We start from the raw sequence: 57,671 nt of genomic DNA, 5'->3' as shown, positions 1-57,671 counted from the left end.
ACGATCCGTCAACTTGCGACAAGCTTCGACTGATGGATCGATGTAACCGTCAGCATCAATCGCCCCAACACCAAGCAATTTGATTTGAGGAGCTTGCAGCAGCAAAAGGTAAGAGACTAAATCGTCGATATTACCATCGTGATTAAAATATATTTCTTTCATCGCTAAAACCTTTCAAAGTATTTTTTGTTTATTTTAACAGCATAATGAAAATCTGAAAATAGCATAAAAAAACATCCCCGTAGGGATGTTTTTTTAAAACGATTATTAATCTAAATCTTTACCGTTGGATTCGATGACTTTCTTGTACCAGAAGAAGGAGTCCTTACGTGAACGATCAAGAGTACCTTCACCGGCATCATTTTTATCAACATAAATAAAGCCGTAGCGTTTATCCATTTGACCAGTTCCGGCAGAAACAAGGTCGATGCAGCCCCATGGAAGGTAACCCATTAAGTCAACGCCATCGAGTTCAACAGCCTTTTCCATTTCTGAAATGTGATTTCTTAAGTAGTCAATCCGGTAATCATCATGAACTGAACCATCAGCTTCAACCTTGTCGTAGGCACCCAAACCATTTTCAACAATGAATAAAGGCTTGTGGTAACGATCTTGCAATTGATTCAAGGCAATTCTTAAACCTTCTGGGTCAATTTCCCAGCCCCAGTCGCTACGCTTTAAAGTTGGGTTCTTAGCAATAGCTTGAGTTAAATCGGTTAAGTCGTCTGGCTTTACCTTTTCTGAAGAAACGGTTGTTGTCTGGTAGTAAGAAAAGGCAACATAGTCAACTGTTCCTTCTTTTAAGACAATTCTGTCTTCATCGGTAATATCTGGACGATAGCCATTTCTTTCAATATAAGCTTCAACAGCATTTGGATATTCACCAAAGACATGAACATCTGAGAACCAATCCCGACGTTGTTCAAACTTGTCAGCCAATAAAACATCATCGGATGATGGGGTAAGTGGACGAACAGGTGAATAGTTGATCATACAACCAATCTTGAAGTTAGGATTGATCTTGTGTCCAACTTTGACTGCCAAAGCAGAAGCCACTAATTCATAGTGACCAGCTTGGTACATTGCTGCTTCTTTTTCTTCATCAGTCATGCCATCTTTGAATAAAATACCAGAGTTGGTAGCCATCAAGAAATCATTGTTGAAACTGGTTTGGTTATTAATTTCATTGAAGGTCATCCAATACTTAACTTTGTTCTTATAACGTTTGAAGCAGACAGTGGCAAAACGAATAAAGAAGTCAATCATCTTTCGGTTGGTAAAACCGCCGTATTCCTTAATTAAATGGAATGGAATTTCGAAGTGAGAGAGGGTAATCACTGGTTCGATTCCATATTGATGACAGGTATCAAAAAGATCGTCGTAAAACTTCAAGCCGGCTTCATTTGGCTCTTTTTCATCACCCTTAGGGAAGATTCTGGTCCAAGCAATTGAAGTTCTAAAAGCTTTGAAGCCCATTTCAGCCATCAATTTAATATCTTCTTTATAGTGATGGTAAAAATCAATTGCTGAGTGGTTAGGGTAGTTCTTGCCAGGGATGACGCCATCGGTAATTTCACGTGGTTTGTTTGCTGAACCAACCGTCATGACGTCGGCAACAGACATGCCCTTACCATCTTCGTTCCAAGCACCTTCGAGTTGGTGAGCAGCTACAGCTCCACCCCATAAAAAGTTCTTTGGCATTTTTGCTGAATACATATGAATAAAACCTCACATTCATAAATCAAAATAAAATAATTAACCATATTTTTTCTTATTTTTTTGCTTTATACTAATAAACTCTCTTTTACATTATCAGCCATCTGTTTTAGTTCTTTTTTGGCGCCATGCTTGAGCTGAACATTGTAGAGCCAGTTATTGAACTTGCCATGACTAGCTGGATCATAGCTTTTAATTTCTTCAGAGAAAGTTATCTTGACGCCGTTTTCGGTGTCTTGTGTATGATAGGAGATGAAGACGTCCATGCGTGAATTTTTAAAACTTGCTTCATAAGCCTTGCCACGTTTATAAGTTGTGATAACAGTTTCAATATCATCCTGCTGATAGCGAATGCCAGAAACCAATTTAACTGGCATATCGTTATTGCGGGATTTTTTTATGCTATAGATCAATTGCTTATCTAGGTAGTTAAAAAAATCATTAGCAGTAAAATTAAATTCTTTAGTTATTGTAATCATAAAAACTCCTTTGTCGTCTAAAACCTATTGTTTTCGACGACTGTGTAGTCACGCTGATCATATCGGTTTCGACTAGTTGAATATTCGATCGGATCACCGTTAGTAAGCCAAACGATTTGCTCCAATTCCAACATTGGATCACTCTTTTTAGCGTTTAAGTACTTCTGGTCGTACTGATCCGCTTTGCACGCACGAATTTTACGATAAGCATGACCAAATTTCAGCTTTAATTCTTTATGGATATATTGATAGATTGATTTATGAAGAATGTTTTCGTCAAAATTTGGTACAAGTTTAACAGGCATATAAGTATGTTCGATAATTAAAGGCGCGTCATCGACAATTCTTAAACGAACAATATTGTAAACTGGTTCTGAATGTTTAAGACACAGATATTTTTGAATGTTTTCATCTGGAAATTCAACATTAAACTTGATTATCTGGCTTTTAACATTATCGCGGCCTAGCAAATTGCGTAAGCCCGTGAACATGTTAGCAGGTGAATCATACTTAGTTTGAATTGGAATGGTACCTGAGACGTAAGTGCCCAATCCTGATTGCTTGTAGACCAAGCCTTTTCTTTCCAAGCCATCTAATGCTTTTTTTACCGTCAAACGACTGACGCCTAATTCCTTGGCCAAACTTTCTTGGTCGGGAAGAGGCTGACGAGCCTGATAGGTTCCATCATTGATTCGATCATTAATTTCGCAATTTCCAAGTATTTTGCTTTTGCCATTATTTCACCATCTTTGTTTAGGTTTGAGTTTATAAAAAGAGATGCTACATAATTTACTATTAATTCTAGCATTTATGTAGCATCTCTTCAGAGAAAATAAACCTCATCTTATCTATTTTAGGAAGCGCTATCAAATGCTGAACGAATTATAGGTATTTTTAGAATAAAGGATTAAAATAGAAGTAAAAGATATTGTGCAAAGGAGATTTTTATTATGACTGATGCAATTTTAACCAGACAATCTGTACGTAAATTTAGACCTGATAAACTGACTGAACCAGAAGTCACTCAATTAATTGCGGCTTTTAATGCTGCACCATGTGGGATGCACCAAACCGATGTCATGCAAGCTAGCGTTGTAAAAAATGATGCATATTTAAATAAAATTGAAGATGCTTGCGATCATGCATGCTATGATGCACCACTGCTTTTTGTTATTGCTACCAAGGCTGATAGTCAATTTGGTGAGCGGGACGCATCAGCTGCTGCTGAAAATATTATGGTCGAAGCAAACAGTATCGGATTAGGTTCTGTCTATTTAATGGGCGCAGCTTTTTCTATTGATAAAGATGTTGCTTTAAAGAAAGAACTGGGAATTGACGAAGGCTACAAGATTCAAGTTATCGTCAGTGTTGGATATCCAAAAGAAAAACCGGAAGCTGAGGACCGTTCTAACCGTTATAAAGTAACTATTAAATAATAATGTTTATGCAAAGTAGGTAAAAATGAGAATCGCGGTTTACTTAACAGGTGGGATTGCTTGCTATAAAGCGGTCAATGTCGTGCGCTTTCTCGAAAAAAAGGGTCATGAAGTCAGAGTAGTAATGACCAAGAATGCTGAAAAATTTGTTACTTCTGCAACATTAGCTTTTTTGACTAAATATCCGGTTTTAGATGATCTTTGGTTAAAAGAAAATGAAGCTCAAATTCCACATGTTTCATTGGCCCGCTGGACTGAATTAGCCTTAGTAGTGCCAGCCACAGCCAATTTTATTGCGAAAATGGCGAATGGGATTGCAGATGACGCTGCCAGTACGACTATTTTGGCAACTCAAGCACCTAAATACGTCGTTCCAGCGATGAATGATCAAATGCTAGCTAATCCGGCGACCCAAAGAAATTTAGCTTTCTTGAAGGAAAATGATGTTAAGATCCTTGATCCAGTAATTGGCGTTTTGGCTGAAGGTTATAAGGCCAAAGGAAGGATGCCCGAACCAGAAGCAATTGCCTATTGGATTGAACAAAATTTACGTGAGACTCTGCCTTTAACCGGTAAAAAAATTATTGTAACTGCCGGTGGAACTAGGGAACCAATCGATCCAGTCCGTTTTATTGGCAATCGTTCCAGCGGGAAAATGGGAATTGCAATCGCCCGGGCTGCAAAAAGAGCAGGAGCAGACGTTTGTTTGATTTATGGCTCAATTAGCGTGGCGCTGCCTAAGGGAATAAGGCTGATTCATGCGGAAACAACTGAAAAAATGTTATCCGCTGTTCAAGAAGAATTTCCTAAAGCAGATGCACTAATTATGGCGGCCGCAGTAGCAGATTGGCGTCTTAAGAAAGTTGTTGATCAAAAAATAAAAAAGAGTATGGATCAAGCCAATTTAGATTTAAGCCTGGTTAAGACACCAGATATTCTTAAAACGGTCAGCAAAAATAAACGTAAAGATCAACTGGTAATTGGCTTTGCGGCTGAAACGAATGATTTGCTGAAAAATGCCCAACGCAAATTAAAAGAAAAGGGGGCAGATTACATTATTGCCAATAATGTGTCCACGGACAGTTTTGGCAGTGATGAGGACGAAATTTCTATCTTAGGCCAGGGAAAGCCGGTATTTGAACTACCTAGAATGAAAAAGACAAAAGTTGCTGATAAAATAGTAAATTTGCTGCAAAAATCTTTATTTATTAGGTAAAACACCCCTTGCTATTAATCAAAATTAAGCTATCATTGTAGTTATAGGAATTAAGAGACTGAGGAGAAAGAGTTGACAGATAAAGCGGTCAGCCCTTTCTTTTTACCTATTTTGTTTGCCAAGCAATAAATTTAAGACTAAACTATACAAAGATACTTATATAAAAAGATTCATTCTTGGAATACAAAACAGCATGGAAATTACTAAAGCGAGGTGAAAAAATGTTTGCAGATACAACTTTAACGCTTAACAATGGTATAAAAATTCCACAAGTTCAAATGGGAACGTGACTGCTTAATAATGACGAAGCCAAAAAAGTCGTTCGTCAGGCCATTCTTGTTGGCTATAAAGCGTTTGATACTGCAAGAGATTACGGTAATGAAGTTGGAGTTGGCAAGGGAATCTGGAATTCTGATATTGAACGATCTGATATTTTTCCTGACAAACAAAGTTCCAACTGCAGTCAAGGATTATGAAGGAACCAAAAAGTCAATTGATGAAGCTTTGGAAAAGTTTAGTCTAGATTATATTAATCTTTTATTAATTCACTCTCCGCAACCATGGATTGAAGTTAATCGTACTCCTGACCGACATTTTAAAGGAAATCTAGAGAATTGGCGAGCAATGGAAGAAGCTGTCAAAGCTGGCAAAGTTAGAGCTATTGGAGTTTCTAATTTCTTAAAGGAAGACCTTGATAACATTATTGATAATGGAACGATTAAACCAGCTGTTAACCAAATCGAAGTAAATATTGGCAATACTCCTTTAACGTTGATGAAATATTGTCAAGAACAAGGAATTATCGTTGAAGCATATTCACCTCTTGCCCATGGTCGCGCATTGACTAATTTGAAGATTAAGAAGTATGCTGACAAATATCATGTCAGTCCGGCACAATTAATGCTTAAATATGATTGTCAATTAGGGTGCGTTGTTTTACCAAAAACTGATAAGATTAACGATATGAAGCAAGATCGACAATTGAATTTTGAAATTGACGATAGCAATATGGAAGAACTTAAAAGACTAAGATTTTAGAGCACTATTTGAGAAAATAATGCTTTTTTTGTGTATAAGGAAAATTGTTATGAAAAACATTAAGCTAATTGCAATTGATATTGATGGCACTCTGGTCAATTCTAAAAAAGAGATTACCCCTGCGGTAAAGGAAGCTATTTTAAGTGCAAAAAAGCAGGGAAAGAAAATTGTGATTTGTACTGGACGCCCTTTGTCTGGTGCACAGCGCTATTTAGATGAACTGGGGCTAAACAATCAAGATGATCAATTTGTCGTAAGCTTCAATGGTGCAGTGACTGAATCAACAAATGGCAAAGTTCTGTTTAAACGAGGACTTAATTATTCAGAGTATATTGATCTTGAGGCAATCGCAAGAAAGCTTAAGTTGCATTTTCATGCAGTGGGTTTAAATAGAATATATACAGCTAACCGTGATATAGGACATTATACGATTTATAACTCGAGAATCGTCAGACTGGAAGTTTCCTATCGAACTGCTGAAGAAATGCGGCAAATTCCAATAATCAAATGCATGTATATTGATAATCCAGAATATCTGGATGAAAAGATCAAGGACCCGCTTTTTGACCAGATGAAGAAGAGAGTAACTTTTTCTAAAACAGAACCATTCTATTACGAAGCAACTGCCGCTAATACAGATAAGGCAACTGGGCTAAAAGTTTTGTGCGAGCACTTGGGAATTAAGGCAGAAAATGTTATGGCCTTGGGAGATCAAGCTAATGACATGCCAATGATCAAGTATGCTGGCCTAGGGGTTGCGATGGGCAATGCTGTAGCAATTACCAAGAAAAATGCTGATCAAATTACGACAGATTGTGATCATGATGGAGTAGCAAAGGCAATTAATGCAATTCTTAATAAGTAAATTGCTGAAAGTATGGTAGCAGTAAGACATAGCTGAAAGCGATAGGAGACAAAATGACAAAAAAGAAGGTTTTGGTTTTAGGCGGCTTAAGAGAAGACGCTTTAGATGAATTAAAAGCAAACTGCGATGTTACCATTGGACCTGTAGGTCATCGAATGGATGATGACAGAGAATGGGTGCGCAACCATCTTTCATAATTTGATGGCTTGATTGCAGCAAAAATGCATATTGATTGAGAAATGCTTGAACACGCTGATAATTTAAAAGTAATTTCAACTTACGGTGTGGGCTTTGATCATATTGACGTGGAAGCAGCAAAAGAAAAAGGAATCGTTGTTTCTAATTGTCCTAAGAGTGTCCTGCCGAATTAGTTTTAGCAATGATTTTTGCTTGTGCAAGAAGACTTCATTACTATGATCACAGTATGCGCGAGGGCGTTTTCCTTAACATGAGTGAGTATGATAACCAAGGATATAGTATTGAAGGCAAAACTCTAGGCATTTTAGGCTTAGGCAGAATTGGTTCTCAAGTAGCAAAATTCGGTAAGATGCTTGGAATGAAGATTATTTATTATAATCGCCATCAAACAGAAAATGACATTGATGCTAAATATGTTGATTTAGATACGCTTTTAAAAGAAAGCAACTTTTTATCTTTGAATGCTCCTTTAACTGAAGAAACACGTCATATTATTGATGCTGCGGCTTTATCTAAGATGAAAGATACTGCTTTCTTGATTAACGTAGCTCGGGGCGGATTGGTTGATCAAGCAGCCTTAGTTGATGCCCTTAAATCTGATGAAATTGCCGGTGCTGGTTTGGATGTCTTTGAGAATGAAAATGAAGTCGATGAAGAATTAGCAGGTCTTGATAATGTAATCATGACGCCACATGTTGGTAGTGCAACTCATATGGCAAGATACAATTTGTCTAAAGAAGCAAGTAAAAATATTATTTCTTATTTGATCGATGGTCAAGCCTTGAATCAAGTAAATGCATAATAAAAAAATACTAGTCTAGATCGACTAGTATTTTTTATTAATATATTTTAAATTATGTAAAGCTATTTACTTTCCAGCTGACTATGGTGATAGCCATAAACAAAATAGATAATAATGCCGATGATCATCCAAGTACCAGCCAAGATGAAAACATCGGTGTTTAACTGAAAAATCATAAAGATGCAGCATAAGCCCGAGACAACGGGAACATAAGGATAGCCTGGAACTTTAAAGCCAACATTTTTAATATCTGTGCGCGAACGCAATCTGATAATGCCAAATGAGACAAGAGTAAATGCAAACAAAGTACCGAAGCTGACCAAATTGGTTAGCTGATCGACAGAAAAGAACGCAGCACCTAATGCGATTACAATTGTTACTACCAAAAGTGCTAACTGTGGTGTATGGTGTTTGGCATCGATTTTACTAAAAACGTGTGGTAATAATCCATCTCTTGCCATCGCGTAGATTAAGCGTGAGCTAGAGTAGATCATCGTCAACATCATTGTCGCCATTCCGACCATTGCTCCTAATGACAAAAGTTCAGCCAGCCAGTCCTGATGAACATACTGCAATGCAAAAGCAACTGGATTAGCGATATCAAGTTTGGTGTAATTAACCATCCCTGTTAAAACCAGAGATACTCCCATGTATAAAATTACTGCCACAGCTAGCGTTCCAATGATTCCTAATGGCATGTTTTTTTGTGGCTGTTTGACTTCGGCAGCAGAACTGGATACAACATCAAAGCCTAGAAAGGCAAAGAAAACTGTAGTTGCTCCTTTGAAGACACCCGCCATTTTGTATGGCAAAAAGGGATGATAATTGCTAGGTTTAATAAAATTCAGGCCAACAAAAATGAAAATCAAAATAATCGCAATTTTAATAATGACTGCCGTGTTATTGATTTTAATTGAATTTTTCATTCCTTGCGCCAGCAGCAATGCAATTAAGAAGATAACTACTACCGCGATAAGGTCAAAATACACGCCTTGTTTTGGATTAAAAGGACCAGAAACTGCTTTAGGCAACTTTATTCCGAATGGTTTAATAAAGGCTGTAAAATATGATGACCAACCAGCTGCTACTGTGGCCACGGCGAGCATGTATTCAAGAATCAACGCCTATCCCATTAACCAGCCAATGAATTCACCATAGATGATATTGCCGTAAGAATAAGCTGAACCAGCTACAGGAATTGATGAGGCAAATTCAGCGTAGCACATTCCTGCTAAAACACAGATTACAGCAGCTACCAAAAAGGAAAGGCTGACGCCAGGACCGGCAGTAGTTGCTGCCACAGTACCAGGCAAAATAAAAATACCGGTGCCAATTACAGCTCCGATACCCATGGCCATTAGATCAAAAGCAGTCAACGTTCTTGAAAATTTAATATCTTCTCCTAAATAAGTTGTGATTTTTTGCTTTCGGAAAATATGCAGTTTCATGTTTATCGTACTTTCATTATTTTTTTAAACGTTTTTGGTACCAGCGATAAGCACCAAAGAAAACTAGTATTGCTAAAACGGCGACGACGATTAATGAATAATCTTCAAAAATAGTAACAATTATCTGCCATTTGCTGCCCATATATGCACCTAAGCAAATTAGGACGGTATTCCAAATTAAACTGCCTAGCGTGGTTAAAACGAGAAAATAAGTTTTATTTACTTTAGCAATTCCGGCTGGGATAGAGATTAGGCTGCGAATAACCGGGACAAAACGACCAAAAAAGATCGTTTTGATGCCGTGCTTGTCAAACCACGCGATAGAACGCTTAACATCGTCCTTTTTGAAGCCTAATTTTTTAAAAAGAGGATGCGCAAATAATTTGGTTAATCTTTCTTCAGTTAGCAAACTGCCAATCCAATAAAGAATGATTGCTCCAATTAAAGAGCCAATCGTAGAAGCAATTACTAGACCAACAATATTCATCTGCGTTTTGCCAGTCATAAAGCCGCCAAATGAAAGAATTACTTCTGAAGGAATTGGCGGAAAGACGTTTTCGATGGCAATCAGCAAAGCGATCGCCAAGTATCCAAAATGATCAATTAATGAAAAAATTCCAGGCAGACATATTAGCTCCTTAAAAGTTATTTTAATAAAAAATATATCAAACAATCAGTTTCAAAGCAATCTTTCTTTTGGCAAATGTGTAAAATAATGGAAAAATTTATAAATATGTTAAAATTTGAATGCAAAATATAGGGGGTGATTTTTTGGCAACTGAACTAATTGAAGACAAATTGAAACTCTTACCGGCCAAACCGGGATGCTATTTGATGAAAGATATTAACGGTACGGTGATTTATGTTGGCAAGTCGAAAAATTTAAAAAATCGTGTTCGTTCATATTTTAATAGCAAGCAAGTTGGCAGAAGAGCTGAATTAGTTCGTGAAATTCGTGACTATGATATCATTACTGTTTCTACTGATAAAGAGGCCTTTCTGCTTGAAATTACTCTCATTAAAAAATATCAACCTTATTATAATGTACAATTAAAGCAGGGAACAGGCTATCCTTATATTGAAATTACTAACGAACGTGATCCGCAAACCAAGCTGACCAGTGTGGTTCATAAGGATAAAGGCTATTATTTTGGACCGTATCCTAATGTCTATGCGGCACAGGCAACGCTTAAGTTTATTCAAAAAGTATTTCCATTGCGCCGTTGCAATGGCTATCAAGGCAGACCGTGTCTTTACTACCATATGGGACAATGTCTGGGAGCTTGTTTTAAAAAAGTGCCTGAAAAAGAATATGCAGAGCAGATCAAGAAAATAAAAAGCTTTCTAAATGGTGATATTGGCTGGGTTAAACAAGACTTAACGCAAAAGATGGAAACAGCTTCGCAACAATTAGAATTTGAACGAGCAGCGGAAATTCGTGATCAGTTAAAATATATTGAGGAAACAGTCGAAAAGCAAAAAATTATTTCTAATGACAACACTCAACGCGATATTTTTAATTTCTATGTTGATAAATCTTGGCTGTCAGTTCAAATCTTCTTTTTACGGCAGGCTAAACTATTAAGACGAGAAACAAGAATGTTCCCCTTGACTGATGCTGGTGAACCGGAAGATGAATTTGTTTCGTTTATCGTTCAGTTCTACAATCAAAGAAATCGTGTATTGCCAAAAGAAGTTTTAGTTCCCAAAGGAATTGACAATGAAGATTTATCCGAAGTCTTGCACGTGCCGGTGAGAACTCCGCAACGAGGACAAAAGCGTGCTCTGCTTGAGATGGCTAAAGACAACGCTAAGCTAAAACTCGATGATAAATTCCGTCTGCTAGAATTAGGCAATCGTAAAACCAAAGGCGCGCAAAAAGAAATTTTTGCAGCTTTAGGTTTGCCTTACGGTCACATTATTGAAAGTTTTGACCACTCGCATATTCAGGGAGCGGATCCGGTATCGGCATTAGTAGTGTTCAAAGATGGTGAAACTGACAAGACTTCATATCGTAAATATAAATTAAAAGGTGAAGTTGAACATCAGAACGGTGGCGATGAATTGCGCAATACTCGTGAGGTAGTGCGCAGACGTTATGGCCGCTTACTAAGAGAGCATAAAAAGATGCCTGATTTAATTTTGATGGATGGTGGTCAGATTCAGGTTGAGGCTTGTGAAGGCGTTTTGCGCAATGAGCTTAATCTGAACATTCCAGTTGCCGGTATGGTTAAAGATGATAAGCATAGAACCAATCACTTATTATTCGGCGATCCGATTAATGGGCAGCCGTTTAAACTAATTCCAATGGATCCAAAATCGCAGGGCTTTTATTTAATGACCAGAATTCAGGACGAAGTGCACCGGTTTGCGATCACTTTTCATAGAAGAACTCATGCTAAGAATGCTTTATCTAGTCGACTGGATTCAATTAAGGGTATCGGCCCAAAGAGTCGCAACAAGCTTTTGCGTCAATTTGGCTCAATGAAGAAAATCAAAGAGGCCTCAATTGATGAATTAAGAAATGCTGGTTTGACCCTAACCCAGGCACAATCTGTTAAATTAAGTTTGTAATCTCTGAAAGAATAGCTTATTATAGCCATTTCTGTGTTATTATATTAAAGTTAGAAAGACGGAAGGAGTTTTCACATGCCAACATTTGTAGATCAAACAAAAATTGAAGTTCAAGCCGGAAAAGGCGGAGATGGCATGGTTGCTTTCCGCCATGAAAAATTCGTCCCTAACGGCGGTCCAGCTGGTGGTGATGGCGGTCGTGGCGGCAGCATAATTTTTGTGGCTGATAGCGGCTTAAGAACATTGATGGACTTTAGATATCGGCGAAAGTTCAAGGCTGATAATGGTGAAAACGGTAGAATCAAGGCACAATATGGTCGTGCTGCCAAGGATCTTTATTTGAAAGTTCCTGTTGGTACGACAGTATATGATTTTGATACTAACGAAGTTATTGGTGATTTGGTTGAGAATGGTCAAGAGCTTGTGGTTGCTAAAGGTGGCCGCGGCGGAAGAGGAAACATCCATTTTGCTAATAGTGTTAATACTGCACCAGAAATTGCTGAAAATGGTGAGCCTGGTGAAGATCGCGTTCTGCGTTTAGAGCTGAAAATGTTGGCTGATGTCGGTTTGGTCGGCTTTCCTTCAGTGGGCAAATCAACTTTGCTGTCAGTAGTAACCAAAGCCAAACCAAAAATTGCGGCATATCAATTTACTACGTTAACGCCAAACTTGGGCATGGTAATCTTGCCTGATGGTCGCGACTTTTCAATGGCGGATTTGCCAGGATTAATTGAAGGTGCAAGTCAAGGCGTTGGCTTAGGGATGCAGTTTTTACGGCATATTGAACGTACCAAGGTTATTTTGCATTTAGTGTCAATGGATCCAAATAATGGTCGTGAAGCAATCGAAGACTATCATGCTATTAAGAAGGAATTGGCTAATTACACCACTGACTTAACTAAAAAACGCGAATTGATCGTTGCAACGCAAATGGATATTCCTGGTGCTGATCAGAAGTATCAAGAATTTAAAGATGCATTAGCACAAGAGAAGATTGGTGAACCGGTTTATGCGATTTCCAGCGTAACTCATCAAGGCATCAATGAATTAATGCGCGATGCAGCTAACTTAGTAGAAAAAGTTGAAGAAGAACGCAGCCAAACTGAAGAAAAACCAGTGGCTGTTCAGAAGAATAAAGAATATAAATTCAAAGCACCAAAGACTAATAAGTTTACAGTTGAAAAAGTGGATGAACATGCATTTATCGTTAAAGGTGAGGGACTTGAACGATTGGTGCAAAGAATCAATTTGGATCACCAAGATGGAATTATGCTACTTGCACGTAAATTGAACAATCTTGGCGTTGATGAGGCCTTAAGAAAGGCTGGCGCAGAGAATGGCGATGATGTTGCAATTGGTGACTTTAACTTTGAATTTGTACAATAACTTGGAGAGTATTTGAGAATTTAATAATGAAAAAGAATCGGTTTATTACAGGATATTCAGGACTCAGAGCGTTAGCGGTAATTGGCGTTATTCTATATCATCTTGATCCGAATACGTTTGTTGGTGGCTATCTTGGCGTACTGATCTTTTTTGTGCTTTCAGGATATCTGGTTACTGACCATATGCTGCGGTCATACCAGGAAAAAGGTAGTTATGATAATAAACGATTTTACTTGCATCGGATTAAACGCTTATACCCGCAATTAATTGCTGTATTGTGGCTTTCCTCTGCCTGGATAGTACTTTTTCAAAGAAATTTACTGGCAAAATTAAATCAAATTGTGATCAGCAATTTGCTGAATGTTTATAATTTTTGGCAAATTTTAAATGGTCAAAGCTATTTTGAAAGATTTGTCAGTAATGGATCACCATTTACGCATTTATGGACGATGTCCATAGAAGGGCAATTTTATATTCTGTGGCCAATTGTCATCTTTTTATTAGTAAAATTTGCTCGTTCTCGTAAACATATTTTTTGGATCATATTTGCCTTTTCACTGCTTTCTGCGTTAGAAATGGCAATTCTGTACCTTAGAGGGGCCGATATTAACCGAATCTATTATGGTACTGATACTCGCTTTTTCTCACTTGGACTAGGTGCTGCAATGGCAGTGATCTGGCCAGTTGAAAATTTGCGGTCATCGATTGCAAAGCGTAATAGTCGAATATTGGATCTGACAGGGTTGATTGCTTTTGTTGGCATGCTGCTCATGTTCTTCAGCAGTACAATGAACCCACAAACAGCATTTACATATTGTGGTGGAATGCTTATCTTCTCCATTTTGACGACAATTATGATTGCAATTATTGCGCATCCAGGCAGTCATTGGAATCGGATCCTTACTAATCCTGTCTTCAGTTGGATAGGTTCTCGCAGCTATGGAATATATCTGTATCAATTTCCGGTTATGATCTTCTTTGAAGATAAGATGACTGATATTGGCGATCACGCTACTCTTTATCATATTATTGAAATAATCTTGATATTGTTAATCAGCGAAGCAACTTATCGTTTGATTGAACGACCAATGGGACGAATTACGTGGCCAGGCACCAAAAATTATTTCAATCATTTATTTGATATGAGAAATAATAATTGGTCTAAAAAAGTTATGGCCGCTTTTGTCGCTTTTGTTTTAATAATTGGCAGCATTGGAATAGCAATTTCACCAACAGCTAAAAGGGTTGACTTCAATAAAACGCAATTAGCTAAGAGAATTAAAGCCAATCGCGCAAAACAGCAAAAAGATAATCAAGCGCTAATTAAAAAATTTAAAAAGGCACCTAAGAAACAAAAGACAAGCAAGGTTGTTCAAAAGGCCAAAAAAGAAGCCAAAAAGCATCCAGTGAACAAGAGCTACGTTAAATATGGTATTTCTCAAGTTGATTTACAGTTGGCTCAACAAATGCCAGTAACGGCAATCGGCGATTCCGTAATGGCCGGCTCAAGCAATGACTTAAAGCAGTTAATGCCTAAGGCAATCATTGACGCTGCTGTGTCAAGGCAAATGAATGTTGCTTTTGGATTGCTAAGCAGCTATCAAAATCAAGGTGCACTTGTTGATAATGTCTTAATTGGTTTAGGAACCAACGGACCTTTCTCAATGGGTGATTTAGATCGATTGATGAATCAGGTTGGAAAAAAGCGGCATGTGTTCTGGATTAATACTCATGTACCAACTAGACAATGGCAAGATCAAGTTAATAGCTTGCTTGACCAAGCCCAAAAACGTTATGATAATTTTACGGTTATTAATTGGTATGGATATTCAAAGAATCATCCAAATTGGTTCTATCAAGATAAAACTCACCCTACGCCAAAAGGATCGAAATATTATAGTGCATACATTGTAAAAACAATTGTGAAGCATGCAAAATTTTAGAATAGGAAAGTAGTTCATGGAATTACAATTTTTAGGAACTGGGGCTGGTCAGCCTTCAAAGCAGCGCAATGTTGCTGGACTGGCTTTAAAGCTATTAGACGAACTCAATGAAATTTGGTTGTTTGATGTTGGTGAGGCTACACAGCATCAAATTTTAAAGACAAATATTCGTTTAATAAAGGTAACTAAAATATTTATTTCACATAATCATGGAGATCATATCTTTGGGTTGCCCGGCTTGCTAGCCACGCGTTCTTTTCAAGGGGATGTAGGACCGTTAACAATTTATGGACCACCAGGTTTAGAGCAATTCGTTAAAACCTCATTGCGCGTTTCACGTACTAAAGTTTCTTATCCAATAAAATTCGTTGAGTTAACTGAGGGCGGACTGATTTATCAAGGAAAAGATTTTAGAGTTTATACAGAAAAATTAGATCACCGAGTTCCGAGTTTCGGTTATCGTATTGTCGAAAACTCTCGGCCTGGTGAGCTTTTGATGGATAAACTTGCGAAATATCATATTCCAAATGGACCTTTATATGGTAAATTAAAGGCGGGCGAGCAAATCGCTTTGGCAGACGGTACTATTTTGAATGGAAAAGACTTCTTGGGACCAGCAAGACCCGGAAGAATTGTAACAATCATATACGATACTCGTTCAACCCCTAATATTGCCAAATTGGCGCAAAATGCGGATGTATTGGTTCATGAATCAACATTTGCTGGCAATGAAGCCAAGTTGGCTCATTCATATTACCATTCAACTTCTGTTGAAGCAGCGCAAGTTGCCCGTGATAATGGCGTAAAGAAATTGTGTTTAGACCATATTTCAGCCAGATATTTGGGCAATAAGGCTAAGCGTTTAGAAAAACAAGCTAAGAAAGTTTTTCCTAATACAATATTAGTTAATGATTTGGATCAAATTAATATTCCAATGAAAGGAACAAATTAAGATGAGTAATTCTTTAAGAAATAAGGTAGTCGTAGTCACAGGTGCTTCTAGCGGCATTGGACGTTCAATTGTGCTAGAGAGTGCCGGACGTGGTGCAACAGTTATTTTAATTGCACGAAACGAAGGCAAGCTAAATGAAATTGCTTCTGAAGCTAAAGAATTATCAGGAACTGATGCATATGTTTTCCCAACTGATATGGGTAAGGCAGATGAAATCGAAGCAACCTTTAAGAAAATTATTGCCAGCGTCCAACATATTGATTTCTTGGTAAATTGTGCCGGTTTTGGCAAGTTTGAAACCTTTATGGACAGTGATATGCAAGATGCCACCAATATGTTCCAAGTAAATGTTCTCGGACTGATGTACTTTACTCGTTTGGTAGGTCGGGTAATGATGGAAGAAAGGACTGGTCAAATTATTAACTTTGGTTCAATTGCCGGTAAAGTTCCAACAACCAAATCTGCAGCTTATAGTGCATCCAAGGCTGCAGTGATTCAATTTTCAAATGTATTGCGCTTAGAATTGAAGCCATTTGGCGTTAAAGTTATGACGGTCAACCCAGGCCCTGTTTATACCAATTTCTTTAATATTGCTGACAAGACTGGTAATTACGTCAAAAATGTTCAAGCATTCATGCTTGATCCTGATGATGTTGCTTGGCAAGTTGTTCACTACTTCGGTAGCGATAAGCGGGAATTGAATTTGCCGATTAGCTTGGCAATTGCAGCAAAATTCTATAATTTGTTCCCAACGATAGGTGATATTATTTCACTCAAAGTGGCTTCTAGAAAGTAAGAAAATGAAATTGAAGAATAAACGACAGATAAATTTGATTATTAGTTTAATTTTAGCTTTATTAGCAGTAATTTTCGTTGTTTTAAATACAAAGCTAGTAGAAATCAATTTTGGATTGTTTTCATTTAAATTACCGTTAATTATTGTCTTAGTGGTGATGATTATCATCGGTGTTTTGCTAGGTTATTTTTTAGGACATGATCAGCAAATTGTTAAGAAGAAAAATTAATAATCTTGATTTATCAGTGATTCAATAGTATCATTGAAGCATATGAGTGATTAGGCTCACTTTTTAGTGTGGTCGAAGCTTAAGTCTACAATAAAGGAGATCAAAATCAATGGCAGTTCCAGCAAGACATACTTCTAAACAAAAGAAACGTTCTCGTCGTGGTCATATTAAGTTAACTGTCCCAGCAATGCACTATGATGCAACTACTGGTGAATACCGTTTAAGCCACCGCGTTTCACCTAAGGGTTATTACAAGGGTCGTCAAGTTGTTAACAAGAACAGCGAAAGCGACAATAAGTAATTAAAGGACACCGGTTTGTGGTGTCTTTTTTTATGCCTAAATTCGAAGGGAAAATTATGAAATTAGTATTTTTACATTCAAGTGATACCCATGGCTTTTTATTGCCGACAGACTATCAGAATAAAAACAATTATGAAGCGCCTTTTAGTTTGAGTCGAGTAAGTACTGCTATTAAGACTGAAAAAAATAAATTCGGCGCAGATCATGTTGTGGTGACAGATGCCGGAGATTGCTTGCAAGGATCTCCACTTGCTTCGTATGCACATTCTACTGGTGATTACCGGGACTTGGCAATTTTTACCGAAGCCTACAATAAAGTAGGCTACGATGCACGTTGTCTAGGAAACCACGACTTTAATTTTGGACAAGATTATTTAACCTATTATATCGATAACAATAAAGCACCAATCATCAATGACAATATTTTGGATGCAGAAACCAATGTACCAGCTTTTGGCAAGGAATATCAAATTATTGAAAAAAGTGGAATTAAGATCGGGATTTTAGGAATTACAACTCAATATATTCCGCACTGGGAACCTAAAGAAAACATTGCTGGGTTAAAATTTATTTCTGCTTATGAACAGATAAAGCATTATGCAAAAATCTTAAAACCAAAAGTAGATATTTTGGCAGTAATATATCATGGCGGCTTTGAGAGCGATCCTGTAACTGGTGAAGCGACAGAACCACATCATGGAGAGAACGAAGGCTATAAGATTTTAACCGAAATCCCGGAAGTAGATGTCTTTTTGACAGGACACCAACACCGCCGGTTAAATGTAGTATCAAAAAATACCGCAATTGTTCAACCAGGTTATCGTGGAGAAGCTATTGCGAAAGTTATGCTTGATATTGATGAAAAAACAAAAAAGATCAACAGCATGTCTACTAAATTAATTGATACTAAAGATTATGAACCTGATCCAGAAATTGTAGAGCTTGTTCATAATTTAGACGAACGAACTCAAAAATGGTTAGACCAGCCAATTGCTAATTTGAGTGAACCTGCACCGATTGAAGACGCAATGAAAGGGCGTTTGCAAGGAGCCCCATTTATTAATTTGCTGCAGCAAATGCAGCTTTGGTTTACCAAGGCAGATGTGTCTGCTACTGCTGTTATGAGTGAGAAGGCTAAGGGATTCGGCAAAGAAGTTACAATGCGTGATGTTTTGCTCAATTATCCTTATGCCAATCAGCTTTGTCGCGTAAAACTAACCGGTAAACAGCTGCGTCATATTATTGAACATAGTGCAAGTTTTCTAAAAAAGGATACTGATGGCAAAATCAAATTCCTTGATCGCTGGATCAAACCTAAGCCATTGCTGTATCATTTTGATGTCTTTTATCCAATCGAATACGAAGCAGATATTTCTAAACCAGCCGGTGAACGTTTAACTAAGCTTGTTTTAAATGGCAAGCCGATCGAAGATGATAAGATTTATCATTTAGCAGTCAACAATTATCGTGCAATGGGTGGCGGTTTCTATCCAGAATACAGCATGGATAAAATTGAATTTACGCTGGATAAAGATTATGTTCAAATGTTTTCGGAATATTTAACTCATGGGCCGATTAAAGTAGATACAACACATAATTATCGTTTTTACTAAAAAAATAACCGTTAGTCAGATGACTAACGGTTTATTTTTTTATTCTACTTAAGATTTGAAAACTTGCTTTTGTCTTTATGCGAATGAGCAGTGATGGTTGGAATAATTGCTGCAAAGAGGATACCAAAGACAACTCCAATAATAAGAGATTCTTTTGGATTAAAAGCACTTTGGGTTAAAGGAGCAGCAATAAAGCCAATAACCATCATGTAAATAACGCTCCATACAATAGTTACGATATAGCGACCCATAATCATTCCTTCTTTCATCTCACGATTTTATCAAAAATAAAGAATGTTTTCAATCCATTAATTTAAAGGTGATTTGTTATACTGTTTATGAAAGAACAGGAGGCCAAACAATGAAAATTGCAGCATTGCAAAATCTAAGTGCTTTTTCTTTGCTGGAAAGTCCAACTAGAGTTAAAGATTTGCTTACGACTGCCAAAAAAAGAAATTATGGTGCCGTTGCTTTAACAGATATCAACGTGACTTATGGATTGGTCAATTTTTTTGAGTTGGCTAAAGAGGTCGGCATTAAAGCTCTGCTGGGGATGCAAATCAGAATCAATGGTTTGATTGATCCTACTTCAAAATATGATTTGATTGCAATCGCCAAAAGCAATGCTGGCTACCATAATTTGTTACGCCTTTCTAGTGCAATCAATTTGCTGACAGATAATGGTGACAATAATAAAATTCTTACTCTAAAAGAATTGACTAAGTATTTAGATGAAATGGTTATAATTGTCCCGGCTAATCAGCATAGTGAGCTGGTAATGCTTTCGCAGCGCAATGATCAGTTGGGAGCCGATTTTGTTCGTGAATTAAAAGAGATTGTTCCTGCCACAAGTCAGCTATATTTAGGCGTTTACGCAAGCAAGAATCAAAATAATTACATTGATTATATTCAGTCTTTAGCAAAGCAATTTGCTTTACCTCTTGTTGCGACTGAAGATTGTCAGTATTTAAATCCGCAAGATCACTTTTTGCGTAAAACTTTGCAGGCAATAAAACAAGGGGATAAGCTGCAAGATATCGTTCCCCTTTCTAAACAAACAGGATCGCATTATTTGGCAGAGGGAGAAGAGCTTCTTTCTCGCTATCACGATTTCTACCTAGATCAAGCCTTGAATAATACTTGGAAAATCGCAGAAGAATGTAATGCTGAAGTGATTTTTCAAAAGCCAGTTCTGCCAAAATATCATCAAGATAAATTCGCTAGTTCGAAAGAGTATTTGCTTTATTTGGCTCAGAACGGCTTAAAGGCACGTTTTAAGGGTAAAAACGTCCCAGAAGCTTATCAAAAACGGTTGCGTTATGAGCTAGATGTAATAAATCGCATGGGTTTTGATGATTATTTTTTAATCGTTTGGGATGTAATCAATTATTGCCATAGAGTTGGCATTACTACTGGTCCCGGACGTGGGTCAGCATGTGGGTCTTTAGTTTCCTATGCCTTAAGAATTACCGAAGTCGATCCGCTAGAATATCATCTTCTTTTTGAAAGATTTTTAAATCCAGCTCGACATGAAATGCCTGATATTGACTTGGATATCCCCGATATTAGGAGAGACGATGTCATAAAATATATGTATCGTAAATATGGGATGGATCATGCAGCTCAAATTTTAACTTTTGGTACCTTGGCGGCAAAACAAGCGCTGCGGGATACTGGTCGCGTTTTTGGATTAAGTGTGGTTGAACTTAATAAATGGGCTGACGCTGTTCCATATTCAAAAGGAAAAATCACATTGAATGAAGCCTATCAGGAGTCTCGCCAGACGCGCTTGATTGTTGATTCAACATCTGAGAATAAGCTTCTTTTTCAAACGGCACGCGCTTTGGAAGGGTTGCCGCGTCATTATTCAATTCATGCGGCCGGATTAGTAATCAGTGATAATTCGATTGCCAGCATTTCAGGCTTGCAAGCCGGTAAATTGGGGATTCCTGTAACACAGCAAACCAAAAAATATGTTGAATCATTAGGTTTGTTAAAAATTGACTTTTTGGGTTTACGCAATCTAACCATTTTAGGCAATACCTTAGCTTTAATTAAAAGTCAGGGAATAAATATCGATCCCAACAAAATTCCATTAAACGATGCAAAGACTTTAGAATTGTTTCGTGCAGGTAAAACTGATGCTGTCTTTCAATTTGAATCTGAAGGCATTAGAAAAGTTCTTCGAAAGCTGGCACCTGATAATTTTGAGGATTTAGTTGCGGTTAATGCCCTTTACCGTCCAGGTCCAATGCAGAACATAGATACTTTTATTGCACGTAAAAAAGGGGAGCAAGCTATTGTTTATCCGGATCCAAGCTTGAAGCAAATTCTAGCTCCTACTTATGGCATCTTGGTTTATCAGGAACAGGTCATGCAGACTGCTCAAATTTTAGCAGGCTTTAGTTTAGGCGAGGCTGATCTTCTTCGCAGAGCCATGTCTAAGAAAAATCAAGCATTGATTGAACAAGAAAAAGCGAAGTTCATTGAAGGGACAATTCAAAAAGGTCACTCTAAGCAAGTAGGTGAACGCGTTTATCAATATATTGAGCAATTTGCCAACTATGGCTTTAACAGGTCGCACGCTGTCGCTTATACCAAAATTGCTTATTGGCTAGCCTATTTAAAGGTTCATTATCCAGCTGCTTTTTATACTGCATTGCTGAATTCTTCAGGGGCAAGCAAATTAAAGGTCCAAAATTATATCATGCAGGCGCAAGAAGCAGGAATTAGAGTTTTGCCACCAGACATCAATCAAAGCGGTTTAGATTTTAAACTACTAAAAGGACAAATTTTAGTGGGTTTAAAGGCAATCAAGGGACTGCGAAATGATTTTACGAAAAGCATTGTTCAGCTAAAAAAGCCGATAAAATCACTTGATGATTTTTTACGTAAAATTGAGCTGAAATATTTGCAGTTAGATCCAATTAAAGCGCTGATCATGGCAGGCTGTTTTGATCATTTAAATGATAATCGCAATGAATTGCTGGTAAATTGCAAAGAAATGATTGAAAATGTGCAATTAACGGGGCAAAATCTTTCATTGTCCGAGATTCTTGGGGATGCACCGATCAAGAAAGCAGCGGCTCCAACAAGCGGTCAACGCGCTGATATGGAAGAAAAAGCGTTGGGATTTTCTACCACAACTACACCATTGATCGCCGTTCAAAAGTATGCGCAAAAATTTAACGCTAAGGCCTTGAATCAAGTTGATATCAATGAAAACAGTGTCTGTGTTGGGAAGTTAATGAAATTAAAATTAATTAGAACCAAGAAAGGACAAACGATGGCTTTTGCCAGCTTTGCAGATTCAAGCAGTCAGCAGGAAGTTACGATTTTTCCACGAATTTATGATCAAATACATTCAGTACTTAAAGAGGGCGACATTTATTTGCTGGGTGTAAAGTGTCAGGGCGATCGTTACAATTCTAGCAAAAAGCAATATTTGTTAACTAACTTGAAACGCGTGAACTTTAAAGAATAAATAAAATTTTTACCCTATTGTCAGTGATGTAAGCGCTATTATTTAAATTTACCATTAATTCAACAAATAAAAGGATTTTTTATGAGATTTTTAGCTCGAAAAATGGTAAGATTTAGTTGATGTGAGAAATTACACAAATAATCATGATGAGGTGAATTCATGAAACGGATTGGTATTTTAACTAGTGGTGGCGACGCCCCTGGTATGAACGCAACAATCAGAGCGGTTACTAAGACTGCAATCCATCACGGACTTGAAGTAATGGGTATTCGTTATGGTTTTGCTGGCTTGGTTGCAGGTGACTTCGTTCCGCTTACTGCGGAAGACGTTGACCATAAGATCAACCAAGGTGGTACTTTCTTGTATTCTGCACGTTATCCTGAATTTGCACAAGAAGATGTGCAAAAGAAGGGTGCAGAGCAATTAAGAAAGCACGGTATTGATGCTGTTATCGTTATTGGCGGTGACGGATCTTACCACGGTGCTTTAGCTTTAACACGTCTTGGTATTAATTCAGTTGGTTTGCCAGGAACTATTGATAATGACATTCCTTATACTGAATATACTATCGGTTATGATTCTGCTTGTCGTACTGCTATGGACGCAATCGATAAGATTCGTGACACAGCAAGCAGTCACCACCGCGTGTTCATTGTTAATGTAATGGGCCGTGAATGCGGCGACATTGCAATGCGTGTTGGTGTAGCTAGTGGAGCGGATGCAATCGTTGTTCCTGAACGTGACTACGATATCAAGAAGATTGCTAAGACTCTTAAGCAAGGTTTTGCTGATGGCAAAGACCATGGTCTTGTTGTATTAGCTGAAGGTGTTATGAGTGCTGATGACTTCAGAAAAGAACTTTTGAAGTATGGTGACTTTGACGCTCGTGCTAATGTACTTGGCCATATGCAACGTGGTGGTTCACCAACTGTCGCAGATAGAGTAAATGCTACTAAGATGGGTAATTATGCTGTTAACTTACTTCTTGATGGTAAAGGCGGTTTAGCTGTCGGCATGGAGAATGGTAAGTTAAATACCCACGACATTCTTGATCTGTTTGATGGTAAACATGAAGGCGACTACTCACTGTTGGATGTTAATGAAGAAATGACTAAAGATTAGTCGATTTTTTGGAGAGGATTTTTTAAATAATGAAGAAAACTAAGATTGTTAGTACTTTAGGGCCAGCTTCAAACGATATTGAAACTATTACCGCTTTAGCAAAAGCTGGTGCAAACGTATTCCGTTTCAACTTCTCACACGGTGATCACGCAGAACACTTGGCACGTATGAAGATGGTTCGTCAAGTGGAAAAGGATACTGGTATACTTCTTGGTATCGACCTTGATACTAAGGGTGCTGAAATCAGAACCACTGAACAAGAAGGCGGCAAGTTCACTATTAACACTGGTGACAAGATCCGTATTTCTATGGATGATACCAAGAAGGGTAACAAGGACATGATCCACGTTACCTACGAAGGGTTGTACGATGATACCCATGTTGGCGGTCACGTATTGATCGATGATGGTTTGGTTGACCTTTTGATCAAGGAAAAGGATGACGCTAAGAGAGAACTTGTTTGTGAAGTTCAAAACACTGGTGTCATCGGTTCAAAGAAGGGTGTTAACGCACCAGGTGTTGAAATCCGCCTTCCAGGTATCACTGAAAAAGATACTAACGATATTAAGTTTGGTTTACAACATGGTATTAACTTCATTACTGCTTCATTTGCACGTAAGGCTCAAGATATCTTAGATATCCGTAAGCTTTGTGAAGAAGCAGGTGCTGACTACGTTAAGATCTTCCCTAAGATTGAATCTCAAGAAGGTATTGACAACGCAGACGAAATCTTACAAGTTTCAGATGGTTTGATGGTTGCTCGTGGTGACATGGGTGTTGAAATTCCATTCATGGAAGTTCCATTTGTACAAAAGGACTTGATCAAGAGAGCTAATGCACTTGGTAAGCCAGTTATCACTGCTACTCAAATGCTTGACTCAATGCAAGAAAACCCACGTCCAACTCGTGCCGAAGTTTCTGACGTTGCTAACGCTGTTCTTGATGGTACTGACGCAACTATGCTTTCAGGTGAATCAGCAAATGGTTTGTACCCAGTTAAAGCTGTTAAGGCTATGGCTGAAATTGACGAACGTACTGAAAAGCAATTGCTTAAGCGTAACACTTTAGCTCTTCAAAGATTCGAAGAATACAAGGGCTCAAACGTTACTGAAGCTATTGGTGAATCAGTTGTACGTACTGCTCAAGAATTGGGCGTTAAGACTATCATCGCAGCAACTAATTCAGGTTACACTGCTCGTATGATTTCTAAGTACCGTCCAAATGCAGACATTATTGCTATGACCTTTGACGAAAAGATCCAACACTCATTGGGTATCGTTTGGGGCGTAATTCCTGTATTGACTAGAAAACCTAAGTCAACTGATGACATGTTCGAAATGGCTGCTAAAGTTGCTAAGGAAAAGGGCTTAGTTAAGGATGGCGACCTTGTAATTATCGTTGCTGGTGTTCCAGTTGGTGAATCTGGTACTACTAACGTAATGAAGTTACAAATCATTGGTCACAAGCTTGCACAAGGTTTGGGTGTAGGTAATGGCTCAGTTGTTGGTAAGGCTGTAGTTGCTAACTCAGCTGAAGAAGCTAACAGCAAAGTTAAGGAAGGCGACATCTTAGTTTCTAAGGTAACTGACCCTGACTACATGCCAGCTATTAAGAAGGCTTCAGGCTTAGTTGTTGAAGCTTCTGGTTTGACTTCACACGCCGCAGTTGTTGGTTTGTCATTAGGTATCCCAGTTGTTGTTGGTACTACTGATGCAACTGATAAGATTTCTGATGGTACTACTATCACTGTTGATGCACGTCGTGGTGCTATTTACCAAGGTGAAATCTCAAACCTTTAATCAATTAAGATTAATTAAAAAGTAAATAAAATAGTCAGCTAGCGCGGCTGGCTATTTTATTTTGCACAAATTTTGCGTATACTGGTAAAAGAAATATGTAAAGTAGGAGATTAATATGCTTGGAACTATTCAAACTGGAAAAGTAACCGACCAAAATGAAAATGCATTTTTTGTCCAAATTGATGGAATTACTTACGAATTAAAAAAACATGAGCTAACTCAGGATGAAATTCCTAAAGTTGGCGATCAAGTCACAGGCTTTATTTATGATAATAAGAAGCATGAACGTGAAATGACGCAATTTTTGCCTTTCGCTGGTCCAGATCAATATGGCTGGGGCAAGGTAACCGAAGTTCGTTATGGTTTAGGAGTTTTCGTTGATGTAGGCTTACCAGATAAAGACATCGTTGTTTCTATGGATGATTTGCCACTGGATAAAGAAAGGTGGCCTCGAAAAGACGATCGTCTTTTAGTTCGTCTTGAAACTGACGAAAAAGAACGAATTTGGGCAAAACTAGCAGATGAAAATATTTTCGAACAATTGTCTGCAAGTTTTCCAAACAATATGAACAACAAAAATGTATTTGCGACTGTTTACTCAAGTAGAGAAATAGGTGCATTCGTTTTAACGAATGAATATTATCTTGGATTTGTTCCTGAATCACAAATGGGTAGGACTTTGCACTTAGGTGAGCAATTTAAAGGTCGGGTAATTGGCATTAGTCAGTACGGTCGACTTAATTTAAGCAATTTGCCGCGTGCCTTTGAAGAAATCGATGATGATGCACAAATGATTTTGATGAGTTTGCGTCGTAAGGAGACCAAAACTTTACCGTTTTATGATAAGTCAGACGCTCAAGAAATTAAGAACTATTTTGGCATTTCAAAATCAGCATTTAAACGTGCATTGGGCCACTTATTAAAGGAAAAATTGATTGTTGAAGATAAAGAAAACGGAACTATTACTTTAATTAAAGATTCTGAACAAAAAGATGACTAAATTAAATGATCAAATTGAAGATTATCTGCGTTTTGGACAAATTGAACGTGGATTAAGTGAAAATACGATAACTGCGTACAGACAGGATTTGACAGAGTTTTTAAATTTCTTGCAACAGGAAAAAATAGATTCTTGGCCGACTGAGGCAGTCGAAATAGATGCTTTTTTAGCAAGGCAAAAAGATTTAAATAAAGCTTCAAGTTCGATCAGTCGCATGATTTCTAGTTTACGCAAGTTTTATCAGTGGCTTGCCAGACAAAATATTCAAAAATTAAATCCAATGATTGAAATTGATTCTCCTAAAAAGCAGTGGCGTTTGCCAGTTGCTTTAACACAAGATGAAATGGATCGGCTGTTAGCTGCCCCAAACGTTGAGAAAAAGTTGGGTCTGCGTGACCGCGCATTATTAGAAATGATGTATGCAACTGGAATGCGGGTTAGCGAAGTAATCAATTTACAGCTAGAAGATGTTCATCCAGATTTGAAATTGATCAAGGTGTTTGGCAAGGGGTCAAAAGAACGTCTGGTTCCTGTAAGCAACATTGCTTTGGATTGGCTTGCAAAATATGAAAAAGAAGTTCGTGAATCTTTAGTTCTAAAACAAGGAAGAAATACAGAATTTGTCTTTTTAAATAATCGAGGTGGTTCTTTAACCCGTCAAGCTGTATGGCAAATTATTAAACACTACTGCCAGCTTGCAAATATCAATAAGGACGTTACTCCTCATACTTTAAGACATACTTTTGCTACGCACTTATTAGAAAATGGTGCGGATTTAAGGGTTGTTCAAGAAATATTAGGTCACTCCGATATCAGTACGACTCAGATATATACTAATTTGACACAAAAACATATTCTTGAGGTGTACAGAGAAACACATCCAAGGGCTTAGGTGATTAGATGCTAATTCAATATAAAAAAGATTTTGAAAAAACAACAATGGGGTTGTTGTCTTATTTACCGGACTTTAAAAATCTTGACAATTTAAAAGATGAAATGAGATTAAATCAGGCCAAGAATGATTTTCAGCTTTTTCTGTATCGTAATGATGAATCGAACATTATTGGTGTGATTGGTACGCAAAATGATGATCATTTTATTGTAATTCGCTATCTCTCGCTAGCACCAGGATATCGTGATGAAGAGCATGAACGGAAAATTCTGTCTGATTTAAAGGATAATTATCCAAATAAAAAAATCACGGCTTTGCCCGAATTTACTTATTTATTGAAGCTGGATAAGAATAATGACTAAAAAAGATAATTTAACATTAGAACTGCCTAACTTTGAAGGACCATTAGATCTTTTGCTTCATTTGATCAGATCACAGAAAATTGATATCTATGATATTCCAATTGCCCAAATTACCAGTCAGTATCTGGATTATTTAAAAAAGATGCAGCAACTAAATTTACAAATTGCTGGAGAATATTTTGTGATGTCATCCGCTCTTTTACGGATTAAATCGCAATATCTTTTGCCTCAAAATGATTTTGTTGATGATGATGAACAAGCGGAAGACCCGCGAGATGAACTGGTTCAACAACTGGTGCAGTATTCTGTTTTTAAAAAGATATCAAGCTTTTTTAAAGAAAAAAATGAAGAAGTCCCAGTTGTTGTTGCAAAGGAACCAAGTATTTCTAAAGACCAAAAAATTCAACCATTACCGTTAGGACAAATTACTGAAAAAGAATTGGGCGCAACTTTTGCGATGATCATCCACAAAATTAAACTTAAACAACCCAGTTCAGTAGCAATTAAAGTGCAGGAAACGCCAATCGGTGAAATGATTTCTTACTTAAAAGACAGAATTGATAAAGAAGGCAAAGTAAGTTTCTTTTCCTGTGTGCCGCGAATGAATAATTTGTCCGATGTAATCGGGCTCTTTTTAGCAAGCCTTGAATTATGTAAAAAGCACTTAGTTGTATTAAAACAAAACTGTACTTTTGGTGATTTAGAGATAGAAAGAAAAAAATTAGCATGGCAACAAAATTAGGAAAACTTGAATCATTGCTCTATATAGCAGGTGATAATGGTTTAAGCATTAAGAATCTATGTGAATTGCTGCATGTAACTGAGACAGAGCTTAATAATTTAACGGTTAAGCTTAAACGAAAATACGAAAATGATCCTGATTCTGGCTTGCAGGTAATTCAAATTAATGATTTATTCAAAATGACTACTAGCCCTGATACGGGCGAAATAATCGAAAAGTACTTTTCAAAAGATTTGACTAAAACATTGAGCCAATCCGCACTTGAAATTCTTTCAATTGTGGCATATCGTCAGCCAATTACGAGAGTAGAAATTGATGATATTCGCGGTGTAAACTCATCAGGTGCTTTGCAAACTTTGGTCTGGCGGGGATTAATTAAAGCAAATGGCAAAAAAGATGCACCAGGACATCCAAATTTATATGTAACGACAGATTATTTCTTACAGTATTTTAATTTCAAGAGTTTGGCTGATTTGCCTTTAATTGAAGATTTTGAAGATGAGAATTTTGAAAATGAAAGACTAGATCTCGAACAGAATGATTCTGATCAAAAAGGAGAAGAATAGATGACTTTAGAAAGATTGCAAAAAGTTATTGCAGAGGCTGGGATCGCTTCTAGACGTAAAGCAGAAAAAATGATTGTAGCTGGACGTGTAAGAGTTGATGGCAAATTAGTGACTAAATTAGGTACCAAAGTCGATACATTTAGTACGATCACCGTGGATGATGAACCAATTGAACGTGAAAGTCTGCACACTTATCTTTTTTATAAACCACGTGGTGTCGTTTCGACAGCTCATGACGATAAGGGAAGAAAAACAGTAGTCGATTACTTTGAGGATTTGCCATATCGTTTATATCCAGTAGGTCGTCTCGATTACGATACTTCTGGCTTGCTGTTGATGACAAATGATGGCAAATTAGCCAACCTGTTAATGCATCCCAAAAACGAAGTTCCTAAAGTATATGTGGCAAAAATAGAGGGAATTTTGGAACCAGATCAAATTATGACGCTTAAAAAGGGTGTCAAAGTGGATGGAAGAAAATGTGCACCAGCCAAGGTGAAGATTTTAAAGACAAATCAAAAGAAGAACAATCAAATTGTTCAATTAACCATTCACGAAGGTCATTACCATCAAGTCAAAAGAATGTTTAAAGCCGTTGGTCATCCTGTAGAAAAACTCTCCAGAGAGCGCTACGCTTTTTTGGATTTGCATGCGCTTACTTCTGGACAATATCGGGAATTAACGCGTGAAGAAGTTGACAGATTGAAACAGGTTGACTAAACTTAGATTGAACAATTAAATATTAGTGTGTTGTCTTCAGGGTAGGGTGAAAGTCCCGACCGGCGGTAAAGTCCGCGACCCACGAGAGTGGTTGAATTTCGAAAGAATACCGATAGTTAAAGTCTAGATGGAAGAAGACAGACCAACTTAAAAGAAATTTATACTTGCTTTTAAAAGTCTGTTGCTGAAGCAACAGGCTTTTTGTTTTTGTCTTAGGAGGAAAGTAAATATGAAGCGTAAGCATTCTAGCAATCTAACCAATTTGATTGCATTTGCTTTAATTGGTGCAATTGCATTCGTTGTTCAAAAATTTGAGTTTCCAATTATTCCTGGCGTAGGATTTCTAAAATTTGATTTTTCAGATGTGGTTATTACAATTGGAACCTTTTTGTTTGGTGCCTGGGCAGGAGTGCTCATTACACTGATTAGGACTTTATGTGGTTTAATTTTCGGTGGTTTCGCGTTACCGACAATTGTGGGACAAATAGCTGCCTTTTTGGCAAGTTTATCGTTTGCATTGCCATTTTATTTTTTATCCAAAAAAGTATCAGAAGAAAATCGGCACTCACTTTCGAATTGGCTCAAACCAATTTTTGGCTTAATACTTGGAATTTTAATGATGACGCTTGTTATGGCTTTAACGAATGCATTCATTTTAACTCCTGTATATGCATTGACATCGATGGCAAAAATCCCCGCAATTTCAAGTTATCAGGCCTTATACAACTTTACTGTAAAGAATTATTTGGGAGGATTGCTTCATTTGCCATCAATGCAGGCTTATATTTTTGGAATTATTGTTCCGTTCAATTTGCTCAAAGGTGCAGTTAACTCGGTGGTTGTATATATTTTGTTTGAAGCAACTTTAAAAAATATTAAACCGTTTGTACAAAAGAAATTTAACCTATAGCTATCAAAGACGCAATCTAATGCGTCTTTTTATTTTATTTGGCTTCACTGAGACCTATTCTATGCTAAAATTTGTTTAGTCAATAAATTAGGAGGAAAGCTAAATGGATAACAATCCAAAAGGTCCTTATAAACATTATGAGCGACCGACTGAGGGCAGAGCCAATGAAGATGAAAAGTCGGGCGGACACTGGGGCGTAGTAATCAGTGTTTTAATTATTATCTTGGCAGTTTTGGTGCCTGTAGTGCATAAAGTTGCATCACAGCATATTCAACAGACTGAACAGCCAACTGAAGTTCAAAAAGTAAAGAAGACTGAATCTAGTTCTGAAAATAAGACTTCAAAGAAAAGCAGCAGTTCTTCTGTTAAATCTAAAGCCAAGCAATCAGCTAAAAAGAGCTCCGAAACGACTAAACAAAGCAGTTCAAGCAACTCAAGCGATAGTACGCCAGCTACCTATGTTGTACAAGATGGCGATTCATTAACTAGCATTGCTGAAAAATATGGCATAAGTGTTGATGAGTTAGCAAAATTGAATAATTTATCCAATACTTCTAATATTGCAGCCGGTGATACTCTTAAGTTGAAATAAAAATTAGGAAAGGATTGAAGGAGACCGTAAAGTTTCTTTTTTAGATAGAATGCAAGTAGCAATTGATGGCCCTGCTTCAGCAGGAAAAAGTACAGTAGCAAAAATTATTGCCAAGAAATTGTCTTTTGTACATATAGATACAGGTGCCATGTATAGAGCATGCACTGTAATTGCACGCAATCATGGCTTAGATTATGGCGATGAAAGTGGTATTTTAAAGGCAATTGATCAAGATGGCATTGAATTAAAATCAGAAAACGGCGAACAAAAAGTTTATTCTGCAGGAAAGGACATTTCAGTCGAAATCAGAACTCCTGAGATCTCTGCCAATGTCTCACAAGTTTCCGCTTTGCCTAAAGTACGTGAAAAGATGACGACTTTGCAAAGACAAATGGCAGGCAAGACTGATGTAATCATGGATGGCCGTGATATTGGAACTACGGTTTTGCCAGATGCTGAAGTCAAAATCTTTTTAGTTGCTTCGGCTCGTTCAAGAGCAGAACGTCGTTTGCTTGATTTAAAACAACGAGGAATTAAATCTGATCAGACCGTTGATCAAATTGAGAAGGATATTGCAGCTAGAGATTATAAAGATTCTCACCGTAAAGTTTCGCCATTAAAAAAGGCAGATGATGCAATTGAAGTTGATACAACTAGCATGACAATTGACCAAGTTGTCGATCGAATTTTAAGTGAAATAAAAAAATCAAAAAAGATCAAAAAAATTGAAAAAAATAGCACAAAATAGTAGAAAAATATCTCAGTTTCCTTTAAAATGGGAGATGATATTGGGAGGTACATATGTCAGAAAACAGTAATCAATTTTTAGACGCATTAAAGCAAATGCAAGGAGTTGAGGTCGGAGATATTGTCGATGTCGAAGTATTAGACGTTGAAGACGGCCAAATTGATGTTGGTGTAGAAAACGCCGGTGTCGAAGGTGTTATTACCCATCGTGAATTCACTTCAGATCGCAACGCTGATTTGCGCGATTTAGTAAAAACAGGCGACAAGTTCAAGGCTTTAGTTTTAAGAAGAGCTGGTGGAGATAAGGAAAACGGTGAATTCTTCTTATCAGTAACTCGCTTAAAGGAAAGAGAAGCTTACAACAAGTTGCAAAAGGACTATGAAGCAGGTACTCCAATTGAAGGTACTGTAACTTCATCGGTTCGTGGTGGTTTGCTTGTTGACGTTGGTACTAGAGGTTTCTTACCAGCTTCATTAATTTCAAACCGCTATGTTTCAGATCTTAAGCCATACATTGGTAAGACTATGAAGCTTAAGATTACTGAAATTGATCCTAAAAAGAACCGTTTGATTCTTTCACACAAGGATTTAATTGAAGAAGAACGTGAAGAAGCATTTGATAAGGTTGCTTCACAATTAGTTGTTGGTGATGTTATCGAAGGTAAAGTATCTCGCTTAACTAACTTCGGTGCATTCATTGATGTTGGTGGTGTTGATGGCTTAGTCCACATCTCCGAAATTTCTTACAAGCATGTTGACAAGCCAAGTGATGTCTTGAAGGTTGGTCAAACTGTTAAGGTTAAGGTCATTGGTATTGACAATGACAGAAATCGTATCTCCTTGTCAATTAAGCAAACTGAACCTTCACCATTTGAACAAGCTACTGCAAACTTACATAGAGGCGATATTTTTGAAGGTGAAGTTAAGTCATTAACTAACTTTGGTGCCTTTGTTGAAGTTGCTGATGGTATCCAAGGCTTAGTACACGTTTCAGAAATTTCAAACAAGCACGTTGACAAGCCAAGTGATGTTTTGAAGGTTGGTCAAACTATTAAAGTTAAAGTTTTGAACATTGACCCGAGTGATAGAAGAATCTCACTTTCTATTAAAGCTGCAGATTCAAATGCTTCTTCAAACGAAAGTTCTCGTCCACGTCGTTCACGTAACGAAAACTCAGTAAACAAGAAGTACATGGGTAACGATGATAACGGCTTTGCTTTAGGTGACATTATTGGTGACCAATTAAAAGACCGTAAATAATCGTATTTAAGAAAAGCCGACTTCTGTCGGCTTTTTTTATTCTTAAAAGGAGGCTGAAAAAATGGTTTTACCAGTGGTAGCAATTGTTGGCCGCCCCAATGTGGGTAAATCAACACTTTTCAACCGGATTATCAAAGAACGTTTGGCTATTGTTGAAGATGAACCTGGTGTAACTCGTGACCGAAATTATGCTCAAGCTGAATGGATGGGACATAATTTCGATCTAATCGATACTGGCGGTATTACTTGGGAAGACGGAAAAATCGAAGAGGAGATTCGCGCTCAAGCAGAAATTGCCATTGATGAAGCGGATGTCATTGTAATGCTTTGCAGCGTTGTAAATGGCGTAACTGATCTTGATGAACGAGTTGCACAGCTGCTTTATCGCACTAAAAAGCCAATTATTTTAGCAATTAACAAGGCTGATAATCCTGAACTAAGAGCGGAAGTCTATGACTTCTACAGTTTAGGATTGGGAGATCCAATTCCAGTTTCTGGAAGTCACGGAACTGGGATTGGCGATTTGCTTGATGAAATTGTTAGCAAGTTTCCACGCGAACTTGATAAAAAAGATAAAGATACAATTTCCTTTAGTGTTATTGGACGTCCTAATGTTGGTAAATCTTCGATCGTTAACAAGCTTTTAGGCGAAAAAAGAGTGATCGTTGCCAATCAAGAAGGCACGACTCGAGATGCAATCGATACGCCTTTTATTGGTAAAGATGGAACAAAGTTTAGATTAATTGATACTGCGGGCATAAGAAGACGCGGAAAAGTTTATGAAAAGACTGAAAAGTATTCTGTAATGCGTGCATTGAGTGCTATTGATCGATCTGACGTGGCTTTATTAGTTCTTGATGCAAGTACAGGCATCAGAGAGCAAGACAAGCACGTGGCCGGATATGCACATGATGCGGGACGTGGTCTCATTATCGTTGTAAATAAATGGGATATTCCTAAAAAAGATAGTGGCAGCGGAAAAGATTTTGAACAAGTAATTAGACAAGAATTTCAGTATCTGGACTACGCTCCAATTTTATTTGTTTCTGCAAAAACAGGTCAAAGACTTGATCAAATTCCAGAAATAGTAAAAGAAGTCTATAAAAATGAAAATCAGCGAATTCAGTCTAGCGTCTTAAATGATTTATTGTTGGAAGCAAGCAAGCTTGTACCAACGCCTTTAGTAAAAGGCAAACGACTTCGGGTCTACTACATGACGCAAGTTAAAACTAATCCGCCAACATTTGTAGTCTTTGTAAATGATCCGGAATTAATGCACTTTTCATATCAAAGATTTTTAGTAAATCAATTACGTGAGAATTTCAATTTTGAAGGCACCCCAATTAAAATAATTCCACGAAAACGTAAATAAAATCATAAGAAAGCTTGTTGTGATAAGCTGTTTGTGATATTTTAGTTTTTAGGAAAGATTGATTTTGAACGATCATGATTCCTTATTCTTTTATAAAGGAATAATATTGAATTTCGATTCAATTTCAGGAGGTGAATTTCAAATGGCAAATAAAGCTGAATTAGTTTCTGAAGTAGCTTCAAAGACTGACTTAACTAAGAAGGAGGTTGCTGCTGCTGTTGAAGCACTCTTTGGTTCAATTCAAGAAGATCTTTCAAAGGGCAACAAGGTACAATTAATCGGTTTTGGTACTTTCGAAGTACGTCATCGTGCTGCACGTAAGGGCCGTAACCCTCAAACTGGTGCTGAAATCCAAATTCCAGCAAGTGAAGTTCCTGCATTTAAACCAGGTAAGGCACTTAAGTATGCTGTTAAGTAATTAATAGCTCATAAAAAGAATAAAGCGTTGGTCTTTTCTTTGACCAACGCTTTATTTTTATGTAAAAATAGAAGTCTGAATGGAGGATACTATGACATACTCAGAACAATTATTAGATGCGATTGAGAAGCATGATTTTTCGCAAGATAAGATTTTGTTAAAAAAGGCATTAGATCATGATCAACCAGAAATTTTGGCTTCACTAGCAGAAAATTTAACTGATTATGGATTTACCGATTTATCCAAGGATGTCTATCGTGCTTTGATTGCCAAGTTTCCCAGTGAAGACTTATTTAAAGTATATTTAGCAGAAATTTTGTTAAACGATGGTCAGGATGATGATGGTTTAAGTTTGCTTTACAATATTTCACCAAATTCTGATGCTTATTTGGAATCTTTGCTTGTTCAGGCTGATTATTATCAAACCAATGGTCTATTTGAAACGGCAAAAGATAAGCTATTGCAAGCGCTTAAATTGGCCCCTGAGGAGGATGCAATTAAGTTTGGACTAGCTGAACTCGAGTTTAATAGCGGCCAGTATGAGGAAGCTTTAGCCCACTATAAGGACCTAATCAAACGTCAGGATACTTTTGGTGAGGTTAACTTGATTCAAAGGCTGTTTCAGACAGAGGCAAAGCTTGGTCAATATGAAGAAGCTAGTCAAGTTATTAAAAAACACAGTAATGCGATTTTGGATATTGACAGCAAATATCAAGCTGGCTTAGTTATGCTTAGTGTTGGAGATGATGATCAAGCAATTAAATACTTAGATGAAGTCATTGACCAGAGCCCGGATTATGTTAATGCCTATCCACTTCTTGCTCAAGCTTACCAGCATAAGCATGACGACGATCAGGTATTGCGTTCGGCTCAAGCTGGTTTAGCTTATAATGAATTAGATGAAACACTGTATTCGATGGGGGCTACGGCCGCAGCTAATCTGCAAGATTTCAAGACTGCAGAAGATTTGCTTCAGAAAGGTCTAGAAATTGCTCCTGATAATAGTGATTTGCGCTTGCAATTATCCAACTTGTATCTGCATGAACGCAAATATAAGGAAAACAATGCTTTATTTGAAGAACTCGATGATGACAGTATTGAACCACAGGCGCACTGGAATTTGGCAGTTTCTTACGAAAATATGGATGAAAGTGATAAGGCAAAAAGCGAATTCTTATTGGCTTATCCTGAGTTTCAAAAGAATCCTGATTTCTTGAAACAAATGATCTATTTCTTTAATACTGAACCTAATAGCAGTGAAATTGTTAAGCAGCTGCTTGATAAATATCTAGCCATAGTTCCCTCTGATGAAGAGATGCAAGATTTGGCTAATCGATTGCAATAAAAAAATCGCAAATTTGCGGTTTTTTTTATTTTCTAATGAATTTTCGATGTGGCTTTTTATATGTAAAACCTTCTCCTAAGGCCTCATGCACTTCGATAATCGTAACAAAGGCATTAGGATCTTCATTAAAGATCAGTTGTTTAACAGTTGGAATTTCACGTGGAGAAACGACTAAATAAATGATTCGTTTGTTATCTTGCTTGTAGCCACCTAAAGCTTTTAGATAGGTAAAACCACGATTAAGTTTAAGATCAATCATTTCACCGATCTGTTGATACTTATCAGAAATAATTAACAAGCCTCTCGCAGTGTATGCGCCTTGTTGAACTGCATCCATAACTCTTGAGAGAATAAATGAAGCAAGAAGAGTATACATCATGTGCTTGATATCAAGATATGATAAGGATACGAATAAAACTACAGCATCGCAAAACAGCAGCATTTTTCCAGATGAAATACCATACTTCATCTGACAGATCCTAGCGATTATATCGGTTCCTCCAGAAGTTCCATTATCACGAAAGACCAATCCGAGTCCTAAGCCAGAGAGAGTCCCAGCTAAAGCGGCGGAAAGGAAGAGGTCGTGTTCGAGGTTTAGTTGCGTTATAATTGGTACTAGGCGCCAAAATGATAAGAAGAAGGAAAGAGCAACGGTACCCCAAATTGTATAGGCGAGCAGTCGCTTGCCCATAAAACGGTACCCTAAAATAATTAGAGGAATATTTAATACCAAAGTGGTAAGTCCCATGTTAATGCCCCAAAAGTGCCGAAGAAGCAGAGCGATTCCGCTCAAACCTCCGTCGGCCAGTTTATTTGGCACCGAAATCATATCCAAACTTAGGGCATAAATGGCGCATCCCAAAGCGATCATAAATAATTCGAAAAAAGTATTTTTATTTAGTATTTTTTTCATCGCTTGTTCCTCCTAAATTCTCTATCCTAAAATTAACATATAATTATCTAAAATACATAATAAAACGGTGAAATAAAAAATTGATGATGAAATTAAAAAAATTACCTAATATTTTTCAAGATGCGATGCCGGTTTTGAAGATATTAGAACAAGCAGGTTATGAAGCATATTTTGTTGGTGGTTCAGTTAGAGATGTTTTATTGGGCCGACATATTCATGATGTTGATATTGCCACAAGTGCTTACCCTGAAGAAGTTAAAGAACAATTCGCTAAAACGATTGATACTGGAATTAAGCATGGCACAGTCACTGTACTTTATAACGGCAACAGCTATGAAATTACAACTTTTAGAACTGAATCCGGCTATCAAGACTTTCGTCGACCGGATCATGTTACTTTTGTACAGAATTTAGATGAAGATCTTAAAAGACGTGACTTTACGATCAATGCATTGGCAATGAATACCGATGGTCAAATTCTGGATCTTTTTGATGGTTTGAGTGATTTAAAAAAGAAGGTCATCAGAGCTGTAGGCGATCCAGAGAAGAGATTTCATGAAGATGCTCTTCGCATGATGCGGGCAGTTAGATTTATGAGTCAACTCAAATTTGACTTAGAAGAAAATACCCAAAAAGCAATCGAAGATCACCATCAATTGCTAAAAAAGATCTCGGTTGAAAGAATTCGGGATGAATTTGTCAAAATGGGCTTAGGGCCAAATGCAAGAGAAGCTTTTAAGGTCTTTCTTGATACCAAACTAAGTGAGGATGTACCTGATTTTGCTGGTAAAAGCGAGTTACTGTCTGTTTTTCCTCAATTGCAATTTAGTCCTACCTTGGAAACCAGTTTATGGTCAATAATTATTATTCTGCTTAAAATTCAAAATGACAAAATCGGGGCCTTTATGCGCGATTGGAAAAATTCTAATGCAATGACGAATGAAGTTGAACAAATTGTTTCATTTTTTGATGTGCTTTCTGATCATGTGCCTGGCGATTATGAATTGTTTGAACTCGGCAAAAAAAATTTGCTCAATACGATTGATGTTGCGCATATTTTAGGTCAGCCGGTTGATTCAGAAGCCTTAGTAGATCGTTATTTAGCTTTGCCAATTAAAGATACTTCAGAATTGGCTGTAGATGGGCGCTTTTTAATTGAAAATGGTGTTCGTCCTGGACCTAAATTAGGGCAGCTCCTGGAAGAAATTAAACAAGAAGTTGTTGCTGGAAATTTGGAGAATAGTGAAGCAGCAATTGGTGAATTTTTAGAAAGCAAATAAAAAAGTTTGGTTAGCAAGACCAAACTTTTTTTATTAAATATTAAACATAAAGCAAAACTGAAAAGTACATCAAAATTGAACCTAACATTACGAACAAGTGCCAAATAACATGAATAAACGGAATATTTCTCATACTGTAGAGAATGGCACCAACGGTGTAAGCAATTCCACCACCAACAAGCAGCCAGAAGCCAACAGGTGTCAACCGTATATAGAGATAACTGCCCGATAGGATTACAAGCCAACCCATTGCAACATATAAAATTGTGTCAAAAATGACATGTTTGCCGCGATTGAAAATGTAATAAATGATGCCAATAATTGTCAGTCCCCAAATTAGGCCGAAAAGAGTCCACCCCCAGACCCCGCCGATGGCCACCAAGGAATAAGGGGTATAGGAACCAGCAATTAAAAGAAAAATCGATGAATGATCAAAAATTTGAAAAACATTCTTGGCTCTGGTAAAAATTAAACTATGATATAAAGTAGAAAATAAATATAGTAAAACGAGGCATGAACCATAGATCGTAAAGGTCACAATTCTCATTGCATCCCCAGTTGAAGCGGCTTTAACGATTAAAACCACTAGTCCAGCGACTGCTAATCCAAAGCCAACTCCATGGGTAATTGCGCTGAAAATGTTGTCAAGGATGTAATAAGTTTTTGATCTTTGTTTAGGCTCCTGCCAAAGTTCTTTTAATTTCATGATAAAACAATTCCAATCAATCTTTTTTCTTAACTAATTTTTTTGATATACTAACTGTATTGTTACTTGCTCATATTTTATCATAAAAAGTGAGCAATTTAGAATTGAGGGCGAATACGTTGTCAAAGTTTAAGATTATGACGGATTCTTCCGTCCAATTAACTCAAGAAGAAATTAAAAAATATAATATTACTGTTGTACCATTAACGATTACAATTGATGGCAAGAATTATGTTGATGGTGTTGACATTTCCAGACGCGATTTTGTCAAAAAGATGAATGAATCTGAAGAATTGCCCAAAACCAGTCAACCTTCAATCGGTCGTTTTGTAGATGTAATTAAAGATTTAACTTCCGACGGAAGCGAAGTCATTGGAATTTTCTTAGCCAAGACTTTGAGTGGGACGATTGATGCGGCAAGACAAGCAGCTGAAATTGCTGGAAAATCAGATGAAGTTCACATTGTTGATTCTGAATTGACTGATCGAGCAGAAGGCTTTCAAGTTTTGGCAGCTGCTAAAGACAGTCAAGCAGGCAAAACGCTTGATGAAATTTTGGCTCATGTCGACCACATTAAGAAAAATCAAAAATTGCGGATGATGGTTGTTAATCTGAAGAATTTGATCAAGGGTGGACGTTTAGGCCCATTAGCCGGTAAAGTAGCCACTCTTCTTAATATTCGAATTGAATTGCACATGACTGGTGGCAATCTAGAAGTGGCCAAAAAGGGACGTGGCAAGAAGTTTTCTAAAGCTTTTGACCAACGTGTATTGGATGATATTGCCGTAAATAAAGATAAAATTCATGAAGTAGGCATTTCATACGTTGACACTCCCGAACTGATGGAAAAATTGGCTCAAAAAATTAAAGAGATAAATCCAGAAATCAATGTTCTAGTTCAAGAAACAAGCCCAATTATTGCAACTCATGCAGGTAATGGTGCTTATGCGATTCTTTATTATACGGAGTAAAAATGGCATATCGAGAAAGTTTTTATCGTTTTTTAATGACTCAGAGAGATCCGGATTCAACTGACGAAGTTGCGCAATTCGCTAATGATGCTCAGCATGATCAAACTTTTCCAAAACAAGAACAGGATTATGAAAAGTTGTCGGACTATTTGGAATTGAATGCTGGTTATTTGCCAAGCATGACAATTTTCGATCGTGCTTATGAAATGTATCGCGAAAAAATGAGTTATTAATGCAAATTTAAGTCCCTCTAAGGGACTTTTTTATTTAAGAAGGAAATTTTATGCATGCAATACTTCTTGCAATCGGTATGTGCCTAGTGGCAAGTGCAGCAATGATTATTCAGAATTATTTTTTGAGAAAGATTTCTGTTAATTATATTGCTCTAGTATTAGGAATGATCTTGGCCTTAGTTTTTGGCAACGAATTAATATCGTTTAAGCCAGAACTGTTTATGGGATTGATCATTGCACCTTTGCTGTTTTTTGAAGGTCAAAAAATCGTCTTTACAATATCGCGCGTAGTTGGAAGTCAATTATTAGTATCACTGTAATTATGATCTTATTAATTGCTGTCGCTGCTTCTTTCAGTTTAAAGTGGCTGTTAGGTCTTTCACTTCCGCTTGGCCTTATTTGGCTTCAATATTTGCTCCAACAGATGCGACGGCAGCCGAATCCGTCACTCATGGCTTAAAGTTGCCAACAATTGTTGAGCATCATCTGGAAAATGAATCTTTGTTTAATGATGCTTCCGGCATTATTTTGCTTAACATGGCAATTAGCTGGTATTTATCCAGACAGCTGGAAATTGCGCATACAGTTGTCGATTTTCTGTATTCAATGCTTGGAGGTATTATTTTTGGCTTAATCGTTTCCGTGATTTTGGTTTTATTTAGACAGGGCTTTTACGGCGTAATTTAAAGTTCGTCCAAAGTACTTTTCATCCTACTACAGCCATTCTTTTGCTTTAGGTGGGGTGCATGGTGCAGTTACTTTTGCTCTTGCTTACACGCTGGATCAAACTCTAATCAGCAGTGGACGCTTTCATTTGATTTTATTTAGTGAAGCAGCACTGATTATTTTTAGTTTATTGATTCCTACCGTCATTTTTCGTTTTATTTTGCCAAGACAAAAATCTGATGAAGAACAAGAGGCCGCCATTGATCGGGTTAAAGTAGGAATGGTCAATTATGCTCTAAGTGAACTGAAAAAACTGTATCTGCCAAAGAAGATCCGTAAACAGCTTGAGTTCGATTTGCATGCACAAATTGATAATACTTCAATGCGTGATTTTTTGAGAGAATTGCGTAAATCAATTAAGCAAAAAGAGCCATCTGCGGATGAATTGGAGTTTAGGGATGAAATATATCGTTATGCTTTTCGCCTTGAGAGAAATTATCTAGGACAAATTGCTCAGCAAAAGCAAGAATACCGTGAAGGTTTTCTGTCATTGTATCGTGAGATTCTGCTAGCTGAAGTTCTATTTTTGCATTCTGAAGATGAATAAGTTATAAAATGGTATAGATAAAAGGAGAAGTAAAATGGCAAAAATTCAATGGTATCCGGGACATATGAATAAGGCCCGTAATCAACTGGAAGATAAGTTGGGCTTAATTGATGTCTTTGTTGAAGTTCTTGATGCTAGAATTCCAGAATCATCAAGAAATCCTATGATTGAAGAACTAGTGGGCAAGAAACCACATCTGATTATTTTAAACAAGGCGGACTTAGCAGATCCTGTCATGACCAAGCTTTGGCAAAAAAAGCTGCAACAGCCTGGAAAATTTGTGATTGCAATGGATTCGCTGCATAATACGAATATGAAATTTTTGATCAATATGATCAAAAAGGCAGCGATGGCAAAAACCAAAAAACTTGAAGCAAAGGGCGCATCTAATCCAACCATTCGTATTTCACTAGCTGGTGTTCCAAATTGTGGCAAATCAACGATTATAAATCGTTTGGTAGGGCGCAATGTTGCTGAAGTTGGCAATCGGCCAGGAGTTACTAAGGGTCAAAGCTGGCTGAAAACAAAATATAATATTCAGATTTTGGATACACCAGGGATTTTATGGCCAAAGTTTGAAGATCAAGCTGTTGGCTACAAACTGGCTGCGTTTGGTGCAATTAAAGATACAATTTTCCATGCAGATGATGTTGCTTTGTTCGTACTTAAGAGTTTGCGAAAATATTATCTCAAGGATTTAATAAAATTTGCACGCTGCCCAAAAGAAGGGATCGAGAAAATTGAAGATCCAGATCTCTTATTGGCAATGACAGAGGTATACGGCATGCGGGATGATTATGATCGATTTAGTCTCTATATGCTTCAACGTTTGCGCAAAGGTAAAATTGGAAGGATTACTCTAGATCGGTTATGACAATTAAAGAAATAAAAGCACTTCTTAATAGTGGTCAGGTTTTCTCTGATGAGCTTGAGCAATTAAAAAGTGACTCTAGAAGTGGCGTACAGAAATTATTGGCATCTTATCAGCGAAAACAAGAGAAGCTGGCTAAAAAGAAGTCAGCCTTTCTTGAGCGTTTTACTTATGAGAAAAAATTTTGGCAAAAGGGTCAGATTGTAGCTGGTGTAGATGAAGTTGGTCGTGGTCCTCTTGCTGGCCCAGTAGTAACTGCAGCAGTAATTATTGACGATCACTTCGATTTGCTTGATGTTAATGATTCTAAAAAATTGAGTCCACAAAAACGATTGGCTCTTTATCCGAAAATTTTATCTGAGGCAATTAGTGTAGCTGTGGGTGTAAAAAGCCCGCAAGTAATCGATCAAATTAACATTTATGAGGCTGATCGACAAGCAATGGCAGAAGCCGTGCTTGATTTAGATCAGAAACCTGATGCGCTTTTGGTCGATGCGATGAACGTACCTGTCGACTTGCCACAAGTAAAGCTCATTAAGGGGGATGCCAAGTCTAATTCTATTGCCGCTGCTTCAATTGTGGCTAAAGTATTTAGAGATAAATTGATGGATGATTATGCTAAAATTTATCCTCAATATGATTTTCCAGATAATGCTGGATATGGGACAGCAAAGCACTTGGCTGCACTAAAAAAATATGGGCCGACCCCAATTCACCGTAAGACGTTTGCACCGGTTAGCGATTTTTTTAAGTAAAAATTTTATAAAAATTGAACTTTTTTCGGTAAAAATTCTCTATTTTGCGTAATTAGTAATGGAGGGTTTTTATTTCATGAATAAATCAGATTTTTTACTTAGATTAAAATTGCAAAAAGGTATTGGCTATGTAAAAATGTTGCAAATTGCGACGCAACTGGATACCGAAGAGATCGATCCAATTCAATTGAATGCTTTGGATTTGCCGCTCGCTTTAAGAGAGACTTGTTTAAAAGCATATCGGGATGATCGGGCCGGGTTAGCAGTTTCAAGAATTAGTCAGCAGTGCAAAGTAATTAGCTTTTTCGACAATGAATATCCTGAAAGACTGCGTCAAATTTATCAGCCACCGTTAATTTTGTTTGCTCGTGGCAATTTGGAATTACTGAATCAGAAGATCGCAACGATCGTTGGTTCTCGGCTTGCGACTGCTTATAGTCAAGAAGTAATCAACAAAATGGTACCGGGGTTAGTTAAGCAGAAAATCGTTATTGCCAGCGGTCTTGCCAAGGGAGTAGATACTATGGCTCACCAGGCTGCCTTAGGTAATAATGGCAGAACGATTGCTGTCCTGGGTAATGGGCTCAATCATTTTTATCCAATGCAAAATCATTTCTTGCAAGAACAAATTGCCTCTTCTGGACTTTTGCTGAGTGAATATCTTCCCGATACACCGCCACGGCCTTTTAGGTTTCCACAGCGAAATCGACTATTGGCAGGCATCAGTGAGAGCGTCATAGTAACAGAGGCAAAAGAAAAATCCGGTTCACTTATCACGGCCAATCTGGCTTTGCAAGAAAATCGAGATGTCTACGCTGTGCCTGGACCTGTTACAAGTGTTTTATCGGAAGGGCCTAACCGGTTAATTGAAGCCGGTGCAACACCGATTATTGATTATGAATTGAAAAAAGAAAGATTTGACAACTTAGAGAGTAGTATTTTATTCTCTGAATAGCGTACATTTTAAAATAAAAAATAAGGAGGCATTCAATGCCTACTAAAACAAAAACTAAAAAAGGCAGAAGCAAAAACAAGAAAACTTTAGTAATCGTGGAATCACCTGCTAAAGCAAAGACAATCGAAAAGTACTTAGGACGCAACTACCATGTAATTGCCTCAAAAGGTCATATTCGTGATTTGCCAAAATCACAAATGGGGATCGATTTTGATAATAATTACAAGCCAAAGTATATTTCAATTCGTGGTAAAGGCGACACAATCAAGGAATTGAAGAGTGAAGCTAAAAAGGCTAAAGATGTCTATTTAGCATCCGATCCCGATCGTGAAGGGGAAGCGATTGCTTGGCACATAGCACACGCACTAAATCTTGACGAAAAGGCTAAGAATCGAGTAACTTTTAACGAAGTTACTAAAGATGCCGTCAAGGAAAGTTTTAAGCATCCTCGTACTATTGATATGGATACAGTTGATGCTCAGCAGGCGCGGCGAGTTTTAGACAGAATTGTGGGTTACTCTTTATCGCCAATTTTGTGGGCTAAGGTTAAGAAGGGCCTTAGTGCTGGACGTGTTCAGTCAGTAGCTCTTAAATTGGTAATTGATCGCGAAAAAGAGATCAAAAACTTTAAACCAAAAGAATACTGGACGATTGATGCGGAATTCAATAAAGATAAAGAAACATTTAAATCCAGTTTTTATGGTGTTGATGGCAAAAAGAAAGAATTGCCTAATATAGATGCCGTCAAAGAAATTTTAGCCAAAATCGATAAGAAAAAGGCATTTTCAGTTGAAAAAGTAGTTACCTGTGAAAGACACAGACAACCAGCTGCTCCTTTTACCACTTCAACTATGCAACAAGAAGCTAATAAACGCCTAGGGTACCGAACAAGAAGAACTATGAGCATTGCTCAGCAATTGTATGAAGGAATCAGTTTAGGCAGACAAGGGACTGTTGGTTTAATTACTTATATGAGAACCGACTCTAAGAGAACCTCACCAGTTGCTCAAGCAGAAGCTTCAAAGTTTTTGCATGAAAAATACGGTGCACAATATGCGGCTAAGAGTCAACGACACTTCAAGAATCAGGAAGATGCTCAAGACGCCCATGAAGCTATTCGTCCTACTAGTGTTTATCGTACGCCAGAGTCATTAAAGAAAGTTTTAACGACTGAGCAATATCGCTTATATAAACTTATTTGGTCACGCTTTGTCGCTAGCGAAATGACGCCTGCCGTTTATGATACGGTTAGAGCAGATATTGTCCAAAATGGTGTTGTATTCCGGACTACTGGTTCAAAGATGAAGTTCGCTGGTTTTACCAAAGTTTATGATAACCAGCAGGAGAGGAATATTGAATTGCCTGACTTAAATGAGGGCGATCAAGTAAAAATGAAAAAGTCTGATAATAAGCAGCACTTTACATTGCCTCCTGCAAGATATACTGAAGCTAGTTTGGTTCATGCGCTTGAAGAAAATGGCGTTGGTCGTCCATCTACTTATGCACCGACAATTGATACTCTTCAACGTCGTTATTATGTAAAACTTGAGGGACGTTCAATCGTGCCTACAGAATTAGGTGAAATTGTTGATGGCTTGATTGAAGAATTTTTCCCTGACATTACGGATGTTGATTACACGGCTCGGCTTGAAAGCGACCTTGATAGCGTTGAAGACGGAAATAAAAACTGGGTTAAGGTAGTTGATGAATATTACCACCCATTCAAGAAAGAATTAGATAAGGCTGATACGCAAATTGAAAAGGTTCAGATAAAAGATGAGCCAGCTGGATTTAATTGTGACATTTGTGGTGCGCCAATGGTTATAAAAATGGGCCGTTATGGCAAATTTTATGCTTGTTCTCGTTTCCCAGATTGTCGCAATACTAAGCCAATTGTTAAAAAGGTTGGCGTTATTTGTCCAAAATGCGGCAAAGGCGATGTTGTCGAGAAAAAGTCAAAGAGAAACCGTAAGTTTTATGGTTGTTCTCGTTACCCTGAATGTGATTTCGTATCCTGGGATCAACCAATTGGCAGAAACTGTCCAAATGATGGTCACTTTTTAGTTCAGAAGAAATCAAAGAAGGGACTTACAGTTCTTTGTCCAAATGGCGATTATCGTGAAGAGCCTCGCGAAGATAAATAAAACAAAAAAATTGTGTTAATATCATCAAACTTTTTCGGTTTGATGATATATTTATATAAGAATATTTTTTTAAAAAAGGATGATCAAATGCCCGAAAAAGTTACAGTGATTGGCGGGGGACTGGCAGGAAGCGAAGCAACTTGGCAAATTGCCAAACGTGGTATTCCTGTAGATCTTTACGAAATGCGTCCTAGAAAAATGACGCCAGCGCATCATACTGGTGAATTCGCGGAACTAGTTTGTACGAATTCAATGCGCTCAAATCAATTATCTAACGCCGTTGGCCTTCTAAAAGAAGAAATGCGACAATTAGATTCATTAATTATGCAAGCTGCAGATAAAACTCAGGTACCAGCCGGAGGAGCGCTTGCTGTAGATCGTGACCTTTTTAGCGATTATGTTACTAAAAAATTGCGGAGTTTTGATAATGTAACAGTTCATGATGAAGAAATTACCGAAATTCCCAAAGAAGGAATTGTGGTAATTGCCACAGGTCCACTCACGAGTGATGCTTTAGCAAGTCAAATTCAAAAGTTCTCAGGGACTGACAGTCTGCATTTCTTCGATGCGGCAGCACCAATCGTCGCAGCAGATTCTATCGATATGAATATTGTCTATAAGAAATCTCGCTATGATCGTGGTGAAGCGGCTTATCTTAACTGTCCAATGGATAAAGAACAATATGAGAAGTTTGCTCAAGAACTAGTTCATGCAGAAACGGCTGAAATGCATGGCTTTGAGAACAATGATGTTTTTGAAGGATGCATGCCAATTGAAGTAATGGCTGCACGTGGCGTCAAAACAATGCTATTTGGACCGTTAAAACCAGTAGGATTGGAAGATCCAAAAACAGGAAAAACGCCTTATGCAGTAGTCCAATTGCGTCAGGATAATGCAGCAGCTTCAATGTACAATATTGTTGGTTTTCAAACTCACTTAAAATACGGTGAACAAAAACGAGTCTTTTCACTTATTCCTGGTTTGGAAAATGCCAGATTCGTTCGTTATGGCAAAATGCACCGAAATACTTACATGGCTTCACCAGAAGTATTAAATGCAAGCTATGAAGCAAAGCAGCAAAAGGGTCTCTTTTTTGCTGGCCAAATGACTGGCGTGGAAGGCTATGTCGAAAGTGCAGGTTCTGGATTAGTTGCGGGCATTAATGCAGCGCGTGAAGCTTTAGGAAAAGATACCGCTGTCTTTCCGGTTGACACTGCTTTAGGTTCAATGGCAAATTATGTAACTACAACTGACGCTAAGCATTTTCAACCTATGAATGCAAGTTTTGCACTTTTGCCAAGCTTGGAAGGCAAAAAGATTCGCAATAAAAAAGAAAGACATCTTAAGATTAGTGAACGCGGATTAAACAGCTTAGCGGCTTTCAAAGATAAAGTGTTGGATTAATGCCTAAAAATGATAAATTAGCCTTGTTTATTTCGTATTTAAAAAATGAACGACAGTACAGCAAAAATACAATTCTTTCTTATCAAACGGATTTGCTAGAGGCAAAATCTTTTTGGCGAGAAAATGGTGGTTTTGTTGATTGGGATAAGATTCAGACACGTGATATCGAAGTTTATCTTCAATCAATGGCTGAACGAAAATTATCCAGAAATTCGCAAATGAGAAAAATGTCCAGTCTGCGATCGTTTTATCGCTTTCTAGCGAAGAGAAAATTAATCAAGGTTAATCCAACGCAAACGATTGTTTTACGCACGGAAGAGCGCAAATTGCCTCAATTTTTTTATGCACCTGAAATGAAGCAAGTAATTTCTTCTTTACAGGGCAATACAGCTTTAACTGAGCGAAATCTTGCATTATTCGAATTGTTTTATACAACCGGGATGCGAGTGAGTGAAGTTAGCAGCTTGAAAATAAATCAAGTAGATTTTGATCTGCAAATGATACTTGTTCATGGGAAGGGCAATAAAGATCGTTATGTGGCATTTGATGATAAGACGAAAAGTGCTTTGCAAAATTATCTTGAAAACGCAAGGCCAAAACTGCTAGGATCCAAGGCTGATCAAGATTTTATCTTTTTAAACAATCAGGGTCAGCCTTTGACAGATCGCGGGATTGAATATATCATGCAAAGGACATTTAATAAGGCCGGAATAAGCGGCAAAGTGCATCCGCATGAATTGCGCCATACTTTTGCGACTGCAATGCTGAACAATGGTGCTGATTTGAGGACAGTTCAGGAGCTATTGGGACATGAAAATTTATCAACGACTCAAATCTATACTCATGTGACAATGGCACACTTGCAAGATGAATATCAAAAATTTTTCCCAAGAAATTCACGAAAGGATAAAAAGACAAAATGACAACAATATGTTCCGTAAAATTTAATGGTAAGACTGCAATTGCTGGGGATGGTCAAGTAACTTTAGGTGAAAAAGTTATTGCCAAGGCAAGTGCTAAAAAGATTCGTCGAATTTTCCATGATCGTGTAGTAATTGGCTTCGCCGGCGGTGTTGCCGATGCAGTAAGTTTGCAAGAAATGCTTGAAGGCAAGCTTGAAAGCTACAGTGGCGACTTGAGAAGAGCGGCTGTGGAAATGGCACGATCATGGCGTAAAGATCCTACTTTGCAAAAATTGAATGCAATGCTGATTGCTTTTGATGATAAAGACCTTTTATTAATTTCTGGCAATGGGGAAGTACTTGAACCTGATGAAAATGTAGTAGCAATTGGTTCCGGTGGCAATTATGCTCAAGCAGCAGCAATTGCGATGACTCGTCATGCGAAAGAAATGAGTGCAAGCGATATTGCTCATGAGGCGGTTAAAATTGCTTCAGGAATTGATGTCTTTACTGATGATCAAATTACAACTGATGAACTATAGGAGGTAGTTATGGCTATTAAGACTCCAAAAAAGATTGTAGAGTTATTAAATCAATATATTATTGGTCAAGATGAAGCTAAAAAATCAGTAGCTATTGCTTTATATAATCGTTACCGTCGGATGCAGCTTCCTAAGCAAATGCAGAAAGATATCACACCTAAAAATTTATTGATGGCTGGACCAACTGGTGTAGGTAAAACAGAAATTGCTCGTCGCTTGGCTGATATTGTTGAAGCTCCTTTCGTTAAAGTTGAAGCAACTAAATTTACCGAAGTAGGTTATGTTGGTCGAGATGTTGAATCAATGGTTAGAGATTTGGCAGCTAAGTCTGTTCAAATGGAAGAAAAGAAAGAATTTGAAGAAATTCGACCAGAAGCAGCCAAAGAGGCTAATAAAGAATTAGTTAAGGCTTTGGTTCCAGGCATCAAGCACGAACACCATCATGATTCTGTTTTCAGTTTCTTAAATAATTTAGATGACGAAGAGTTTGAGGATGAAGAAGTAAACGATGATATTCGTAATAAGCGAATGACTATTGCAGAGCAACTGAATAAGGGATTGCTTGAAGATCGCGATGTCACGATTGAAGTTGAAGAAAAGCCTAAAGCTAGTCCAATGAGTGACATGATGGGTCAAATGGGCATGGACATAGGCTCAATGCTTAGCAATATGATACCGAAGAGAAAGATAAAGCGAACTTTGCCAGTCAAAGATGCACGTGAATTATTGATTAACGAAGAATCACGTAAAATGGTTGATTATGACAGTCTTTATCAGCGAGCAATTGAACGTGCTCAAAATAACGGAATTATTTTCATTGATGAAATTGATAAAGTAATTGCTGGTAACAAAAAGATTTCTGGTGAAGTTTCTCGTGAAGGTGTTCAACGTGATATTTTGCCAATTGTTGAAGGTTCAACAGTCCAAACAAAATTTGGTCCTTTATCAACTGATCATGTCCTGTTTATTGGTGCTGGAGCTTTTGCTGAATCAAAGCCAAGTGATCTTATTCCAGAATTGCAAGGACGTTTTCCAATTAGAGTTCAATTAGATGCACTTACCAAAGATGACTTTGTTCGTATTTTAAAGGATCCAGAAAACGCATTGTTAAAGCAATATGTAGCTTTGATGAAGGCTGATGGCATCAAATTGATTTTCACTCAAGAAGCGGTTGATCGAATCGCAGAGATTGCTTATGAAGTCAACCAAGGGACAGATAATATTGGGGCTCGTAGATTGTCTACCATTCTTGAAAAATTGCTTGAAGATGTTCTTTATGAAGGTCCTGATATGGAAATGGGCGAAATCACCGTAACGGAAGCTTACGTTGAAGAAAAACTTAAGGATGTAATCATCAATAAAGACCTTACTAAGTTTATTTTGTAGAAAATACAAATGAAAGAGACAATGTTTTTGTTGCCTCTTTTATTTTTTGTGAGGCTTGGTCTATATCAATAAAAGCGCTATTATGATAAAATTAACGCTAAGGGATCACATTGTTATTGTTTTTATATGAATAAAGGTAATAAAATGAATTACACAATTAAAAATACTATGTTGAAGGTCACTATTTCAAGCAAAGGCGCAGAAATTCAAAGCGTTAAGGGCGTCCATAGTGATTATGAGTATATGTGGCAAGCAGATCCCGCAATTTGGGATCGGCATGCACCAGTTCTTTTTCCAATTGTTGGTCGTTTAAAGAATGATCAATATACTTATCAAGGGAAAACTTATCATTTAGGTCAACATGGATTTGCAAGAGATTGTGAATTTAAAGTTGAAAAGCAAAGTGATGAAAGTATTATATTTTTGCTTAAAGATAGCGAAGAAACGCGTAAGGTTTATCCATTCAAATTTGAATTAAGAGTAAACTATAATTTAATGAATAATTTGTTGGAAGAAAACTTCATTGTGACCAACAAGACTGATGGTGAAATGATTTTTGGCATTGGCGGACACCCTGGTTTCAATTTGCCAGTTGATGATCTTCAAGTTAAAAAAGAAGACTTTTACTTTGCAACGCAGCCATCAGAAGCAAGAGTAAAGATTCCAATCAGTAAACAAACAGGCTTGCTAGATTGGGCAAATCGTTCATTGGCATCAACTGATAGTTTAATTGGCTTAAGCGATGATTTATTTAAGAATGATGCGCTGATTTATCAATTGCGTGGTCACGATAATAAAATTTCAGTTAGAACCGAGAACAGTAAATTCCATATTAATGTATGGACTAGAAATGCTCCATTCGTTGGAATTTGGTCACAATATCCAAAGACAGCTGATTATGTCTGCATTGAGCCATGGTGGGGAATTGCCGATCGTTCTGATGCGGATGGCAAATTGGAAGATAAGTATGGCATGAATCACCTAGCAAAGGGTGAAACCTTTAATGCTGGCTTTAGCATCACTTTCCATAGTGAAAAATAAAAAGAAGTCTTGGTGAAATGCCAAGGCTTTTTATTTTGAGGTAAGTCATGAAAACAATTAACTTAGGATTTTTCAAGAATTTTGGAACGGCACGTCTTGAAAAATTAAAAAGATATTTGCAAAAAAATCTGCAATTAAAAATCAGATTAATTCCTCTGTATCAGGATCAAATAGAGGATTCTTTTGAAGAAAATAAAATTGATCTTGCTTTAACAGATCCTCGCGATCATGATTACTCAAATTATCAGGTAATTAAGGTCAGTGAGTTTGGCTTAGAAGCTGTACTACAAGCAGGGAATTTTATGTCTGGACAACAAACAATAGAAATAAGTGAATTAGATAAAATTCCTAATCTGCTTGTTGCGCAAAAGAATGAAGAGCAAGGGGAATTGCATTATCATCGTGATTTATTAGGAATAAAAAGTCCATTTCTTGCCGTTGATAATTTTAATGAAGCAGCATTAATGGCTGAATCAGGATCAGGTTATTTCTTGCTTAATGAAGATACTGCTAAATTCTTTGAAAGCCCCAAATTGCAGAAAATGTTTTTATTGAAAGACGAAATACAGCTTAAGCAAGAATACGTAGTCGTTATGAAAAAAGAGCCAACAAATAAGGTTAAGCAAGTTGCTCAAGCCTTAGAAAAGAATTTTGACTTTTAACTTGCGAACAAAAGTTTGTATCGATATAATAAAAGAGTAAAAAACCAACAAGGCTTTATCCTTGTTGGCTCTCTTTATTTTTAGTTTACTTATTCTGATGAGATTTTTTGTACCAGTAATATAAACCAAAGGGAATCATGTTCTCTTCATGATGTTCTAGACGAACAATATTGCTTCTGTGGCTCCAGTAAATCAAAACCACCAATAATCCACTGATAATGCTTAAGGCAAGGTCGTGGAAAAAGAATGAGGCAATGAAGATCAATACGATCGAGATTAGGCTCGTTAGTGAAACCGTACTAGTTATAAATAATATTGGGAAAAATATTACTGCGCAAATCAAGAAAAAGTGCAAATTATAACCCAGCAAAAAGCCGGCAGAGGTTGCGACTGCTTTACCACCTTTGAACTTCAAGAAGATTGAAAAAGCATGGCCTAATATTGCCGCTAAACCAAAAATTAAGCATAAATAATGTGGACCCAGGTTAAATATTACTGGTAAAATTGTCGCAAGCGTTCCTTTAAAGAAATCGATTAGAAAAACGGTAATTCCTGCTTTGGGACCTAAAACCCTAAAGGTGTTAGTTGTGCCAATATTTCCCGATCCGTATTGACGGATATCTTTATGGAAAAAAGTTTTTCCAATAATCACACCAGTCGGAAATGATCCGATTAAGTATGCTAAAATAAGTAACGATGCTATTTTTAAGATAGACATAATTAACAACTCCATTTAATCTAAAGCTATTTTAGCAAAGTTTGACTTGTAAATATATGGAGTTGCCAAAATTAAGTAATAAAAGTGGAGGAATTTTAGTGGCTAAAGCTAATACTTATGATGATTCTTCAATTCAAATATTACATGGACTAGAAGCTGTCAGAAAACGCCCTGGCATGTACATCGGTTCAACTGATATTCATGGTCTAAACCAATTGGTTTACGAAATCGTTGATAACTCAGTTGACGAAGCGATGGCAGGTTATGGTAAAGAGATTAATGTAACTATTCATAAAGACAACAGTGTAACTGTTAGGGACTTTGGACGTGGAATGCCAACTGGAATGCATAAGTCCGGAAAACCAACGATTGAAGTTATTTTGACAGTCTTGCACGCTGGTGGCAAATTTACTGAACAAAACTATAAGACCTCGGGCGGCCTTCATGGGGTAGGTTCATCAGTAGTTAATGCTTTATCGAGCTATTTAAAAGTTAGAGTGGTTCGTGGAGGTAAAGCATATGAAGAAGAATTTCAAAATGGTGGTCATCCAATTGGTACTTTAAAATGTGTCGGTGAGACCAATGACAAAACAGGTACTACGATTACCTTTAAACCAGATGCCACAATTTTTTCAACTACTAAGTACAAGTACGAAACAATTCAAGAAAGAATTCGCGAATCAGCTTTCTTGCTGAAGGGAGTCAAATTCACATTAACGGATGAACGTGATCCAGAACATCATGATGTTTTTCAATATGATGATGGTATTAAATCCTTTGTTAAATACTTGAATGAAGGTAAAGGTACAATCAGTGATGTCTTTTACTTTGAAGGCAAGCAAGATGGAATGGAAATTGAATTCAGTGGTCAATATAGTGATGGCTATTCTGAAAATCTCGTTTCATTTGTAAACAATGTTAGAACTGCTGATGGTGGTACTCATGAAGTGGGTGCACGCAGTGGCTTTACTAGAGCATTCAATGATTATGCTAAAAAGCAAGGCTTGTTTACCAAGAAAGATAAAAACATTGATGGTTCAGATTATCGTGAAGGTTTGAGTGCTGTTTTATCAGTTAAAATTCCTGAAGAACTGCTTGAATTTGAAGGTCAGACTAAAGGTAAATTAGGAACACCTCAAGCTCGTTCCGCTGTTGATGCGCTTGTTTACGAGAAAATGTCTTATTATCTCATGGAAAATGGTGAGTTAGCCCAAGAATTAGTTAAGAAAGCTCAACGGGCCAGAGATGCTCGTGAAGCGGCCAAAAAGGCACGTGAAGAAAGTCGAAATGGTAAAAAGCGGCGCAAGAAAGAAGTACTTTCCGGGAAACTAACACCAGCACAATCGAAAAATCCAAAGAAGAATGAATTGTTCTTAGTCGAAGGGGATTCAGCTGGTGGTTCTGCAAAACAAGGCAGAGACAGACGTTTTCAAGCAATTTTGCCTTTGCGTGGAAAGGTTTTGAATACACAAAAAGCAAAGTTGCAGGACATTTTCAAAAATGAAGAAATTAATACAATGATTTACACCATTGGTGCAGGAGTTGGAACAGAGTTTAAAGTTGATGATTCCAACTACGATAAAGTCATTATTATGACTGATGCCGATGACGATGGTGCACACATTCAGATTCTGCTTTTAACTTTCTTCTATCGTTATATGCGGCCAATGATCGAAAAAGGCAAAGTTTATATTGCTTTGCCACCTCTGTATCGTTTTCAAAAAGGACGCGGCAAGAAGGCAGAAATTAAGTACGACTGGACTGATGAAGAATTAGCTGAAGATGAAAAGAAAATGGGCAGAGGCTATTCTCTTCAACGATTCAAGGGATTAGGTGAAATGAATGCCGAGCAGTTGTGGCAAACAACTATGAATCCAGAATCAAGAATGCTAATTCGTGTTCGAATTGATGATGCTGCATTAGCTGAACGAAGAGTTACTACACTAATGGGTGATAAAGTAGCAGCAAGAAGAAAATGGATTGAAGAAAATGTTAAATTTAGAATGGGCGAAGATGGCTCACTTCTGGATGCAGATAATGATTAAGAAGGTATAGAATTTAATGGCGAATAAAGAAAGAATTCGGGAAATGCCGTTAGAACAGGTAATGGGAGAACGTTTTGGACGATATTCAAAGTATATTATCCAGGAACGTGCCTTGCCTGATATCAGAGATGGATTAAAACCTGTTCAACGCCGTATTTTATATGCAATGTATCAGGATGGAAATACCTTTGATAAGCCCTTTAAAAAGGCTGCCAAAGCAGTAGGTAACATTATGGGTAATTTCCACCCTCACGGAGATAGCTCTATCTATGGTGCTTTAGTTCACTTATCTCAAGACTGGAAAATGCGTGAGCCATTGGTAGAAATGCACGGAAACAATGGTTCTATGGATGGTGATAGCCCAGCTGCCATGCGTTATACTGAGTCACGTTTGAGCAAAATATCCAATTTATTGTTGCAGGACATTGATAAGAATACCGTAAAAATGGTATTAAACTTCGATGATACTGAATATGAACCAACTGTTTTGCCAGCTCAATTCCCCAATTTGCTAGTTAATGGTTCAACAGGAATTTCCGCAGGTTATGCTACTGAAATTCCACCACATAATTTAGCTGAAGTAATTGATGCAACAATTTATTTGTTAAAGCATCCCGAAGCTAGCCTGGAGGATTTAATGCAGTTTGTTAAGGGACCGGATTTTCCTACAGGTGCCGTTATTATGGGTACAAAGGGAATTAAGGAAGCCTATCAAACCGGACGTGGAAGAATTCAAGTTCGTGCAAAAACAAGCATTCAAGAAATTAGGGGACATCGGCAAGAAATTGTTGCTACTGAAATTCCTTTTGATGTCAATAAAGCTTTATTAGTTAAGAAAATTGATGAGATAAGACTCAATAAAGAAATTGATGGTATTGCTGAAGTTCGTGATGAGACTGATCGTCATGGACTCTCAATAGTTATTGAATTAAAGAAGAATGCAGACGCAGAAAATATCTTGAATTATTTATTCAAGAATACAGATTTGCAGGTTTCTTATAACTTCAATATGGTTGCAATTGACCATATGACACCTGTTCAAGTAGGTTTGAAGAGAATTTTATCTTCCTATCTTGAACATGATGAAGATGTGATCACTAAGCGAACTAAGTATGATCTAGACAAAGCTGAAGCTCGTTTAGAAATCATTCAGGGCTTAATCCATGCGATGGACATTCTTGATCAAGTTATCAAAACAATTCGGGCATCAAAAAACAAAGCAGATGCTAAAAAGAACTTGATTAAGGAATTTAAGTTTACTGAACGGCAAGCCGAAGCAATCGTATCATTACAATTATATCGGTTGACGAACACTGATGTTGATGCTTTGATTGCAGAACAAAATGATCTGAATAAGAAAGTAGCTGTTTACCAAAAGCTTTTATCAGATCGTGCTACTCTTGAAAAAGAAATTATTAAAGAACTAACAGCAGTTAAAAAGAATTTTGCTAGTCCAAGAAGAACTCAAATTTCACACGAAAGTGCTAAAGTCGAAATCGATGAAAAAGCATTGGTTGCTGATGAACAAGTAAGAGTTTTGGTAAGTCGTGATGGCTATTTAAAGCGTTCATCATTGCGTTCTTACCAGTCATCTGACGAGGCAGATAATGGATTGCCTGAAAATGATAAGGTTATTTATGAAAAAACTTTATCTACTTTAGATAACTTATATTTGTTTACTAATCGTGGGAATCTTATTTATCGACCTGTTCACGAGTTAACTGAAACCAAGTGGAAAGAAACAGGTCAGCACCTATCACAGGAAGTTGGGTTGGCTACTGACGAACAAATTATTCGCGTATTTGACTTTGATAAGCTTGATAAGAATGTTGATTTCTTGATGGCCACTAATGATGGCTACATCAAACAAGTAAAATTGAGTGATTTGCAACCTACCAGAACTTATCGATCACGTGCAATTACAGCAATGAAGATGAAATCTGAAGATAGTAAGATGATTCGGATTGATTTAATTAAAACAAACAGCGGAGAGATAACTTTATTTACTCATCGTGCATATGCTGTTAAATATGATGTTTCCGAAATATCTGAATCTGGTGGTAAAGCTTTGGGTGTAAAGTCGGTTAACTTAAAAGATGATGATTATGTAGTAGGCTACGTCTTGGTACAACCAGAATTCGCTGATTTGATCAAAGTCGGTTTAATTACCCAACGTGGAGCCTTTAAGCAGTTTAAGTTAAGCTTAGTTAATAAAGTATCTAGAGCTAAACGTGGGGTAATGGTTCTAAGAGAATTGAAGACTAAACCACATAGAATAGCTGCAATAGCTGCCTATGGTCAAAATCACGTTCTAAAGATGACAACGTCAAGTGACCGGCATATAGATATCAATACAAATGGATTTCCATTAGGGGATAGATATTCTAATGGTTCATTTGTAGTTGATCCAACTGTAGATGGAACTCCTGTAAGCCTTGAATTAGGGGCACCTTTGAGCAACGAAAACAAACAGGTTTCTGATCTATTCTAAATAAATAATAAAAGCGCTTACGGAGTGTTAAGACAAATGTGGCTCTTTGTCAAATC

54 protein-coding genes, 4 pseudogenes and 1 riboswitch (1 of these 59 running past the window's edge) are annotated in these 57,671 nt (G+C 37.3%); of the genes and pseudogenes, 48 read left to right on the top strand and 10 right to left on the bottom strand.

The window, feature by feature from the left end:
* The 4 genes and pseudogenes from B2008_RS01770 to B2008_RS01755 all read right to left on the bottom strand — a co-directional run.
* Positions 1–162 carry the 5' end (the start) of a nucleoside hydrolase gene (locus B2008_RS01770; protein WP_281828752.1) on the bottom strand. It extends 774 nt beyond the left edge of the window, so 162 of the gene's 936 nt are visible here — the first part of the coding sequence; the start codon lies at positions 160–162; its stop codon lies beyond the left edge, outside the window.
* Positions 163–267: 105 nt separating this feature from the next.
* A complete protein-coding gene (locus B2008_RS01765) occupies positions 268–1,716 on the bottom strand; it encodes a 6-phospho-beta-glucosidase (RefSeq protein WP_281828754.1) in 1,449 nt (482 codons plus the stop codon).
* Positions 1,717–1,784: 68 nt separating this feature from the next.
* Entirely contained in the window at positions 1,785–2,195 is a 411-nt protein-coding gene (locus tag B2008_RS01760; protein ID WP_281828756.1) for a DUF3284 domain-containing protein, read from the bottom strand.
* A 17-nt stretch (positions 2,196–2,212) separates the two neighbouring features.
* Positions 2,213–2,931 (bottom strand): annotated as a pseudogene (locus B2008_RS01755) (GntR family transcriptional regulator).
* 214 nt (positions 2,932–3,145) lie between these two features.
* Here B2008_RS01755 and B2008_RS01750 point away from each other — a divergent pair.
* The 6 genes and pseudogenes from B2008_RS01750 (at position 3,146) to B2008_RS01725 (ending at position 7,750) form a co-directional block, all read left to right on the top strand.
* Positions 3,146–3,631, top strand: a complete 486-nt coding sequence (locus B2008_RS01750) for a nitroreductase family protein (RefSeq protein ID WP_281828757.1) — start codon at positions 3,146–3,148, stop codon at positions 3,629–3,631.
* A gap of 25 nt (positions 3,632–3,656) precedes the next feature.
* Positions 3,657–4,847, top strand: coding sequence for a bifunctional phosphopantothenoylcysteine decarboxylase/phosphopantothenate--cysteine ligase CoaBC (gene coaBC, locus B2008_RS01745; protein WP_281828759.1), 1,191 nt, complete (start codon positions 3,657–3,659; stop codon positions 4,845–4,847).
* Between the two features lie 290 nt (positions 4,848–5,137).
* Positions 5,138–5,885: pseudogene (locus B2008_RS01740) on the top strand (aldo/keto reductase family protein).
* 49 nt (positions 5,886–5,934) lie between these two features.
* Positions 5,935–6,750 (top strand): sugar-phosphatase, encoded by an 816-nt coding sequence (gene yidA / locus B2008_RS01735; protein WP_281828761.1) that lies wholly within the window; start codon positions 5,935–5,937, stop codon positions 6,748–6,750.
* Between the two features lie 53 nt (positions 6,751–6,803).
* Positions 6,804–6,947 carry a hypothetical protein gene (locus B2008_RS01730; protein WP_281828763.1) on the top strand — a complete coding sequence of 48 codons (144 nt, stop codon included), beginning with the start codon at positions 6,804–6,806 and terminating at the stop codon, positions 6,945–6,947.
* A 24-nt stretch (positions 6,948–6,971) separates the two neighbouring features.
* Positions 6,972–7,750: pseudogene (locus tag B2008_RS01725) on the top strand (NAD(P)-dependent oxidoreductase).
* Between the two features lie 62 nt (positions 7,751–7,812).
* Here the strand turns inward: B2008_RS01725 and B2008_RS01720 are convergent.
* Together B2008_RS01720 and B2008_RS01715 are read right to left on the bottom strand one after the other, a co-directional pair.
* Positions 7,813–9,198: pseudogene (locus tag B2008_RS01720) on the bottom strand (amino acid permease).
* Between the two features lie 16 nt (positions 9,199–9,214).
* A complete protein-coding gene (locus tag B2008_RS01715) occupies positions 9,215–9,823 on the bottom strand; it encodes a DedA family protein (protein WP_281828819.1) in 609 nt (202 codons plus the stop codon).
* A gap of 146 nt (positions 9,824–9,969) precedes the next feature.
* On the opposite strand from B2008_RS01715, the gene uvrC reads away from it, so the two are divergent.
* From uvrC to B2008_RS01675, 8 genes are all read left to right on the top strand, one after another.
* Complete coding sequence (gene uvrC, locus B2008_RS01710; protein ID WP_281828765.1) at positions 9,970–11,772, top strand: excinuclease ABC subunit UvrC; 1,803 nt, start codon at positions 9,970–9,972, stop codon at positions 11,770–11,772.
* Between the two features lie 75 nt (positions 11,773–11,847).
* Positions 11,848–13,158 carry a GTPase ObgE gene (gene obgE / locus B2008_RS01705; RefSeq protein WP_281828767.1) on the top strand — a complete coding sequence of 437 codons (1,311 nt, stop codon included), beginning with the start codon at positions 11,848–11,850 and terminating at the stop codon, positions 13,156–13,158.
* A 26-nt stretch (positions 13,159–13,184) separates the two neighbouring features.
* Positions 13,185–15,101, top strand: a complete 1,917-nt coding sequence (locus tag B2008_RS01700) for an acyltransferase family protein (protein WP_281828768.1) — start codon at positions 13,185–13,187, stop codon at positions 15,099–15,101.
* Positions 15,102–15,117: 16 nt separating this feature from the next.
* Positions 15,118–16,053, top strand: coding sequence for a ribonuclease Z (gene rnz / locus B2008_RS01695; protein WP_281828769.1), 936 nt, complete (start codon positions 15,118–15,120; stop codon positions 16,051–16,053).
* Position 16,054: 1 nt separating this feature from the next.
* A complete protein-coding gene (locus B2008_RS01690) occupies positions 16,055–16,849 on the top strand; it encodes an SDR family NAD(P)-dependent oxidoreductase (protein ID WP_281828771.1) in 795 nt (264 codons plus the stop codon).
* A gap of 4 nt (positions 16,850–16,853) precedes the next feature.
* A complete protein-coding gene (locus B2008_RS01685) occupies positions 16,854–17,078 on the top strand; it encodes a lipopolysaccharide assembly protein LapA domain-containing protein (protein WP_281828773.1) in 225 nt (74 codons plus the stop codon).
* A 109-nt stretch (positions 17,079–17,187) separates the two neighbouring features.
* On the top strand, positions 17,188–17,379 hold the full coding sequence (rpmF, locus tag B2008_RS01680; RefSeq protein WP_006352554.1) for a 50S ribosomal protein L32: 192 nt from the start codon (positions 17,188–17,190) through the stop codon (positions 17,377–17,379).
* A gap of 56 nt (positions 17,380–17,435) precedes the next feature.
* Positions 17,436–18,992, top strand: a complete 1,557-nt coding sequence (locus B2008_RS01675) for a bifunctional metallophosphatase/5'-nucleotidase (RefSeq protein ID WP_281828775.1) — start codon at positions 17,436–17,438, stop codon at positions 18,990–18,992.
* A 44-nt stretch (positions 18,993–19,036) separates the two neighbouring features.
* Here the strand turns inward: B2008_RS01675 and B2008_RS01670 are convergent, their stop codons facing one another.
* Complete coding sequence (locus B2008_RS01670; protein ID WP_281828777.1) at positions 19,037–19,243, bottom strand: YjzD family protein; 207 nt, start codon at positions 19,241–19,243, stop codon at positions 19,037–19,039.
* A 110-nt stretch (positions 19,244–19,353) separates the two neighbouring features.
* Here B2008_RS01670 and B2008_RS01665 point away from each other — a divergent pair, with 110 nt between their 5' ends.
* The 16 genes from B2008_RS01665 (at position 19,354) to B2008_RS01590 (ending at position 36,323) form a co-directional block, all read left to right on the top strand.
* Positions 19,354–22,476 (top strand): DNA polymerase III subunit alpha, encoded by a 3,123-nt coding sequence (locus B2008_RS01665; protein WP_281828778.1) that lies wholly within the window; start codon positions 19,354–19,356, stop codon positions 22,474–22,476.
* A gap of 159 nt (positions 22,477–22,635) precedes the next feature.
* Positions 22,636–23,598, top strand: a complete 963-nt coding sequence (gene pfkA, locus B2008_RS01660; protein ID WP_281828779.1) for a 6-phosphofructokinase — start codon at positions 22,636–22,638, stop codon at positions 23,596–23,598.
* Between the two features lie 29 nt (positions 23,599–23,627).
* The gene (gene pyk / locus B2008_RS01655; RefSeq protein ID WP_281828781.1) at positions 23,628–25,397 is read left to right on the top strand and encodes a pyruvate kinase; all 1,770 of its coding nucleotides are present in this window, start codon (positions 23,628–23,630) and stop codon (positions 25,395–25,397) included.
* A gap of 115 nt (positions 25,398–25,512) precedes the next feature.
* Complete coding sequence (locus tag B2008_RS01650) at positions 25,513–26,397, top strand: CvfB family protein (RefSeq protein WP_281828783.1); 885 nt, start codon at positions 25,513–25,515, stop codon at positions 26,395–26,397.
* Complete coding sequence (gene xerD / locus B2008_RS01645) at positions 26,390–27,289, top strand: site-specific tyrosine recombinase XerD (RefSeq protein ID WP_281828785.1); 900 nt, start codon at positions 26,390–26,392, stop codon at positions 27,287–27,289. Before B2008_RS01650 ends, xerD begins: the two co-directional genes overlap by 8 nt.
* An 8-nt stretch (positions 27,290–27,297) precedes the next feature.
* Positions 27,298–27,651 carry a hypothetical protein gene (locus B2008_RS01640; RefSeq protein ID WP_006352546.1) on the top strand — a complete coding sequence of 118 codons (354 nt, stop codon included), beginning with the start codon at positions 27,298–27,300 and terminating at the stop codon, positions 27,649–27,651.
* Positions 27,644–28,393 (top strand): segregation and condensation protein A, encoded by a 750-nt coding sequence (locus B2008_RS01635; RefSeq protein ID WP_281828787.1) that lies wholly within the window; start codon positions 27,644–27,646, stop codon positions 28,391–28,393. The genes B2008_RS01640 and B2008_RS01635 overlap by 8 nt, the downstream gene beginning before the upstream one ends.
* Positions 28,378–28,959: an SMC-Scp complex subunit ScpB gene (gene scpB, locus B2008_RS01630; protein WP_281828790.1), complete on the top strand. Its 582-nt coding sequence runs from the start codon at positions 28,378–28,380 to the stop codon at positions 28,957–28,959. Before B2008_RS01635 ends, scpB begins: the two co-directional genes overlap by 16 nt.
* Positions 28,960–29,679, top strand: a complete 720-nt coding sequence (locus tag B2008_RS01625; protein WP_127345646.1) for a pseudouridine synthase — start codon at positions 28,960–28,962, stop codon at positions 29,677–29,679. It begins immediately after the preceding gene.
* Between the two features lie 28 nt (positions 29,680–29,707).
* Positions 29,708–29,822, top strand: a riboswitch (FMN riboswitch).
* An 86-nt stretch (positions 29,823–29,908) separates the two neighbouring features.
* Positions 29,909–30,589, top strand: coding sequence for an ECF transporter S component (locus tag B2008_RS01620; RefSeq protein ID WP_281828793.1), 681 nt, complete (start codon positions 29,909–29,911; stop codon positions 30,587–30,589).
* Positions 30,590–30,692: 103 nt separating this feature from the next.
* The gene (locus B2008_RS01615; protein WP_281828795.1) at positions 30,693–31,181 is read left to right on the top strand and encodes an SAG1386/EF1546 family surface-associated protein; all 489 of its coding nucleotides are present in this window, start codon (positions 30,693–30,695) and stop codon (positions 31,179–31,181) included.
* 49 nt (positions 31,182–31,230) lie between these two features.
* Entirely contained in the window at positions 31,231–31,929 is a 699-nt protein-coding gene (gene cmk / locus B2008_RS01610) for a (d)CMP kinase (RefSeq protein ID WP_281828797.1), read from the top strand.
* 53 nt (positions 31,930–31,982) lie between these two features.
* Positions 31,983–33,188: a 30S ribosomal protein S1 gene (rpsA, locus tag B2008_RS01605; RefSeq protein ID WP_281828799.1), complete on the top strand. Its 1,206-nt coding sequence runs from the start codon at positions 31,983–31,985 to the stop codon at positions 33,186–33,188.
* 61 nt (positions 33,189–33,249) lie between these two features.
* Entirely contained in the window at positions 33,250–34,560 is a 1,311-nt protein-coding gene (der, locus tag B2008_RS01600; protein WP_281828800.1) for a ribosome biogenesis GTPase Der, read from the top strand.
* Positions 34,561–34,702: 142 nt separating this feature from the next.
* Entirely contained in the window at positions 34,703–34,978 is a 276-nt protein-coding gene (locus tag B2008_RS01595; RefSeq protein WP_281828801.1) for an HU family DNA-binding protein, read from the top strand.
* Between the two features lie 91 nt (positions 34,979–35,069).
* A complete protein-coding gene (locus B2008_RS01590) occupies positions 35,070–36,323 on the top strand; it encodes a tetratricopeptide repeat protein (protein ID WP_281828802.1) in 1,254 nt (417 codons plus the stop codon).
* A 25-nt stretch (positions 36,324–36,348) separates the two neighbouring features.
* Here B2008_RS01590 and B2008_RS01585 read toward each other — a convergent pair whose 3' ends face one another.
* On the bottom strand, positions 36,349–37,236 hold the full coding sequence (locus B2008_RS01585; RefSeq protein ID WP_127345641.1) for a YitT family protein: 888 nt from the start codon (positions 37,234–37,236) through the stop codon (positions 36,349–36,351).
* 83 nt (positions 37,237–37,319) lie between these two features.
* Here B2008_RS01585 and B2008_RS01580 point away from each other — a divergent pair, with 83 nt between their 5' ends.
* Positions 37,320–38,516 (top strand): CCA tRNA nucleotidyltransferase, encoded by a 1,197-nt coding sequence (locus B2008_RS01580; RefSeq protein WP_281828803.1) that lies wholly within the window; start codon positions 37,320–37,322, stop codon positions 38,514–38,516.
* Positions 38,517–38,556: 40 nt separating this feature from the next.
* Here B2008_RS01580 and trhA read toward each other — a convergent pair whose 3' ends face one another.
* Positions 38,557–39,222: a PAQR family membrane homeostasis protein TrhA gene (gene trhA, locus B2008_RS01575; protein ID WP_281828804.1), complete on the bottom strand. Its 666-nt coding sequence runs from the start codon at positions 39,220–39,222 to the stop codon at positions 38,557–38,559.
* A 119-nt stretch (positions 39,223–39,341) separates the two neighbouring features.
* On the opposite strand from trhA, the gene B2008_RS01570 reads away from it, so the two are divergent.
* From B2008_RS01570 to B2008_RS01500, 15 genes are all read left to right on the top strand, one after another.
* On the top strand, positions 39,342–40,193 hold the full coding sequence (locus B2008_RS01570) for a DegV family protein (RefSeq protein ID WP_281828805.1): 852 nt from the start codon (positions 39,342–39,344) through the stop codon (positions 40,191–40,193).
* A 2-nt stretch (positions 40,194–40,195) separates the two neighbouring features.
* Positions 40,196–40,426, top strand: a complete 231-nt coding sequence (locus B2008_RS01565) for a YozE family protein (protein WP_006352531.1) — start codon at positions 40,196–40,198, stop codon at positions 40,424–40,426.
* A 50-nt stretch (positions 40,427–40,476) separates the two neighbouring features.
* The gene (locus B2008_RS01560) at positions 40,477–40,746 is read left to right on the top strand and encodes a hypothetical protein (RefSeq protein ID WP_281828806.1); all 270 of its coding nucleotides are present in this window, start codon (positions 40,477–40,479) and stop codon (positions 40,744–40,746) included.
* A gap of 43 nt (positions 40,747–40,789) precedes the next feature.
* Positions 40,790–41,113, top strand: a complete 324-nt coding sequence (locus B2008_RS01555; RefSeq protein WP_281828807.1) for a cation:proton antiporter — start codon at positions 40,790–40,792, stop codon at positions 41,111–41,113.
* Positions 41,114–41,168: 55 nt separating this feature from the next.
* Positions 41,169–41,699, top strand: coding sequence for a sodium:proton antiporter (locus tag B2008_RS01550; protein ID WP_281828808.1), 531 nt, complete (start codon positions 41,169–41,171; stop codon positions 41,697–41,699).
* 34 nt (positions 41,700–41,733) lie between these two features.
* A complete protein-coding gene (gene ylqF / locus B2008_RS01545; RefSeq protein WP_281828809.1) occupies positions 41,734–42,573 on the top strand; it encodes a ribosome biogenesis GTPase YlqF in 840 nt (279 codons plus the stop codon).
* Positions 42,570–43,325, top strand: a complete 756-nt coding sequence (locus B2008_RS01540) for a ribonuclease HII (RefSeq protein WP_281828810.1) — start codon at positions 42,570–42,572, stop codon at positions 43,323–43,325. The genes ylqF and B2008_RS01540 overlap by 4 nt, the downstream gene beginning before the upstream one ends.
* A 76-nt stretch (positions 43,326–43,401) precedes the next feature.
* The gene (dprA, locus tag B2008_RS01535) at positions 43,402–44,280 is read left to right on the top strand and encodes a DNA-processing protein DprA (protein ID WP_281828812.1); all 879 of its coding nucleotides are present in this window, start codon (positions 43,402–43,404) and stop codon (positions 44,278–44,280) included.
* 35 nt (positions 44,281–44,315) lie between these two features.
* Positions 44,316–46,424, top strand: coding sequence for a type I DNA topoisomerase (topA, locus tag B2008_RS01530; protein ID WP_281828813.1), 2,109 nt, complete (start codon positions 44,316–44,318; stop codon positions 46,422–46,424).
* A gap of 87 nt (positions 46,425–46,511) precedes the next feature.
* A complete protein-coding gene (gene trmFO / locus B2008_RS01525; RefSeq protein WP_281828814.1) occupies positions 46,512–47,828 on the top strand; it encodes a methylenetetrahydrofolate--tRNA-(uracil(54)-C(5))-methyltransferase (FADH(2)-oxidizing) TrmFO in 1,317 nt (438 codons plus the stop codon).
* The gene (gene xerC / locus B2008_RS01520; RefSeq protein WP_281828815.1) at positions 47,828–48,751 is read left to right on the top strand and encodes a tyrosine recombinase XerC; all 924 of its coding nucleotides are present in this window, start codon (positions 47,828–47,830) and stop codon (positions 48,749–48,751) included. The genes trmFO and xerC overlap by 1 nt, the downstream gene beginning before the upstream one ends.
* The gene (gene hslV / locus B2008_RS01515; protein ID WP_006352521.1) at positions 48,748–49,272 is read left to right on the top strand and encodes an HslVU peptidase proteolytic subunit; all 525 of its coding nucleotides are present in this window, start codon (positions 48,748–48,750) and stop codon (positions 49,270–49,272) included. Before xerC ends, hslV begins: the two co-directional genes overlap by 4 nt.
* 9 nt (positions 49,273–49,281) lie before the next feature.
* The gene (hslU, locus tag B2008_RS01510) at positions 49,282–50,658 is read left to right on the top strand and encodes an ATP-dependent protease ATPase subunit HslU (RefSeq protein ID WP_281828816.1); all 1,377 of its coding nucleotides are present in this window, start codon (positions 49,282–49,284) and stop codon (positions 50,656–50,658) included.
* Between the two features lie 144 nt (positions 50,659–50,802).
* Complete coding sequence (locus B2008_RS01505; protein WP_281828818.1) at positions 50,803–51,699, top strand: aldose 1-epimerase family protein; 897 nt, start codon at positions 50,803–50,805, stop codon at positions 51,697–51,699.
* Between the two features lie 47 nt (positions 51,700–51,746).
* Positions 51,747–52,361 carry a LysR substrate-binding domain-containing protein gene (locus B2008_RS01500; protein ID WP_281829502.1) on the top strand — a complete coding sequence of 205 codons (615 nt, stop codon included), beginning with the start codon at positions 51,747–51,749 and terminating at the stop codon, positions 52,359–52,361.
* An 85-nt stretch (positions 52,362–52,446) separates the two neighbouring features.
* Here B2008_RS01500 and plsY read toward each other — a convergent pair whose 3' ends face one another.
* Entirely contained in the window at positions 52,447–53,079 is a 633-nt protein-coding gene (plsY, locus tag B2008_RS01495; RefSeq protein WP_281829503.1) for a glycerol-3-phosphate 1-O-acyltransferase PlsY, read from the bottom strand.
* A 98-nt stretch (positions 53,080–53,177) separates the two neighbouring features.
* On the opposite strand from plsY, the gene parE reads away from it, so the two are divergent.
* Both parE and parC read left to right on the top strand, forming a co-directional pair.
* Positions 53,178–55,124 (top strand): DNA topoisomerase IV subunit B, encoded by a 1,947-nt coding sequence (gene parE, locus B2008_RS01490; protein WP_281829504.1) that lies wholly within the window; start codon positions 53,178–53,180, stop codon positions 55,122–55,124.
* Between the two features lie 16 nt (positions 55,125–55,140).
* On the top strand, positions 55,141–57,615 hold the full coding sequence (gene parC, locus B2008_RS01485; RefSeq protein ID WP_281829505.1) for a DNA topoisomerase IV subunit A: 2,475 nt from the start codon (positions 55,141–55,143) through the stop codon (positions 57,613–57,615).
* Positions 57,616–57,671: the final 56 nt, after the last annotated feature.

Source organism: Lactobacillus sp. UBA5813, from assembly GCF_002417895.1.
GTDB lineage: Bacteria > Bacillota > Bacilli > Lactobacillales > Lactobacillaceae > Lactobacillus > Lactobacillus amylolyticus.
This window is presented reverse-complemented; position numbering and strand designations above follow the sequence as displayed.

Bases quoted from the DNA above. Each gene is read 5' to 3' on its own strand.
- B2008_RS01750 (WP_281828757.1), top strand. From the start codon at position 3,146: ATGACTGATGCAATTTTAACCAGACAATCTGTACGTAAATTTAGACCT.
- pfkA (WP_281828779.1), top strand. From the start codon at position 22,636: ATGAAACGGATTGGTATTTTAACTAGTGGTGGCGACGCCCCTGGTATG.
- B2008_RS01765 (WP_281828754.1), bottom strand. From the start codon at position 1,716: ATGTATTCAGCAAAAATGCCAAAGAACTTTTTATGGGGTGGAGCTGTA.
- rnz (WP_281828769.1), top strand. From the start codon at position 15,118: ATGGAATTACAATTTTTAGGAACTGGGGCTGGTCAGCCTTCAAAGCAG.
- plsY (WP_281829503.1), bottom strand. From the start codon at position 53,079: ATGTCTATCTTAAAAATAGCATCGTTACTTATTTTAGCATACTTAATC.
- trmFO (WP_281828814.1), top strand. From the start codon at position 46,512: ATGCCCGAAAAAGTTACAGTGATTGGCGGGGGACTGGCAGGAAGCGAA.
- topA (WP_281828813.1), top strand. From the start codon at position 44,316: ATGCCTACTAAAACAAAAACTAAAAAAGGCAGAAGCAAAAACAAGAAA.
- B2008_RS01700 (WP_281828768.1), top strand. From the start codon at position 13,185: ATGAAAAAGAATCGGTTTATTACAGGATATTCAGGACTCAGAGCGTTA.
- der (WP_281828800.1), top strand. From the start codon at position 33,250: ATGGTTTTACCAGTGGTAGCAATTGTTGGCCGCCCCAATGTGGGTAAA.
- B2008_RS01560 (WP_281828806.1), top strand. From the start codon at position 40,477: ATGCATGCAATACTTCTTGCAATCGGTATGTGCCTAGTGGCAAGTGCA.
- B2008_RS01595 (WP_281828801.1), top strand. From the start codon at position 34,703: ATGGCAAATAAAGCTGAATTAGTTTCTGAAGTAGCTTCAAAGACTGAC.
- B2008_RS01640 (WP_006352546.1), top strand. From the start codon at position 27,298: ATGCTAATTCAATATAAAAAAGATTTTGAAAAAACAACAATGGGGTTG.
- yidA (WP_281828761.1), top strand. From the start codon at position 5,935: ATGAAAAACATTAAGCTAATTGCAATTGATATTGATGGCACTCTGGTC.
- rpmF (WP_006352554.1), top strand. From the start codon at position 17,188: ATGGCAGTTCCAGCAAGACATACTTCTAAACAAAAGAAACGTTCTCGT.
- hslV (WP_006352521.1), top strand. From the start codon at position 48,748: ATGACAACAATATGTTCCGTAAAATTTAATGGTAAGACTGCAATTGCT.
- dprA (WP_281828812.1), top strand. From the start codon at position 43,402: ATGAATAAATCAGATTTTTTACTTAGATTAAAATTGCAAAAAGGTATT.
- B2008_RS01625 (WP_127345646.1), top strand. From the start codon at position 28,960: ATGACTTTAGAAAGATTGCAAAAAGTTATTGCAGAGGCTGGGATCGCT.
- ylqF (WP_281828809.1), top strand. From the start codon at position 41,734: ATGGCAAAAATTCAATGGTATCCGGGACATATGAATAAGGCCCGTAAT.
- B2008_RS01500 (WP_281829502.1), top strand. From the start codon at position 51,747: ATGAAAACAATTAACTTAGGATTTTTCAAGAATTTTGGAACGGCACGT.
- B2008_RS01675 (WP_281828775.1), top strand. From the start codon at position 17,436: ATGAAATTAGTATTTTTACATTCAAGTGATACCCATGGCTTTTTATTG.
- B2008_RS01580 (WP_281828803.1), top strand. From the start codon at position 37,320: ATGATGAAATTAAAAAAATTACCTAATATTTTTCAAGATGCGATGCCG.
- B2008_RS01615 (WP_281828795.1), top strand. From the start codon at position 30,693: ATGGATAACAATCCAAAAGGTCCTTATAAACATTATGAGCGACCGACT.
- pyk (WP_281828781.1), top strand. From the start codon at position 23,628: ATGAAGAAAACTAAGATTGTTAGTACTTTAGGGCCAGCTTCAAACGAT.
- parC (WP_281829505.1), top strand. From the start codon at position 55,141: ATGGCGAATAAAGAAAGAATTCGGGAAATGCCGTTAGAACAGGTAATG.
- B2008_RS01635 (WP_281828787.1), top strand. From the start codon at position 27,644: ATGACTAAAAAAGATAATTTAACATTAGAACTGCCTAACTTTGAAGGA.
- B2008_RS01650 (WP_281828783.1), top strand. From the start codon at position 25,513: ATGCTTGGAACTATTCAAACTGGAAAAGTAACCGACCAAAATGAAAAT.
- B2008_RS01590 (WP_281828802.1), top strand. From the start codon at position 35,070: ATGACATACTCAGAACAATTATTAGATGCGATTGAGAAGCATGATTTT.
- hslU (WP_281828816.1), top strand. From the start codon at position 49,282: ATGGCTATTAAGACTCCAAAAAAGATTGTAGAGTTATTAAATCAATAT.
- B2008_RS01665 (WP_281828778.1), top strand. From the start codon at position 19,354: ATGAAAATTGCAGCATTGCAAAATCTAAGTGCTTTTTCTTTGCTGGAA.
- B2008_RS01690 (WP_281828771.1), top strand. From the start codon at position 16,055: ATGAGTAATTCTTTAAGAAATAAGGTAGTCGTAGTCACAGGTGCTTCT.
- B2008_RS01670 (WP_281828777.1), bottom strand. From the start codon at position 19,243: ATGGGTCGCTATATCGTAACTATTGTATGGAGCGTTATTTACATGATG.
- B2008_RS01585 (WP_127345641.1), bottom strand. From the start codon at position 37,236: ATGAAAAAAATACTAAATAAAAATACTTTTTTCGAATTATTTATGATC.
- B2008_RS01685 (WP_281828773.1), top strand. From the start codon at position 16,854: ATGAAATTGAAGAATAAACGACAGATAAATTTGATTATTAGTTTAATT.
- coaBC (WP_281828759.1), top strand. From the start codon at position 3,657: ATGAGAATCGCGGTTTACTTAACAGGTGGGATTGCTTGCTATAAAGCG.
- B2008_RS01565 (WP_006352531.1), top strand. From the start codon at position 40,196: ATGGCATATCGAGAAAGTTTTTATCGTTTTTTAATGACTCAGAGAGAT.
- cmk (WP_281828797.1), top strand. From the start codon at position 31,231: ATGCAAGTAGCAATTGATGGCCCTGCTTCAGCAGGAAAAAGTACAGTA.
- obgE (WP_281828767.1), top strand. From the start codon at position 11,848: ATGCCAACATTTGTAGATCAAACAAAAATTGAAGTTCAAGCCGGAAAA.
- rpsA (WP_281828799.1), top strand. From the start codon at position 31,983: ATGTCAGAAAACAGTAATCAATTTTTAGACGCATTAAAGCAAATGCAA.
- xerD (WP_281828785.1), top strand. From the start codon at position 26,390: ATGACTAAATTAAATGATCAAATTGAAGATTATCTGCGTTTTGGACAA.
- B2008_RS01730 (WP_281828763.1), top strand. From the start codon at position 6,804: ATGACAAAAAAGAAGGTTTTGGTTTTAGGCGGCTTAAGAGAAGACGCT.
- B2008_RS01620 (WP_281828793.1), top strand. From the start codon at position 29,909: ATGAAGCGTAAGCATTCTAGCAATCTAACCAATTTGATTGCATTTGCT.
- xerC (WP_281828815.1), top strand. From the start codon at position 47,828: ATGCCTAAAAATGATAAATTAGCCTTGTTTATTTCGTATTTAAAAAAT.
- B2008_RS01505 (WP_281828818.1), top strand. From the start codon at position 50,803: ATGAATTACACAATTAAAAATACTATGTTGAAGGTCACTATTTCAAGC.
- B2008_RS01540 (WP_281828810.1), top strand. From the start codon at position 42,570: ATGACAATTAAAGAAATAAAAGCACTTCTTAATAGTGGTCAGGTTTTC.
- B2008_RS01760 (WP_281828756.1), bottom strand. From the start codon at position 2,195: ATGATTACAATAACTAAAGAATTTAATTTTACTGCTAATGATTTTTTT.
- scpB (WP_281828790.1), top strand. From the start codon at position 28,378: ATGGCAACAAAATTAGGAAAACTTGAATCATTGCTCTATATAGCAGGT.
- trhA (WP_281828804.1), bottom strand. From the start codon at position 39,222: ATGAAATTAAAAGAACTTTGGCAGGAGCCTAAACAAAGATCAAAAACT.